49 protein-coding genes (1 of these 49 cut by a window edge) are annotated in these 57,671 nt (G+C 45.5%); 26 read left to right on the forward strand and 23 right to left on the reverse strand.

All coding sequences use genetic code 11. The annotated features are described in order from the left end of the window. Positions 1-66: 66 nt before the first annotated feature. From IJ23_RS05745 to IJ23_RS05765, 5 genes are all read left to right on the forward strand, one after another. The gene (locus IJ23_RS05745; RefSeq protein WP_005376770.1) at positions 67-309 is read left to right on the forward strand and encodes a hypothetical protein; all 243 of its coding nucleotides are present in this window, start codon (positions 67-69) and stop codon (positions 307-309) included. 198 nt (positions 310-507) lie between these two features. Further along, positions 508-1,071 (forward strand): septation protein A, encoded by a 564-nt coding sequence (locus IJ23_RS05750; RefSeq protein WP_033905687.1) that lies wholly within the window; start codon positions 508-510, stop codon positions 1,069-1,071. A gap of 225 nt (positions 1,072-1,296) precedes the next feature. After that, entirely contained in the window at positions 1,297-1,692 is a 396-nt protein-coding gene (yciA, locus tag IJ23_RS05755) for an acyl-CoA thioester hydrolase YciA (protein WP_005376768.1), read from the forward strand. A 115-nt stretch (positions 1,693-1,807) separates the two neighbouring features. Next, positions 1,808-2,104 (forward strand): YciI family protein, encoded by a 297-nt coding sequence (locus tag IJ23_RS05760; RefSeq protein WP_005386727.1) that lies wholly within the window; start codon positions 1,808-1,810, stop codon positions 2,102-2,104. Between the two features lie 3 nt (positions 2,105-2,107). After that, complete coding sequence (locus tag IJ23_RS05765) at positions 2,108-2,500, forward strand: GspS/AspS pilotin family protein (RefSeq protein WP_005386726.1); 393 nt, start codon at positions 2,108-2,110, stop codon at positions 2,498-2,500. 133 nt (positions 2,501-2,633) lie between these two features. On the opposite strand, the gene metE is transcribed toward IJ23_RS05765, so the two are convergent. Further along, positions 2,634-4,916, reverse strand: coding sequence for a 5-methyltetrahydropteroyltriglutamate--homocysteine S-methyltransferase (gene metE / locus IJ23_RS05770; protein WP_033905689.1), 2,283 nt, complete (start codon positions 4,914-4,916; stop codon positions 2,634-2,636). A 281-nt stretch (positions 4,917-5,197) separates the two neighbouring features. Here metE and metR point away from each other — a divergent pair, with 281 nt between their 5' ends. Further along, complete coding sequence (gene metR, locus IJ23_RS05775; protein WP_005376763.1) at positions 5,198-6,109, forward strand: HTH-type transcriptional regulator MetR; 912 nt, start codon at positions 5,198-5,200, stop codon at positions 6,107-6,109. A gap of 21 nt (positions 6,110-6,130) precedes the next feature. Here the strand turns inward: metR and IJ23_RS05780 are convergent, their stop codons facing one another. The 3 genes from IJ23_RS05780 to IJ23_RS05790 form a co-directional block, all read right to left on the reverse strand. Next, positions 6,131-6,331, reverse strand: a complete 201-nt coding sequence (locus tag IJ23_RS05780) for a DUF4250 domain-containing protein (RefSeq protein WP_005376762.1) — start codon at positions 6,329-6,331, stop codon at positions 6,131-6,133. A gap of 152 nt (positions 6,332-6,483) precedes the next feature. Beyond that, entirely contained in the window at positions 6,484-7,194 is a 711-nt protein-coding gene (locus IJ23_RS05785; RefSeq protein WP_005389354.1) for a hypothetical protein, read from the reverse strand. 86 nt (positions 7,195-7,280) lie between these two features. After that, entirely contained in the window at positions 7,281-9,737 is a 2,457-nt protein-coding gene (locus IJ23_RS05790; protein ID WP_033905690.1) for an EAL domain-containing protein, read from the reverse strand. Between the two features lie 425 nt (positions 9,738-10,162). On the opposite strand from IJ23_RS05790, the gene IJ23_RS05795 reads away from it, so the two are divergent. The 5 genes from IJ23_RS05795 to IJ23_RS05815 all read left to right on the forward strand — a co-directional run bounded on the left by IJ23_RS05795 (position 10,163) and on the right by IJ23_RS05815 (position 19,112). Then, positions 10,163-12,496, forward strand: a complete 2,334-nt coding sequence (locus IJ23_RS05795) for a YgiQ family radical SAM protein (protein ID WP_033905691.1) — start codon at positions 10,163-10,165, stop codon at positions 12,494-12,496. A 262-nt stretch (positions 12,497-12,758) separates the two neighbouring features. Then, a complete protein-coding gene (locus IJ23_RS05800; protein WP_033905693.1) occupies positions 12,759-16,268 on the forward strand; it encodes a T6SS effector BTH_I2691 family protein in 3,510 nt (1,169 codons plus the stop codon). A gap of 3 nt (positions 16,269-16,271) precedes the next feature. Then, positions 16,272-17,216 carry a hypothetical protein gene (locus tag IJ23_RS05805; RefSeq protein WP_033905695.1) on the forward strand — a complete coding sequence of 315 codons (945 nt, stop codon included), beginning with the start codon at positions 16,272-16,274 and terminating at the stop codon, positions 17,214-17,216. Positions 17,217-17,219: 3 nt separating this feature from the next. After that, complete coding sequence (locus IJ23_RS05810) at positions 17,220-18,164, forward strand: hypothetical protein (RefSeq protein ID WP_033905697.1); 945 nt, start codon at positions 17,220-17,222, stop codon at positions 18,162-18,164. Positions 18,165-18,167: 3 nt separating this feature from the next. After that, positions 18,168-19,112: a hypothetical protein gene (locus IJ23_RS05815; protein WP_033905698.1), complete on the forward strand. Its 945-nt coding sequence runs from the start codon at positions 18,168-18,170 to the stop codon at positions 19,110-19,112. Between the two features lie 127 nt (positions 19,113-19,239). On the opposite strand, the gene IJ23_RS05820 is transcribed toward IJ23_RS05815, so the two are convergent. Genes IJ23_RS05820 through IJ23_RS05830 form a run of 3 tightly spaced genes read right to left on the reverse strand, consistent with a single transcriptional unit; the run spans position 19,240 to position 22,116 of the window. Beyond that, a complete protein-coding gene (locus tag IJ23_RS05820) occupies positions 19,240-19,662 on the reverse strand; it encodes a GtrA family protein (RefSeq protein WP_033905699.1) in 423 nt (140 codons plus the stop codon). 4 nt (positions 19,663-19,666) lie between these two features. After that, positions 19,667-21,073 carry an ArnT family glycosyltransferase gene (locus tag IJ23_RS05825; protein ID WP_033905700.1) on the reverse strand — a complete coding sequence of 469 codons (1,407 nt, stop codon included), beginning with the start codon at positions 21,071-21,073 and terminating at the stop codon, positions 19,667-19,669. A gap of 2 nt (positions 21,074-21,075) precedes the next feature. Further along, entirely contained in the window at positions 21,076-22,116 is a 1,041-nt protein-coding gene (locus IJ23_RS05830; RefSeq protein WP_081886399.1) for a glycosyltransferase family 2 protein, read from the reverse strand. Positions 22,117-22,268: 152 nt separating this feature from the next. Between IJ23_RS05830 and IJ23_RS05835 the strand changes: the two genes are divergently transcribed. The 3 genes from IJ23_RS05835 to IJ23_RS05845 all read left to right on the forward strand — a co-directional run bounded on the left by IJ23_RS05835 (position 22,269) and on the right by IJ23_RS05845 (position 25,235). After that, positions 22,269-22,946, forward strand: coding sequence for a response regulator transcription factor (locus IJ23_RS05835; protein WP_005389368.1), 678 nt, complete (start codon positions 22,269-22,271; stop codon positions 22,944-22,946). Next, a complete protein-coding gene (locus IJ23_RS05840; protein ID WP_033905701.1) occupies positions 22,943-24,229 on the forward strand; it encodes a sensor histidine kinase in 1,287 nt (428 codons plus the stop codon). The genes IJ23_RS05835 and IJ23_RS05840 overlap by 4 nt, the downstream gene beginning before the upstream one ends. A gap of 109 nt (positions 24,230-24,338) precedes the next feature. Then, positions 24,339-25,235: a 1-aminocyclopropane-1-carboxylate deaminase/D-cysteine desulfhydrase gene (locus tag IJ23_RS05845; protein ID WP_033905778.1), complete on the forward strand. Its 897-nt coding sequence runs from the start codon at positions 24,339-24,341 to the stop codon at positions 25,233-25,235. Between the two features lie 39 nt (positions 25,236-25,274). Here the strand turns inward: IJ23_RS05845 and IJ23_RS05850 are convergent, their stop codons facing one another. Together IJ23_RS05850 and IJ23_RS05855 are read right to left on the reverse strand one after the other, a co-directional pair. Continuing rightward, positions 25,275-25,817, reverse strand: a complete 543-nt coding sequence (locus tag IJ23_RS05850; RefSeq protein WP_005457944.1) for a hydrolase — start codon at positions 25,815-25,817, stop codon at positions 25,275-25,277. A gap of 150 nt (positions 25,818-25,967) precedes the next feature. Beyond that, a complete protein-coding gene (locus tag IJ23_RS05855) occupies positions 25,968-26,828 on the reverse strand; it encodes a LysR family transcriptional regulator (RefSeq protein WP_033905702.1) in 861 nt (286 codons plus the stop codon). A gap of 99 nt (positions 26,829-26,927) precedes the next feature. Here IJ23_RS05855 and IJ23_RS05860 point away from each other — a divergent pair, with 99 nt between their 5' ends. Further along, positions 26,928-27,992: an HlyD family secretion protein gene (locus IJ23_RS05860; protein WP_005376744.1), complete on the forward strand. Its 1,065-nt coding sequence runs from the start codon at positions 26,928-26,930 to the stop codon at positions 27,990-27,992. A 9-nt stretch (positions 27,993-28,001) separates the two neighbouring features. After that, positions 28,002-29,021: a DUF2955 domain-containing protein gene (locus IJ23_RS05865; RefSeq protein WP_033905703.1), complete on the forward strand. Its 1,020-nt coding sequence runs from the start codon at positions 28,002-28,004 to the stop codon at positions 29,019-29,021. 433 nt (positions 29,022-29,454) lie between these two features. On the opposite strand, the gene IJ23_RS05870 is transcribed toward IJ23_RS05865, so the two are convergent. Then, positions 29,455-30,483, reverse strand: coding sequence for a methionine synthase (locus IJ23_RS05870; RefSeq protein WP_033905704.1), 1,029 nt, complete (start codon positions 30,481-30,483; stop codon positions 29,455-29,457). Between the two features lie 30 nt (positions 30,484-30,513). Continuing rightward, positions 30,514-31,488: a DUF1852 domain-containing protein gene (locus IJ23_RS05875; protein ID WP_017636059.1), complete on the reverse strand. Its 975-nt coding sequence runs from the start codon at positions 31,486-31,488 to the stop codon at positions 30,514-30,516. Between the two features lie 1,100 nt (positions 31,489-32,588). Here IJ23_RS05875 and IJ23_RS05880 point away from each other — a divergent pair. After that, positions 32,589-33,506: a leukocidin family pore-forming toxin gene (locus tag IJ23_RS05880; protein ID WP_005376731.1), complete on the forward strand. Its 918-nt coding sequence runs from the start codon at positions 32,589-32,591 to the stop codon at positions 33,504-33,506. A gap of 75 nt (positions 33,507-33,581) precedes the next feature. Next, on the forward strand, positions 33,582-34,265 hold the full coding sequence (locus tag IJ23_RS05885; protein ID WP_033905706.1) for a hypothetical protein: 684 nt from the start codon (positions 33,582-33,584) through the stop codon (positions 34,263-34,265). A 65-nt stretch (positions 34,266-34,330) separates the two neighbouring features. On the opposite strand, the gene IJ23_RS05890 is transcribed toward IJ23_RS05885, so the two are convergent. The 7 genes from IJ23_RS05890 to IJ23_RS05920 all read right to left on the reverse strand — a co-directional run bounded on the left by IJ23_RS05890 (position 34,331) and on the right by IJ23_RS05920 (position 41,429). After that, positions 34,331-35,035, reverse strand: a complete 705-nt coding sequence (locus IJ23_RS05890; RefSeq protein WP_025767247.1) for an ABC transporter ATP-binding protein — start codon at positions 35,033-35,035, stop codon at positions 34,331-34,333. A gap of 22 nt (positions 35,036-35,057) precedes the next feature. Then, complete coding sequence (locus tag IJ23_RS05895; protein ID WP_033905708.1) at positions 35,058-36,341, reverse strand: ABC transporter permease; 1,284 nt, start codon at positions 36,339-36,341, stop codon at positions 35,058-35,060. Positions 36,342-36,343: 2 nt separating this feature from the next. Further along, positions 36,344-37,558 carry an ABC transporter permease gene (locus IJ23_RS05900; protein WP_033905710.1) on the reverse strand — a complete coding sequence of 405 codons (1,215 nt, stop codon included), beginning with the start codon at positions 37,556-37,558 and terminating at the stop codon, positions 36,344-36,346. After that, positions 37,555-38,826: a TolC family protein gene (locus tag IJ23_RS05905; protein WP_017448389.1), complete on the reverse strand. Its 1,272-nt coding sequence runs from the start codon at positions 38,824-38,826 to the stop codon at positions 37,555-37,557. Before IJ23_RS05905 ends, IJ23_RS05900 begins: the two co-directional genes overlap by 4 nt. After that, the gene (locus IJ23_RS05910; protein ID WP_025579324.1) at positions 38,819-39,952 is read right to left on the reverse strand and encodes an efflux RND transporter periplasmic adaptor subunit; all 1,134 of its coding nucleotides are present in this window, start codon (positions 39,950-39,952) and stop codon (positions 38,819-38,821) included. The genes IJ23_RS05905 and IJ23_RS05910 overlap by 8 nt, the downstream gene beginning before the upstream one ends. A 227-nt stretch (positions 39,953-40,179) precedes the next feature. Further along, positions 40,180-40,614, reverse strand: coding sequence for a hypothetical protein (locus tag IJ23_RS05915; RefSeq protein ID WP_033905713.1), 435 nt, complete (start codon positions 40,612-40,614; stop codon positions 40,180-40,182). A gap of 2 nt (positions 40,615-40,616) precedes the next feature. Continuing rightward, positions 40,617-41,429: a TIGR02594 family protein gene (locus tag IJ23_RS05920; RefSeq protein WP_017821644.1), complete on the reverse strand. Its 813-nt coding sequence runs from the start codon at positions 41,427-41,429 to the stop codon at positions 40,617-40,619. Positions 41,430-41,943: 514 nt separating this feature from the next. Between IJ23_RS05920 and IJ23_RS25700 the strand changes: the two genes are divergently transcribed. Beyond that, positions 41,944-42,075, forward strand: coding sequence for a hypothetical protein (locus IJ23_RS25700; RefSeq protein ID WP_258480658.1), 132 nt, complete (start codon positions 41,944-41,946; stop codon positions 42,073-42,075). Between the two features lie 49 nt (positions 42,076-42,124). On the opposite strand, the gene IJ23_RS05930 is transcribed toward IJ23_RS25700, so the two are convergent. The 5 genes from IJ23_RS05930 to IJ23_RS05950 form a co-directional block, all read right to left on the reverse strand. Next, positions 42,125-42,640 carry a protein disulfide oxidoreductase gene (locus IJ23_RS05930; protein ID WP_033905715.1) on the reverse strand — a complete coding sequence of 172 codons (516 nt, stop codon included), beginning with the start codon at positions 42,638-42,640 and terminating at the stop codon, positions 42,125-42,127. Next, the gene (locus IJ23_RS05935) at positions 42,637-44,748 is read right to left on the reverse strand and encodes a protein-disulfide reductase DsbD family protein (protein ID WP_033905716.1); all 2,112 of its coding nucleotides are present in this window, start codon (positions 44,746-44,748) and stop codon (positions 42,637-42,639) included. The genes IJ23_RS05930 and IJ23_RS05935 overlap by 4 nt, the downstream gene beginning before the upstream one ends. Before the next feature lie 64 nt (positions 44,749-44,812). Continuing rightward, positions 44,813-45,211, reverse strand: a complete 399-nt coding sequence (locus tag IJ23_RS05940) for a hypothetical protein (RefSeq protein ID WP_033905718.1) — start codon at positions 45,209-45,211, stop codon at positions 44,813-44,815. 102 nt (positions 45,212-45,313) lie between these two features. Then, positions 45,314-45,916: a response regulator transcription factor gene (locus IJ23_RS05945; protein ID WP_033905719.1), complete on the reverse strand. Its 603-nt coding sequence runs from the start codon at positions 45,914-45,916 to the stop codon at positions 45,314-45,316. A 25-nt stretch (positions 45,917-45,941) separates the two neighbouring features. Then, a complete protein-coding gene (locus IJ23_RS05950; RefSeq protein WP_033905721.1) occupies positions 45,942-47,774 on the reverse strand; it encodes a sensor histidine kinase in 1,833 nt (610 codons plus the stop codon). A gap of 178 nt (positions 47,775-47,952) precedes the next feature. Between IJ23_RS05950 and dsrO the strand changes: the two genes are divergently transcribed. From dsrO to pqiB, 7 genes are all read left to right on the forward strand, one after another. Next, complete coding sequence (gene dsrO / locus IJ23_RS05955; RefSeq protein WP_033905722.1) at positions 47,953-48,720, forward strand: sulfate reduction electron transfer complex DsrMKJOP subunit DsrO; 768 nt, start codon at positions 47,953-47,955, stop codon at positions 48,718-48,720. Next, complete coding sequence (nrfD, locus tag IJ23_RS05960; RefSeq protein WP_033905724.1) at positions 48,717-49,847, forward strand: NrfD/PsrC family molybdoenzyme membrane anchor subunit; 1,131 nt, start codon at positions 48,717-48,719, stop codon at positions 49,845-49,847. Before dsrO ends, nrfD begins: the two co-directional genes overlap by 4 nt. A 17-nt stretch (positions 49,848-49,864) precedes the next feature. After that, positions 49,865-52,957 (forward strand): tetrathionate reductase subunit A, encoded by a 3,093-nt coding sequence (locus tag IJ23_RS05965; protein ID WP_033905725.1) that lies wholly within the window; start codon positions 49,865-49,867, stop codon positions 52,955-52,957. 277 nt (positions 52,958-53,234) lie between these two features. Next, a complete protein-coding gene (locus IJ23_RS05970) occupies positions 53,235-53,798 on the forward strand; it encodes a c-type cytochrome (protein ID WP_373920870.1) in 564 nt (187 codons plus the stop codon). Between the two features lie 8 nt (positions 53,799-53,806). Continuing rightward, a complete protein-coding gene (locus IJ23_RS05975; protein WP_005376684.1) occupies positions 53,807-54,859 on the forward strand; it encodes a c-type cytochrome in 1,053 nt (350 codons plus the stop codon). A gap of 303 nt (positions 54,860-55,162) precedes the next feature. After that, positions 55,163-56,494, forward strand: a complete 1,332-nt coding sequence (locus tag IJ23_RS05980; RefSeq protein ID WP_005376683.1) for a paraquat-inducible protein A — start codon at positions 55,163-55,165, stop codon at positions 56,492-56,494. Then, positions 56,487-57,671: the 5' portion of an intermembrane transport protein PqiB gene (gene pqiB, locus IJ23_RS05985; RefSeq protein WP_005376682.1), read on the forward strand. Its footprint extends 462 nt past the window's final position; 1,185 of the gene's 1,647 nt are visible here — the first part of the coding sequence; it begins with the start codon at positions 56,487-56,489; its stop codon lies beyond the right edge, outside the window. The genes IJ23_RS05980 and pqiB overlap by 8 nt, the downstream gene beginning before the upstream one ends.

A 57,671-nucleotide genomic window follows, 5' to 3' on the forward strand; every position in this document is an offset into this window, starting at 1 on the left:
TCGAATTATCCAGAAGGTCAAGCAGGCTACAAAAGAGTAGCGTATGAGCTTGATAAGGAGATCGCCATGTTACTTCATCGACATACATACTACGGCTTGATTCATCATGGAATCAAAACACTGTTACTTGATCGCTTAGGCCACTATACAGAAGAAGAGTATCATCAATATCTGAGCCTGATGACTGGTAAATCCACTTGCTTCACGATGTCTCTCGAAGAGCTAGAAGCAACGGTCGATAACTTACTGCGGGAAGGCTATTTGGAAGATGTAAAAACGCTTATTTCCCAATATCAACGTGTGGCTTAAGGTTTAAAATTCTCAACTTTATTGCCGCTTCACGCGGCAATTTTTATTCCTTCCATTTGCTGTTTAGACATGGAAGACGCTTGCGGGCTGTACGATATACTAAGCGTTACTATTCTTACCCTAACTTCCTCAGTATTCACATCTTGTCAGATTCAGTTAGACTGTCTTCAATTCAATAATTAGGTAGATTTTGCCATCATGAAGCAGATCCTAGACTTTATACCACTCATCATTTTCTTCGCTTTATACAAGCTGTACGACATCTACGTGGCGACAGGTGCACTGATCGTAGCAACAGCCATTCAACTTGTCGTCACCTACGCGCTGTATAAGAAAGTCGAAAAGATGCAGCTAATAACATTTGTTATCGTCACTATCTTCGGCGGCATGACCCTTTTCTTCCACGACGACAATTTTATAAAGTGGAAAGTCACCATCATTTACGCGATTCTGGCGATTGGCTTAGCAGTGAGCCACGCATTGGGAAAATCAGCCATCAAAGGTATGCTAGGCAAGGAAATTACGTTACCTGACGCTGTTTGGGCAAAGATTAACTGGGCTTGGGTTGGCTTCTTCTCATTCTTCGCTGGCCTAAACATTTATATTGCTTACGAATTGCCGTTGGATGTTTGGGTTAACTTCAAAGTATTTGGAATGTTGATCGCGACATTTGCCTACATGATTGCGACTGGCTTTTACATTTATAAACACATGCCAAAAGAACAAAAAAATAACTCATCCGATGTGTCCACTGATGATTAAAAACTCAGTTTTGCTATAATCCGCGACTTCACAGCGACCTTAGGGTCGCTGTTTTGCTCCATGTATCAGTAAACCGCTCAAACAACGTACCGTTTTCAGACCATTCTTGCTGCTGTAAACCAACTTTCTCTGGTCCGGTATCTGCGGTTTTTTAAGGACCTTTGGTTCTAGGTATTTACTATGTTGGCGCTTAGTTTGAGCGCCTTTAAGATTTAGGATGTCACAATGAGTCAAGAAATTAGCTCTCCGAAAGGTCAAATGCTGCTTCGTACCCTTGCAATGCCTGCAGATACAAACGCCAATGGCGATATTTTTGGCGGTTGGATAATGTCTCAGCTCGACTTAGCGGGCGCGATTCTGGCAAAAGAGATCTCTTGTGGTCGCGTTGTCACCGTTTCGGTATCAAGCATTACGTTCAAAAAACCTGTTGGTGTGGGCGATGTCGTATGCTGCTACGGCGAATGCACTAAGATCGGCCGCACATCCATGAGTGTCGATTTGGAAGTATGGGTCAAACCCGTCAAAGCTCACGGTGTTGGCGAACGCTTCATGGTTTGTGATGCGACCTTCAACTACGTAGCCATTGACAGTGAAGGTAAACCACGTCCGGTTCAGAATTAGTCAACCTACAACGCTAACAGTTAGAAAGGATCTCACATTTTCTGTTGTTCACTTGTGAGAGACACAAAAAAGGCGTTAAATTAACACTTTACCCTACCAATTAAGGAACTATGCTATGTGGTATGTCATCTTTTCACAGGACGTTGAGAACTCGTTGGAAAAACGCATGAGCGTTCGCCCACAACACTTGGATCGCTTACAAAAGCTACAAGACGAAGGTCGCCTTCTTACAGCTGGTCCGATGCCTGCGATAGATTCTGACAATCCTGGAGAAGCTGGATTTACGGGCTCAACTGTCATCGCTGAATTCGCCTCTCTAGAGGATGCTAAAGCGTGGGCAGAAGCCGATCCTTATGTAGCGGCTGGTGTTTACGATCATGTAATCGTGAAACCGTTCAAAAAAGTGTTTTAATTTATGAAAAAATTACTGTGTCTTTTCTTGGTATTTGGTGCTCTGGCTGGCTGTTCATCAACCGATGATAATCAGCGCCAACTTGAGCTTATGGCATCAAACCGAGCAGGAGTCTTGTCTGCGGGCCTCCCTTTAGAGTACGGTCCACTGCAAATAATGCGTGTCTCATCCAACAAAAATGTTGTAGAGATGATGATGATTTATAACGATGGCGCACTCGGTGCAAAGCCGTTAAATCAAGTACTGAATACCAGTATCTATACCTACTGCAGCAACCCAGAAGTTCGCAAGCAAATTGATATGGGCTTGATGTATCGTATTAAGGTACGTAATTCTCGCGGTCAGTTGATGGCAGATGAGTTGGTTTCCGCACAGACTTGTACTCAGGTGAAGTAGCTACAGTAATTTTTGTTGCTTTCGGCATGAGACGATGATTCGCTATTATTGGATAATCTGAAAACGAAAGTTAACAATTAAGAATAGAAAAACGGAGACCACAGTCTCCGTTTTTATTTGCTGTAACGATGTGTTACGCCAGCTCAGCACGGAGCTTCTTCGCCGCTGAAACCAGATTTGCCAATGCGGCTTCTGTCTCCTTCCAGTTTCGTGTTTTCAGACCACAATCTGGGTTTACCCACAAACGTTGAGCCGGAATTTTTTCTGCCGCTTTCTTGATTAAACCTTCAATCCATTCTTCCGTAGGAATGTTTGGTGAGTGAATGTCATAAACACCAGGGCCAATTTCGTTCGGGTAATTGAACTCTTCAAATGCTTTCAGCAGCTCCATATTTGAGCGAGATGTTTCAATGGTAATGACGTCCGCATCGAGTGCCGCAACCGAATCAATGATTTCATTGAACTCGCTGTAACACATATGAGTGTGAATCTGAGTTTCTGGTTTTGCACTTGCCGCAGAGACCTTAAAGGCATTTACGGCCCATTCTAAGTACGCTTTGTGATCGCGTTTTTTGAGTGGTAAACCTTCTCGAATGGCTGGCTCATCAATTTGAATGATATTGATGCCTGCATCTTGCAGGTCAGACACCTCATCACGCAGTGCCAAAGCAAGTTGCTGCGCAATTTCTTGACGTGTGATGTCTTCACGTGGGAACGTCCAACACAAAATCGTAACTGGTCCAGTCAACATGCCTTTCATCTGTTTGCTGGTTAGCGATTGTGCGTACGTCGACCATTCAACTGTGATCAGTTTTTCACGTTCAATGTCAGCAACTACAATGGCAGGTTTCACACAGCGAGAACCATAACTCTGTACCCAACCAAATTTGGTCGTTTGAAAACCCGCCAAGTTCTCAGCGAAGTATTCCACCATGTCGTTACGCTCTGCTTCACCATGAACAAGCACATCTAGGTCGAGCGCCTCTTGACGTTTTACTGCGTCAGCAATATGTCCTTTAAGTGCTTGGATATATTCAGACTCAGATAATTGACCTGTACGATAAGCGCTGCGCTGCACCCGGATTTCACCCGTTTGAGGAAAAGAGCCGATTGTCGTTGTTGGCAACAAAGGCAAGCCCAATACTTCAGCTTGATGCGCAGCACGCTCTGCATAAGGTGCGCTGCGCTCGGCAAGTGACGCGGTAATGTTGTTTAAACGCGCTTGTACTTGAGGTTTATTCACATGTGTTGCTGTCTTGCGCGCTTTGATTGGCTGGCTATAGGTATCACAAGCGAGAATCGCATTTTGGTCACCATCGAGCGCTCGGCCAAGCAAGGCGACTTCTGCCACTTTTTGTTTTGCAAAGGCAAACCAACTTTTTACTTCTTCGCTCAGTTCTGTTTCCAGTTCTAAATCAACAGGGCTATGTAGCAGAGAACATGAACTGGCAACCCAAAGTTTGTCGCCCAGTTTCTCTTTGACTGGCTGTAGACGCTCGAGTTGGGCACTTAAATCCGAACGCCACACGTTACGACCGTTGACCACGCCAGCAGACAGCACCCACCCCTCCGGTAGTTTGGCAACCACGTCGTCAAGCTGCTGAGGCGCGGCAGATAAATCGATATGTAAACCATCCACTGGTAGCTTTACAATTTTGTCTAGCGTATCGCTTATAGAGTCAAAGTACGTCGTTAGCAGCACTTTTACATCGCTTCGAATCACTTGGTACGCTAGCTTGAACGCATCAGCCCATTTGCTTTCTAGCTCCAGTGACAAAATTGGCTCATCAATCTGAACCCACTCAACACCTTGACTTGCGAGCTTTGCCAAAATAGCTTGGTAAGCCGTAAGCAATCGTGGCAGTAGCGTCAGGCGATCGAACCCTTCTTCTACCTCTTTACCTAAGTAAAGATAACTGACTGGACCAAGCAAAACTGGCTTCACTTTATGCCCAGCTTGGGTTGCTTCGTTGACTTCTTCAAACAGTTGAGGCCAACTCACTTCAAATGTATCGTCCTTGCTAAATTCAGGTACGATGTAGTGGTAGTTTGTGTTGAACCATTTAGTCATATCCGATGCTGCAGCGCCCGCACAGCCGCAACCCGCTTGAGATTGACCGCGACCCACTTTGAATAGCGTATCCAAATCAGGGAAACCATCAGCGTGACGCTTTGGCACATGACCCAATAGCAACGTGGTCGTCAGTACATGATCATACCAAGCGAAGTCGCCAGCAGTGGCAAAACTCAAACCTGAATCCGTTTGTGTTTGCCAGTTTTTGGCGCGTAGATCTGCCCCAACCTTTTTAAGCTCAGCTTGATCAATTTCTCCTCGCCAGTATTTCTCCTGAGCGAATTTTAATTCTCTTTTTTCACCAATGCGTGGATAACCTAGTATGTGAGTCGTTGTCGCCATGTCCCTATTCCTTTCTCAATTTTGTTCAATTTGTTTGGATCAGAGCATCTTTCGGTAAAGAATAAGATGTCTGGATGGCTAAACTATCGCTCTCATCTGATATTAGAACAACGTCCATTTATTCAACTTGTTTATTAAAAAAATTCATCATGAAGCGACATGATTCGCAAATAAAAACAACAAATAGACGTCTAGACGTTTACATATCCATTTTTTGTCGTTAAGTTATTTACACGATTGCTATTCTGTTCATAGCGAACAACAAAGGATGAAAGGAATTCATGATAGAGCTAAAACATTTGCGGACACTCACTTCGCTTCGAGACACTGGCTCTCTAACGGCGACAGCGACCGCTTTGCATCTCACTCAGTCGGCACTGTCTCATCAGATCAAAGATTTGGAGGCGCGAATTGGAGGGCAACTGTTCCTGAGAAAGACTCGTCCGGTGAAGTTCACTTCTGAGGGAGAAATCCTATTGCGTCTTGCAGAAGATATCCTTCCGAAACTCGCAAGAGCAGAAAATGATTTAGCGAGCTTGAAAGAGGACGTCAATGGCCGATTACATATGGCCATTGAATGTCACTCTTGCTTCCAATGGCTAATGCCTGCACTTAGGGAGTACCAACTTGCTTGGCCTAGCGTAACATTGGACTTTTCCTCTGGTTTTGGCTTTGAACCACTCCCAGCTCTATTGGCAGGCGAACTCGATCTCGTTATTACTTCCGATATCCAACCTCGATCCGAAGTCCACTACGAGCCTCTATTCGACTTTGAAATGCGTTTAATTACCGCAACCAACCACCCATTGGCGGAAAAAGAAATTATTGATCCGCAAGATCTCGCAGATCAAACCATGCTCTCTTATCCTGTTCAAAAACAACGGCTAGACGTCGTAAAACACTTTCTTCAGCCAGCAGGAATAGAACCTGCGAAATGGAAGCAAGCCGACAACACTCTCATGTTAGTTCAGATGGTCTCTGCTGGATTGGGGGTGGCCGCACTACCCAATTGGGCGATTTCTGAATTTTCTCGCCAAGGTCTTATTACCAGTAAACCTTTCGGCCAAGGCTTATGGCGTCGCTTGTTTGCTGCAACGCGTCACTCAGAGAAAGAAAAGCGTTACTTACAAGCTTTTTTCGCAACCGCGAGGCTACAATGTAAAAGCCACCTTGACGGAATCAAGGTGGCTTAAAAGATTTGGGTTATGAAAGGCTTAGCGTTGATATGCTTTAAATTGGTTAGTCAATGGATCGTACTGATAACCGAGCATATCAAGCTTGCCGACTACAGACTCTACATCCATCTCATACACTGATACTAACTCGTCAAAACTGTCGCACTCTAAACGTAGCTTTTCGTTGACGATACCTAGCAAAATAGTGCTGTCCAGATTACCTACATTGCTTAAATCCATCGCGACTCTCCTCTTCGACAAGGTATATAAACAAGCGTAGTAGCAATTATGCGAATTTAAAGTGAGTGCGATCTAAAACGTGATCACCTTATACCCAAGCACCAAGAAAGCACTTGGATATAAGCTGTCTAGCTTTGTCTTTAGAATAGAGGTTAAGCCGCGAGAGAGAATAAACCTTGCAGGCTCGTCATCGACGCGAGTGCTAGCAACAAGGCAACGCTCAGTTGCACCTTTTCTGGTTTCTTATGCGTAAAAATATGCCAACACCACACAATAATTGAAGAAATTAGCATAGCTAAAGACAGCAAGATCGGCTGTGTCGCAGCGTTTAGTGTGGCTTCATTTAACTGGTAAGAAGCAAACAACGTTGCGATGACTAATAGCATTCCAGACACAATGCCCGTAACTGGTAAAATACGGTGAAATGCCTGTAGTCTGCTGCGAGCTATCGTAAGCAGCAATTGAGAAAATGACGCCCCAAGGAAAAATATCATTAGCGCCATCGCTATCGATGCTGGCCAGCTTGATTGCTCAAATACTTGAATACTCACATACGCAAAGGCCAAACCATTCGCTAAATGCATCGCCCATAGTGGCCCTTTCTCACGCGTTTTCTTGGTTTGAACCTGAGAATAAAAGTAGAAAATAGCAAACACGATCATAAATGCTTCAATGCGAAGTGACGCAACAGCGAGCCACAATACAGCTACTGCTGGCAACATTTTATGAAGACGTCCTCGCTGACCAGGACAAATATCGCCCTTTATTAGAAGCAAAGTCAGTAGCGCTTGTGCGCCAAATAGCATCGGAGGGAAAGTAACCAGCAATTGTTGAATCATGTTGAATGCACGCTCAAAAGTCATTTTGGGGGGCGATAATATCAAATCAACTATCGCCAAACCACCGAAAGTCGGCCCCCAAATGAGCTAAAACGGTAAGACAATTTTATTCACAGAGAGGCAAGATACTTCAACGCGTCTTCCTGCGTTAAAACTCCACGGTACTCTTCTTTGGTATTACACAGTACCCAAGGGAAACGAATGCCGGTTTTAACCAACTCTCGAATAACAGAGACAGGTAAATCCTCATCAACCAACACAAAATCGGTGCTCATTATCTGATTAACAGGACGTTTCCAAATTCGGCTTTCTCGTTCAGTTTCTCGCTCTGTGCCCATCGAGGGCGTTAGGTGTAAATTCACCGTCTCTTTCGTAATTAACCCAACACAACGATTTTCATTGAGAACAACTAAAGGCGAGCTTGGATTCAAATTCATGTACTCCACTGCCAAGGAGAGCGGTTCTCCAGGGTCCATAGACCTGACTTGTTCATGGCTCACAGATTGCAACACATCACTTTGCTTAGACTCAATCGCGATGTCAGAGAACAGATGCTCATAACTGTTCGCTTTATCCATCAAATCGACAGGCACGGCAGCAGAAAATAGAAAGCCCTGCATGTAATCGACACCGATTTCTGCCAATACTTGAAGTTCTTGCTTGGATTCCACGCCTTCAGCAACCACTTTTACATTCATTTGCTGTGCAAGCTCGGTGACCATTTTCACAATGTTATAGCTGGTGCTCCCTTTATGAATGTTCTTGATGAATTTTCGGTCTATTTTCAGTAAATCAAACTGCCCTTTTTCTAGATAAGAAAAAGAAGAATACCCAGTACCGAAGTCATCAATCGCGATCTCAATGCCCTCTTTCCGCACTTCCTCTAGAGCTCGAGTATGCTCCTCATCTTGTTCAAAATACGCGGTTTCTGTTAGCTCGATAGTTACTCGCTTAGGGTCTACACCACTGGCTTTAATCAAATCATGCGACCGCTGAAGGATCTGAAGAGAATCCAATTTCGTATTGAGGGAGCGATTGATGGTCACGCCCACTTCCTCGCCATAAATTTCTTGTAAGCGCGGAAAGTGCTTCAACGCAGCTTGGCAGACCACATCATCAAGTGCCGCTATGAGTTCTAGATCTTCAATAATAGCGATCATCTTCTGCGTACAATACGCATCATTTTCATCATAGAAGCGTGCGAGGGCCTCGAACTTAACCACTCTTCCGGTTTGAACGTTGATAATCGGTTGAAAGTAAACGTCCACTAGTCCACTCTCTATTTGCGCCTCCAAAAACGCCTCGAGATGTTGGCGCTTCACTAATTCAGAGTGAAGTTCACTGTCGTAAAAGTTGAAATAGCTGCCTTCACCGGAAATAGAGGACAACATCGCTTGCGCTGCATGTGCTAGCGCTTGTCTTGGTCGGTTCGTATCATATCCAAGGATTGACACACCAGTTTGGCCTTTAACGATAGTGGCATGCATTTTTGTGCCCATTTCATTTCTAAGCTCATTAAAGAATCCTTTCATGGCAATTTGGATCAAACGAACCGGGCTCAACCATTGACAATGAGGGGTCTGCAAGCATACGACAAACACATCCCGAGATAACTGCCCCGCAATACTGGTGTAGCGACTTCGCATAATAAAATCTGCAAAACCTAATTGCTGTTCAAGCAAGTATCTCTCCGAAAACTTGGGTCTGAGTGTCATAACAATGTTGAGTTCTTTATTTCTGCTTTCATTCGCTAAGTTAGCTAATTGGAGTTCAAATTCTTTCCTCGTTGGTAAAAAGGCAGCCCAATCATGCTGTTGTTCACAACGATTTTTCATCCACAACAACGAAGCAGAAATATCCGTAGAAAATCCGAGATAAAGAATTCGTCCAGAGTGAAACGTAAGTCGGTAAATACAAAGATGATGAGCTTGGTTGCTACCGTTTGCTGTTTTGCTCAGCAAGTTACCACACCAACATCCTTCATCATTAATTTGCTGCCACAGCTGATCATAAAACGCTTGGCTATGGTGAGAGGTACTGAAAATATGAGTTTTAAGCCCAACCAGATCTCGGTTTTGATAGCCCATTTGTAACTCAAAGGCACGGTTACAACCTAAGATGCGCGTATCTTCATCGGCAACTAAAACGCCTACATTCGGCAAATCAAAAATCGTTTCGAGGATTTTCGCTAACTCCTCGCAACCAGTGATTGTTAATTGTGGAATGATAGTGCCTTGGATAATGCGCTTATTGAGCCTTTCAAAACTAATAGTAACGTGCACTAAGTTAACGTTTTTTAGCATCATGCAACAAGAAAACCGCCCCCGTCCGCCAAAGAGTTCCACTTCTAGAATTCGTTGTTTTAGCGTTTCTTGTTGCCCCATCAGCATATGATCAAACAAGTTATTTAGGCTGGTTACTGGCGTACTTATCCCAAATGCCTTTGCCATTCCTTGCTGATCACATTCGAACTCGCGAGTATCAATATCGTAAGACCACTCTATAACAGGAGTTAGACTGGAAGTCGTTTGCATTTTTGGATGCACTGTTGTCGTAGATTCACTCATACCCTAGCCCCTTTTTTTGTAATTAGCCCAAGGCTCAAAATTCACAGTCAATTCGCGACATTCCAGTTGGGACCTGCCGATCCTCTTTATAGATGGATTGTGTCAACGATAAGCCTATCGACTTAGAACTATTTCCAGAGCAGCTCAGCCTTTTGCATTTAATATGCACCAATTTGATTATAGGCTTTACCCCATATAAGCACACCATTGCTTATGCTTTGTATTAAGATTGCGACATTTTTCATGAACCGATCTATAACCATGAGGCTTTCAAGGTGAAATTAGACAGAAAATCGCCGATAGAGCATTGATATTTTTACAAACCAAATAAAACTCGATGAACTAAGCTGGAATAGATGAGTTTGTTATAGATACCTGATAATCAAATCGCTATAATTCGCGCTCCCTGGAACAGAGAGCAAAATATGACCAATAACATCACTCCTATTCATGAGTACAAAAAATACTGGGCAGAGTGTTTTGGTACGGCACCTTTCTTGCCGACCAGTCGCAAAGAAATGGATGCCCTAGGATGGGATAGCTGTGACATTATCATTGTAACCGGTGACGCTTATGTGGATCACCCGAGCTTTGGTATGGCTATCATTGGCCGCCTGCTAGAAGCACAAGGTTTCCGTGTCGGTATCATTGCTCAACCAGAATGGCAAAACAAAGATGCGTTCATGCAGCTTGGTAAGCCAAATCTGTTCTTCGGGCTCACTGCGGGTAACATGGACTCCATGATCAACCGTTACACTGCGGATAAAAAACTTCGTCACGATGACGCGTACACACCAAATAACGAAGGTGGCAAACGCCCAGACCGCGCGACTTTGGTTTACTCTCAGCGTTGTCGTGAAGCTTACAAAGAAGTACCTATTGTTTTAGGTGGTATCGAAGCCAGCCTACGCCGTGTTGCGCACTACGATTACTGGTCAGATAAAGTTCGCCGTTCGGTACTATTTGATGCAAAAGCAGACATCCTACTTTTTGGTAACGCAGAACGCGCACTTGTCGAAGTAGCACATCGCATCGCAAACGGCGAAGACATCAGCACCATGACCAATATTCGTGGTACTGCCGTGAACTTGCCAGTCGCGCCAGAAGGCTACACGGTTATTGATTCTTCTCGTATTGAAAAACCTCGTAAAGAAGCGTTCGTACCAAAGAACCCATACGAAGTAGAAACTCAGTGTGAAACTAAAAAAGACGAGCCAGTTGCACAACCAATCACGATTCGCCCATCACGCCACGATGCTGCGACGACTGCGGTCCGTTTACCTTCGTTTGAAAAGCTAAGAAACGATCGTATTCTTTATGCGCATGCAAGCCGTGTATTGCATCTAGAAACGAACCCGTACTCTGGTCGAGCGTTACTTCAAAGCCATGGTGATCGTGAACTTTGGGTAAACCAAGCTCCAATTCCATTGACGACCGAAGAGATGGACTTTGTGTTTGGCCTGCCTTACGCGCGTGTTCCTCATCCTATGTACGGCAAAGCAAAAATTCCTGCGTACGACATGATCAAGACGTCTGTGAACATCATGCGTGGTTGCTTTGGTGGCTGTTCTTTCTGTTCGATTACCGAGCATGAAGGTCGAATCATTCAAAACCGCTCGAAAGAATCTATCATCAACGAGATTGAAGAAATTCGCGACAAAGTTCCGGGCTTTACTGGCACAATTTCCGATCTTGGTGGCCCGACCGCAAACATGTACCGCCTGGGCTGTAAAGATCCAAAAGCGGAAGCGAACTGTCGTCGTCCTTCTTGTGTATTCCCGGGCATCTGTAACAAGCTAAACACAGACCACAAACACACGATCGATTTATACCGCGAAGCGCGTAAAGTTGAAGGCGTGAAGAAAGTGATGGTTGCATCTGGCGTACGTTACGACCTTGCGATTGAATCACCAGAATACGTGAAAGAGCTCGTGACTCACCACGTAGGCGGTTACTTGAAGATTGCACCGGAACATACAGAGAAAGGTCCTCTTGATCTAATGATGAAGCCAGGCATGGGTACGTACGATCGCTTTAAAGAGATGTTCGAGAAATACAGTGCAGAAGCAGGCAAGAAGCAGTACTTAATCCCTTATTTTATCTCTGCGCACCCAGGCACAGAAGACGAAGACATGCTGAACCTTGCTCTGTGGCTCAAAAAGAACAACTTCGAATGTGACCAAGTACAAAACTTCTACCCTTCGCCAATGTGTAACGCAACGTCGATGTACTACTCAGAGACAAACCCTCTGAAACGCGTGAAGTACAAAAAACGTGAAGATGTACCTGTAGCAAAAGGTGAACGTCAACGTCGCCTACATAAAGCGCTGTTGCGTTATCACGATCCAGCAAACTGGCCAATGATCCGTGAAGCCCTAGTCAGTATGGGTAAAAAACATTTGATTGGTGACAAACAAGGCTGTCTCGTTCCTGCAGAAGACATTGAAGCACAAACACCTGCGCAACGTCGTAAATCTGGTCGTCACGGGGCAAACCGCTTTGCAACCAAACATACCAAAAACCAACCAGGCTTCGGTGGTCATTTGAACAAACGCTCTGAAGGCGGTTCAAAAGATGGTAAACCATCTGGCAACCGTAACGGTTCGGGTAAAGCTACAGGTGGTCAACACCCTGCAAGCAACGGCCAACGTCCTAGCGGCAACGGTGCAAACCGCCCGGCAGGTAGCAAGCCGCAAGGCCAAGGTCGCCCACAAGGACAAGGCAAACCAGCTGGTCAACGTAAACCAAAGCGTCGCTAATTATTTAGAGCTTAAATACTAGAAAGGGCTCCAGAGTTAACTCTGGAGCCCTTTTGTTTTGTCGGCTCATTGAGGCATCACTAATAACTCAAACTTTGATTCAATCAATACAAAAAATGGTAAACACCAACCAACTTATTGGAAAAACAAACAATTATTTGATCGAAGCAAAACCATAAAAATATAACTCATTGATTTTTAATTGCTTTATTTTGGTGCGATATTTGCGTAACAGAGTAAAACTCTTAAACATGGGCTAACGATGAATAATCCACTTCCCCCAAAAACTTCTATGTTCTGGTATGACAACAGCTATACCTATGAGGAGGCCGTTCAGGCATTTGAAAGCGATGGTACACTGAAATCGCTGAATATCGTTCCAACCACGGAATCCGATGATCTTGCTGGCTCACCCCCAGAGCGCAGTATGTTTTGGGAGGGAGAAACAAAAAAAATCGATCCGCCACCGCCGTCTGAACCAGAGCCTCTCAATCTAAAAACTGAGAAAGAAGCAACGGAAGCATCACCTGCGCACTTTATCCCAGTCCGCTATGCCATCGATCAGCTAGAAACAGAAGAGACACAACCTTTTGGTTTGCCTGAAGAATGGAAAGGCCAAGGCCCAGCCAAACTCAATACCGTTGGTTACACCCTGCGTCAACTGCGCGACGGTTGGCTGTATGTGTATGATGCAATCAACAGAAGCTTAGACGAATACGAAATCAAAGGAACGCAATTCACGCTCTATAAGTTGGGAGAATCAGAAAGCCCAAAATCAGAGCAGCGTGGGACACCACAAGATGCAAAGCCCTTTCTTACTTACGTCAACGGAAGCGTACTATCGATTTGCTTCTCTGAGCACCGCTGGACATGGCACACGTTCATGCGCGTACTTAACAATCCGAGTAATCATATCGATCGCATGCAAACCATTGTTCTGTCCTCAAACGAGAACCAGCACAACATTGCATCAATAGATAAGTTAACCCAAGTCGCTGATATTGAATCTTCTGCCGTCGATGATGGTCGCTTTGCGGATTCTGGCATCACAACCAAAGCCGATGAATATGGTTCCGTCTTTAAACCTGTCGCAGCCGAGAGTGACTTAACCTCTGCGATTCCAGAAGAAGAGTCAGGCTACTTCGTCGCGATAAAAGATTACGCCGCAGACATTCAAGATATGTCACTGCATTTTGTTGGTGCCGCAAGCCCTTACCGCCTTTTCACTGACCAGTTTTCAAACCAGTGGAACTTGATGCAGACCGCCATGCAACTGTGTATGTTTGGTGCAAGTGACGAGATAGACATGCCAGCTAGCGTTAAGCGTAACGGCGAAGAGCTGTCGTTTTATACCGACATGGCTGACTATTATGACTCCTCTCACCAACTTGATTTGGCAGAGCAGAACAAAAGCTCAGTTCAGTCCGGCTATCCTGCTAAATTTTCCGCTGGAGCGATTGAATCACACCAACATACCCAAAGTGACATTGCTAAAGCGATACAGGACAAATATCGAATTTCTGCGAGCCGTTTTGGTAAATACGAACAATGGATAGCGACTGAACGCTGGCGTCAGCAGCTCAACTGGAAGCAAATGCTGAGCGAGATGCAAGAGCTGTCAGAACAAAAAGAAAACATGCTAACCCAAGTGGTTTCGGTCAAACGCGACTTTATCGCAGTAATGGAGTCCTTAACGCCGCATCATCTCGAAAGAACCTTCGACCTATACAGCGAAGACACACAGTACAGCTTGTATCAACTGCACAAGCAAGCCGTTGAGTCATTTACTCTGGTGATGCAAGAAGAAGACCGACAGTGGGCTGAAAGCCAATGGGAAAAACCAACCAGTTTACTTGCTCTCTATGCCTCAGGGTTTAGTCGTAGTTTATTTAAAGTGATGGAGAAGAATATTACAGAGGCGCTTGATGAACAGTCGATCGCCTCAGAAAATCCTGATCCTGATAATCAGTTGATGGACCAGATATCTGATACCAGCAACCGCGTGAATATGTACTCTAAGATCATGGATTTTGTTTCCAACCCAAACACTGCGGAAACGGACTTTCTCAAGGATATCGCCAAAGGCTTCCAAGAGCTGGACATTATCTTTAAATCTGCAATAGGTGCACTTGCAAAAGGAGTTTTAGAGTTTGGCGTTAGCATGACTTCACAAGCATCGATTTTACTGATGCCTGTTTTCGCTAAACCTCTGAACCGTCAGAGCTATTATTTGTTAGCCGTTATTGCAGAGCATATGGCACACAATATGCCGGTGACTGTAAATGAAAGCTACGCTCGCGATTTTAAAAAATGGAAAACACGCGTAAATGATTACCTAAGTGAGCTCAAGAAAAACGATGCGGTCATTGCTGACTTCCAGAAAAACAACCGCAAAGCCGACTCTAAATACACAACAGCTTTAAAAAATAAAAAGAGAATTAAGAAGGCACTCGCTGTAACTACATTGGAGTACCCACAATATATTGAATTACCCGATGATCTACCGCAAAGAACCGTCGAGCTTAGAACTCGGATCGCTATGAATAAGCTCGATGATTTGAATAAACTGTTCGAGAATGCAGGTGGCCTAGGCTTTTTAGCACTAATATTCAACTGCATCGCGCTTGGTGATGCCATGAGTAGTATCCAAGACACGGGGTTAATGTCCTCAGATGAATTTTTGGATATTCAGCAAAAGCTTTTTTATACAGTAAACGCTTGGACGGGAATTCGCACCGGTAAGCTATGGGATAGCGTGAAAGGTGAAGCCCAACTCAGAGCACACTCACGGATAAGGCTTAAAAAGCTAATTGCAGATCAAGCCGATGGTTTCGAGCACCTAATAATAGACGACATAAAAACCTTCAATAAATGGCTTGCAGTTACTGGGATCATAGGTGCACTAGCGTCAGGAATAGAGGCTTATCGTGTTTTAAATAGCATCGATGACCTAGAAAGAGATGCAAGAATCGCTGGGTATTTTAACTTTTCTTCGTTGGTCGGATTAACGGTCGTTGGTGCCTTTCAGGCCATTGGTGGAATAACAGGTATATGGTCGGCAAACGTTCTCTTTGGAGGACCAGTAATGTTTGTCATTATGGGACTCACTGCGGTTTACCTTCTTAGTAATCATATCATGAGTAAACTTAAACAAGACGATTATCAAAAATGGTTAGATAAACTTCCTTGGGGCTATCACCCAGATAAAGCACGTTGGAGTAAATCCTCAAGCTTGGTAAAGAGAGAAAAGCATAATTCTTCTTTAGTACAAGAGGCCCTTTTTGAGTTAAAAACCATAATGGATAAACCTTTAATCTGCCAAACACCAATGATGCGTACCGTTCCGAATTCATCAACACAGTACCCAGCAGCAAAACAAGAATTGTTTGGTATTGAGCTACATATCCAAGTTCCCACCAATAATGCAAGAGATGGCATAAAACTTCGGACAAATACTTCTGTAACAGAGGAGGGACTGATGTCGGGAGCTTGGTACACTGGAGTAAATCTAGAAACGTTGAATAGTTCAACGGATTCCTCAGATTCTCAAAGCGTCTATAAATTAACTTTACCAATGAAAGACTCAGCTAACTATCTAGCATTTGAGATTGAATACATCCTTGATGATAAAAACGAATTAAGCCGTAAGTACTGGTTCCAAAATAATGCAAAACAGCGTGCAACTTATACGGCGATTTCAGACAATACTAAACAAGCAACGATCAGAAGTTCATTAACTTCTGATGCTAGTGAACTTAGCTTACAGGAGTAACCCTTGGCTTATTTACCTTTTTACATCACGCCAGACGAACTTTCGGCCTACCAAGAAGAACAAGAGCAACAAATTCTAAAGGGGAAAGATCTTGCAACCTGGCACAAGCACGATATTGAGGAACCTTTTCGATACTTATATTTATCGATTGCTATAGCCGCAGTTAGCCCATTATTTTTCCTTACCTATTTCCTACATGATAGTAGTGAAATGATCTTAACTTACATTTTATCGGGTCTGACGATAATCATGTCTGGAGTGTCCTATTTGACTTTTGGTTTAGACAATCGCTATGACTACACCTTGTCCGACAACGGCTTAGTGATAAAAAAGCGACGTGATTTACCTAATTGGGTAAACTCAGCAACGCAGGTCATGGGCTGGGTTGGTGCTATAGTTTGTGTAGTAATGGTAGGTATTGCTGGGCCCATGGTTCTTGTCGGTGCTGGAGGGTTTATACTGGTTTCATTTCGTATGCTAAATCGTCAGCCTGACGAACCTACGGAAGTTCGAGTAGCAGAGACAGAAGATTGGCTGTTCGCCTACTACAACAAAAAGCGTAAAGTGATTCGCTTCTACCACAAGTATGACGAGTGTTCTAAATGGAGCCTAGAGAAGCATACCATCTTCAGAGCTCAAACTCGTGGTTATAGCTACATATTCTTTAGGACTGTTCAAGACCTAGATGCAATGCTAGAGACCCTTTCAAACAAATACGACATTGAATGTATTGATTTTCCAGACCATAAAGCGTTTTTTGAAGGAAGACCTGAACCTCGAATTGAAGATATCCCTTCTCGCAGCCTTGAATTTCCGGTAGCCGATACCTTTGACCTGAGAGCTAAAAATGCCCCACTTCCTGAATGGCGACGTATTTACAACGGCAAGTGGCAAACGGAATCTGAAATCGAACAATCAAAACCTGAACTAACGACAGCCAAGGAGTAACCCTTGGCTTATTTACCTTTTTACATCACGCCAGACGAGCTTTCGGCTTATCAAGAAGAACAAGAGCAAGAAATTCTAAAGGGGATGAACCTCACAACCTGGCACAAGCACGATATTGAAGAGCCTTTTCGATACTTATACCTATCGATTGCTATAGCCGCTGTCAGTCCATTATTTTTCCTTACCTATTTCCTACATGATAACAGTGACATGATCTTAACTTACATTTTATCGGGTCTGACGATTATCATGTCTGGTGTATCTTACCTGACATTTGGGTTGGACAATCGTTATGATTACATCTTGTCCGATCGCGGATTGGTTATAAAAAAGCGACGTGATTTACCGAATTGGGTCAACTCTGCGACTCAAGCCATGGGCTGGATTGGAGCAATAGTTTGTGTCGTGATGGTTGGGGTTGCTGGACCCATGGTTCTTGCCGGAGCTGGTGGGTTTATATTGGTTTCATTTGGTATGCTTAAACGTCAGTCTGATGAACCAACAGAAGTGAGAGTAGGCGAACGAGAAGATTGGCTGTTTGCGGGCTACAACAAGAAAAGGAAAGTGATCCAATTCTATTTTAAGCAGGACATATGCAGATATCGAGATACTGCTCATAAGACTATCTTTCGCTCACAAGATAGATCAGATTGTTATGTTTTCTTTAAAACTGAAGCAGATTTAGAATCCATGATCGCGCAACTGTCAAAGGTCTACAAGCTGGATTGTACAGAGGTAGATGACCACAAAAAGCTGTTTGAATCGAAGCCAGAATCAAGGCTCTTTAGTATTCCAGTTTGTAGTAGAGAATATCAAACCGAAGAGGTATTTGATTTAAGGGCGTCAAATGCCCCACTTCCTGAGCGTGAATACCTTTACAACGGCAAGTGGCAAACCGAGTCTGAAATCGAACAATCAAAGTCTAAACTAACTACAGCTCTGGAGTAACCCTTGGCATATTCACCATTTTACATCACCCCAGAAGAGTTGGCAGTTTATCAAGAGGCGCAAGAGCAAGAAATACTCGCAGGCGATAATGTCAGAACATGGCACAAGTATGATGTAGAGGAACCATTTCGCTATTACTTTAAACTTTTTGCGCTTCCCTTTGTGATCGCCCCATTCCTATTAACTTTGTTTATACACACGAGTGACACGGTTGGCGTAACTATTTTTTCTTTTATTTTATCGGTGATGGTGTCTGGTGCCTTTTACCTTACGATTGGCCTCGACTATCGCTATGACTATATTTTTTCTGACAAAGGCTTTGTGATGAAGAAACGTCGCAACATGCCTAAGTGGGTGAATACCGCCACGCAAGCCGTTGGCTGGATAGGTGCAGTGGTATGTGTGGTGATGGTAGCGATGGTTGGCCCGATGGCGTTAGTAGGTGCAGGTGCTTTTATATTAGTCTCCTTTAAAATGCTTAAACGCCAACCAGATGAACCAACAGAAGTGAGAATCGGAGAGCGTGAGGATTGGCTGTTTGCGGACTACAATAAAAAAAGGAAAGTGATCCAGTTCTATTTTAAGCATGACATATGCAGATATCGAGATACTGCTCATAAGACTATCTTTCGCTCACAAGATAGATCAGATTGTTATGTTTTCTTTAAAACTGAAGCGGATTTAGAATCCATGGTCACACAACTGTCAGAGGTCTACAAACTGGATTGTAAAGAGGTCGATGATCATAAAAAGCTGTTTGAAGCAAAGCCAGAATCAAGGCTCTTTAGTATTCCAGTTTGTAGTAGAGAATATCAAACCGAAGAGGTATTTGATTTAAGGGCGTCAAATGCCCCACTTCCTGAGCGTGAATACCTTTACAACGGCAAGTGGCAAACGGAATCTGAAATCGAACAATCAAAATCTGAACTAACGGCAGCCAAGGTATAAACCTTGGCTTATTTACCTTTTTACATCCCCCATGAAAAGCTTTAGGTTTACTCTGATGTACAAAAAGAAAAATTGGTTCAAATAACGAATTTTTAACTCGAGGATAGGAGAGTAAGCCCGAACCTTTCTATCCTCTACTAAACACCCATTTTGCACTGAGCAAATAATTGCTCACCATGCCTGCCAATATGCCTAAGCTCAAAGCCAAATAGACCATCAACCCTTGCGTTCCTAGGGCGAGCGTTACGCCTTTGAACACAATAAAGTTCGGCAAAGCACTGATACAGGCACTCGCCATAAATTTTTGCCATTGAGCGAAAGGGTTGGTTTTTTCTGCTTGAGAGAAAGTCAGCCAGCGATTGCCAAGCCAAGTCGTGGTTGCTGCAAACAAAAATGCTATCCCACGAGCCAGCATCAGATCCAGACCAAACCAATGGAACAACACAGAAAAGATAAGGGTGTCGACCATAAAGCCGACACCACCTACTAGAGCAAACCTTGTTAACGAAGCAAACCTTTCCAGCGAAGCAAATTTTGGTAATTTGCGCATTCCGTTACCCAACCACACAAGTGTAGAGTGAGCGTTTCGATTTTGCTGTGAACTCATTGGTACAACTCAACGCATTTTCATGAATCATGCTATCCACTTGCTGCGATTTACCAATCAGGTGGAATTTCTTCAGATTGTTTAAGTCATTCTTATCTTCAAGCTTTTTCGCCTGACCATGACTATAGAACTGACCTGAGAACGGGCGCTTACCAATGTAGAAGACCGGAGCGTTGTCATTAATTTGCGCGAAGATGATGCGATCGCTGCGGCTATCTGCTTTGCCCATATTCAAAACCAACATCGCAATCATAAGCAGGGCTGGCAACACCGCTGCCGTTCCGGTCAGCCATTTGAAATCGTGTTTATCCACCAGCATTGCAATCAAGATACCCAATGCAGGCACACCCGGTAGCACGTAAGCAGGCAAAATATTCCCAGCCATGGTGAACAAGATCATTGGTGAAATCAGCCAACACATCAGGAAGCTAAATAGACCTTGATGATCCGTTTCAATGGCTTTGAGTACCTTACGACGTTTCCATGCCAAGATAGGCAATACAATTGACCAAGGCGCAGCCGATTGCAGCCAGAATACCCAGATCATCCCACGTGGTTGATCATGAGCAGAGCCATACAGGTCCCCTTCCCAACCGCTGACAACAAAACGCTTAAAGTGCTCGCCAACAATAAAGTAATCAATAAATCCAGGCGTCGCCATTTCAGCCATGATGTACCAAGGTAGAGCAATCGCCAGCATGAGCGCCACCCCCAACACAATTGGAAAACGCTGCCACAAGGCTTTGAAGGCACCGAAGAAACCATGCTGAATCACAAGCCAAGGAAACACTGCGATGCCCATGATCACGATCGCCACCGGACCTTTTGCTAACAGCCCGCAAGCCAAGCCAAAGAAACCGAGATAACCCCACAATCGGCTGTGTTTGTCTTTGCCAAGCCAGCAGTAGTAAAAGCCGACCATCGCCATGGTCATTGCCAATGTCAGTGCCATGTCTGTCATCACTGCACCCGCCGCAATTGAAAAGATGCCACACGTCGCCAATACCAACGCTGCGATGACTGCGTTAAAGCCAGCGCGATGCGCCATGGCTGCAACAAAAATAATAGTCGCGACACCCGCCAACCAATGAGGCGCGCGCACTGCGAATTCATTCAATCCAAACAACTCAATGCCGTAAGCACTCATCCACGTGAACAGGGGTGGCTTCCCCCAAAAAGGCACGCCATAATCAAACTGTGGGGTAAGCCAATTGCCTGTTTCCACCATTAAGCGCGCCATTTCGCCGTAGCGGGCTTCGGTGGTGTCCATCAAAGGGTAAGCGGCAAGTGAAATAAGACGGAGTAAAAGAGCAAACGCCAACAACAACCACAGATGGGTTTTATTAATACTCATGATTACGCGGTTTCTCCCAGTTTAAACTTCATGGTTTGGATGGATTGATGTTTTGCAGGCTGCTCGTAAACAGACTGAACAAGATAAAGAGGACGTTGCTTGGTCTCGATAAAAATGCGGCCAATGTATTCGCCCAAAAGGCCAATCGACAGCAGTTGCACACCGCCCAATGCAAGTTGGACGACCATCATGGATGGGTAGCCAGTGACAGGCTCACCAAATACAACAGTTTTCATCACTATGAATGCGCCATAGATAAAGGCACTGAACGCCACCAATGCACCGGCAAGTGTCGCTAAACGCAAAGGACGAATGGAAAACGAGGTAATGCCGTCCATTGCAAGGCCAATCAGCTTGAGGTAGTTCCATTTGGTTTCACCACAGAAACGAGCGTCACGCTCAAACTGAACCGTCACTTGCTTGAAACCCGGCCAAGAAAAAATACCTTTCATGTATCGGTTACGTTCTGGCAGCGCATTGATGTGTTTGACCACTTTTGCGCTCAGTAGACGGAAATCGCCCACATTCTCAGGCACATCCAATTTCGCCATGCTATTCAGCACTTTGTAAAAGCAAGCGGCCGAGAAGCGTTTGAACCAAGTTTCGCCGTGGCGTTCACTGCGCTGCATGTTCACCACGTCATACCCTTCACGCCATTTTGATACCATTTGCGGGATTAACTCCGGCGGGTCTTGCAAGTCAGCATCAATCACGATCACCGCTTCACCTTGGCAGTGTTCCAGCCCCGCACTCATGGCGGACTCTTTGCCGAAGTTACGGCTTAGTGCAATACAACGAACGTCGCTAGAAGATTGAGAAAAGTTTTGCGCGATCATTAGGCTGTCGTCTTTGCTACCGTCGTCGACATAGACGATTTCGCAATGTTCTGGCATTTCATCCAAAACGGCGGCTAAACGACGATGAAATTCAGGTAAGACTTCTTGCTCGTTAAAGAATGGCACCACAACAGACAAAACTGTTTTAGGCTCAGTGTGTTGGCTCACCTTTGAAAAGGTTGCAGCGTGAATGTTGAAGGTTGACATGCTACTCTTCCACTAAATCCGATGAATGAATCCAGTCTACAAACATCAACGTGAAAGAGATGTTATTGACATCTTTTTCACGTCCTTAGTGAATAATGTTCGGTTAATACGAAATGTTATTTTCGAACACCTGCCCACTTGGAGAGAAATACATGAAACGCGTACTTTTAGTCGAAGATAATCGAGAAATCGCAGGCATGCTGTTCGATTATTTTGAGTGTGCAGGTATGGAACTCGATTATGCAGACAACGGCGAGCTCGGCTTGAAGCTGGCGATGGAAAACACCTTCGATATCATCTTGCTCGACCTCATGCTGCCACGCATGGATGGCCTGACCATGTGTAATAAACTTCGCGACGCGGGCAACAACACACCAGTGCTTATGCTGACTGCACTTGATAGCCGTGACGATATGCTCAAAGGCTTCCAACACGGTGCGGATGACTATCTGACCAAACCTTTCGACTTGGATATTCTAGAAGCGCGTATGATGGCGCTGATCCGACGTTACCGTGGTACTGTCGCGTCGAGTAAGTTGGAATACGGCGAAGTCTCTATCGACCAAAAAACGCGTAAAGCTTACCGCCAAGATAAACTGCTGGCGCTAAACCCCACCACTTACACCATTCTGGAAATGCTTGTGAAAAGCGCGCCAGACGTAGTAACACGTGAAGAAATCGCCTTCCAACTTTGGCAAGAGAACGAGCCGAACAATGACGTTCTGCGCAGCCATATTTACCAACTGCGTAACCAACTTGATAAGCCATTTGAACAACATGTGCTTATCACCGTGCCGAAAGTTGGCTTCCGCTTGGAGACAGGTGCATGATCAATCGCTTACTTGCTAGCACGCAAAGCACACAAAGTATGACAGGACGGCTCGCTCTGTTTTTCTCTTTTGTGTCGGTCGTGATTGGCATCTTCTGCTTTTTGTTGATTACCGGCTCCCTGCTTTGGTCTGAAGACCGCGTGGGCGAGCGTCGTATTATGGTCGACAAAAAAGAAGCGATTGAACATTTCCAGTCCCACCCAGAGCAAGGCAGTATTCAGCTTGACTTGCTCACCACCGCTTACAACGACATCTCACTGGTTGCCGAGCGCTACCAAAAATACCTGATTGGCCAAAAGCACTTTCTTGATGAAGTAGAAGACGGTGAATACTCGCGCATGGTTTACATGAGCACTTACGCCTACAAAGGCGTTGAACATCCTGTGATTCTGGTTTCCTTGATTGATGAAATCGAGATCACCTCAGAGGAATTCATTCTCGTTGTCGCTATGGTGTTGTCCATTGTCGCCGTGCTGGTGTTCCTGTTTGGTAGCCTGTTACTGCGTTTGTCACAGCGCTTAATTGAACCCGTCAATGCGCTTAAAACTCAACTCGATCATCACCAAGGCGATGCTACGCAGACCTTTAGTGTGCCTGAGGGCTCGGCCAAAGAGTTCCAAACCCTTGCGGATGAGTTGAATGAGTACCGCCATAAAATCAATCAAGTCATCAAGCGTGAGCAAGCCTTTGCACGATACGCGAGTCATGAACTGCGCACACCATTAACCGTGATGAAAGGCTCAAGCAGCTTACTGGCGAGAAGTGCGAACGCGGATTTCCAAACCCGCCAAGTGAATCGAATTCAGGATGCAACGCAGCAGATGTCGACCATGGTGGATGCCCTACTCGGCTTAGTGCGTTACGAACGTAATGCAGATGATTCACCAGTGCGCAGCATCACCGAAGAAGAGCTCAACCAAATCATCTTCCAAAGCCAAGCTCAGGCGGATGAGAAAGCACTCAGCTTTGATGTACAGATCGACGGCAACCCAAGAACGCGCGCAACCAATGCCGTGTTGACCATTATTCTTGGCAACCTGATTCGCAACGGCATCGCCGCGACACCATCGGGATCAATTCATATCAATATGGATGAAAACACCATTTCGGTGCGCGATGAAGGTGAAGGCTTTTCGACCATTCCGCACTCAGATGGGCACGGATTAGGTTTGATGATTGTGGATGACTTATGCCGACGCTATGGCTGGCAATTCACTATTGATACACATTCTGAGGGTGGATGTGAGGCAGTGATTGACCTTTCGTCAGAGCATCAAGAATAACCGAAATGGTTGTACTGACACACAGACTTTTTATCTGGGTTTAATGGCGTTACACTACGCGCCCTTTTTAAATGGCAAAGGTGACACGGTTTATTCCGTCAGCATCGACATGAAACTCTCAGAAAGTCCTATCACCCAACATAGCTTTAATGGGCGCAAATTTTTCCTTAAACGTGACGACATGCTCCACTCCCACTTTTCTGGGAACAAGGCACGTAAGTTTATGACGTTAATGGAAGAGCAAAATCCCGACATCACCACGTTAATAAGCTTTGGCTCCGCTCAATCTAATGCCATGTACTCGCTAGCGGCTCTCGCCCAGATTAAAGGTTGGGCATTTGAGTTTTATGTTCATCACATTCCATCTTGGCTAAAAAGCTCCCCCATCGGAAACTATCGCGGCGCTCTCGATTTGGGTATGAAAATCACCGCCATGCAAGACATCGGTAGCGAACTCCACCCTATTGAATACGTCCACCAGGTACGAAGATTAGATGAGTCGACATTACTTATTCCAGAGGGTGGACGTTCCCACCTCGCTGAAGCTGGCATCAAACAGTTAGCACGAGAAATTCTTGATTGGACGCGATTGAGAGGTAAAGAGCAGTTTACGGTCGCCCTGCCATCAGGTACTGGCACGACGGCTTTATATCTTCATAAACATTTAAGCCCACACGGCATAGAAGTGCTAACTTGCCCTTGCGTAGGCGATGCAGATTACTTAACTGAGCAGTTCAACCAGCTCGGTGAAAACAGCCACCCAACCATTTTAACCGTGCGCAACAAACACCATTTTGGTCGCTTGTACGAAGAAGATTACATCACATGGAAAGCACTCTTTGAGCAAACCGACCTCGAATTTGACCTGTTATACGACCCGTATATGTGGCAATGCCTCACCCCTTGGTTGGAAGAGAACACAGATAAAACGGTGATTTATATTCACCAAGGCGGGTTACTTGGCAACGAGTCGATGTTGCCAAGATATCAACGAGAATTTGAATAGCGTGTTCAAATAAAGTTGTTGCTGATTACAGTGATTCCACTATTTGATGAGCGCCAGAATTTCTTTGAATTCAGGTGCTCGGCAATCTTCGACCATTTCATACAAACACATTTCTAACCCAGTGAGCACCACACCGTTAGCGGTTAACTTCGCAAGAGCGAGCGCTTTATTGGCAGCGGTTCGGGAAGAGACACAATCCGTGACTAATTCAACGCGATAACCGGACTGGCGCAGAGAAACCGCGGTTTGATAGACGCAAATGTGGGATTCAATACCGCAAACCAACCAGGTATCAACTTTCGCGTTCTCCACCGCGACCTTAAACGTCGCCTCTTTGCAACCATCAAACGTGTACTTGGTAATAGGTAAATGCGTGCTTTCAAGCACTTCACGAATCGGCTCCGCGGTTGGGCCCAACCTTTCTGGATTCTGTTCTAGCCACAGAATAGGCAAATCTAGTGCTTTGGCGCCCTTTACCAGTTTCGTGATATTTTCAATCAGTGCGTCGCTTTCATGCATTAATGTAGCGAGTTTGCCCTGAACATCCACCACAATCAGGCCCGTGTTTCCTTTCGATAACATTTCCATCTCCTATTTTGTGCGACCACAAACCATACTCAACAAGTTGAGCAAAAGTTAATGTATCAGAACCCTTTCATGTTAGAGCAATAAAACCTAGAAAGATGACCTTCGCTCACACATTTGCCCTTAGGTAAGAGTGGTTTGAACTGACTATTTAAATTTCTCTCGAATTAGTTCAATCAAGGCTTTGACTTTATTGGGCAGAAATAAGGCCGAGGGATAAATCAGAGTAAGATGCTGCTTCGGATGCGCGAATTGAGGCAGCACCTCGACCAACAAACCGTCTCTCAGTGCAGGCTTGGAATGAATTTGAGGAATAAACGCGATGCCGTTTCCTGCTATCGCCATCGAGCGCAGCAAGTTGAGGTCATCCGAACGCAACGCCACATGCAGATCTGAATCGAGCAAATCGGCATTGTAACGATTAGTTAAAAGGCGATGCTGCTTAAGATCTTCCACCGTTTTTACTGGCGGATGCGATTCTAGATAGGCTTTTGACGCAACAAAGTGACTACGATAAGGCAAAAGACTGAACTGCACATAGCTGTCATCGGTGACTTTGACCACGCTCGGAAGAAGCTGTAAATCAAACGATTGACGCTTGAGATCGACACTCTCTTGATGGTTTTCAATCTCGACCGAAATCTCCGGATACCGCGTTGTGTACTCGGTGATGATCGCGTTAAACGCGGCAGAGCTCATCAATACGGAAGGAATGGCTAAACGCACCTTGCCCGTCAGCTCTTGTTGATATTCGTGCATGGCATTTAAACCTTGCTGAATATGGTCAATAGGCTGCCCCACCAACTCAAACAAGCGTTTCCCGTGCTCCGTCAACTCAATGCTGCGTGTTGTGCGAATCAAAAGCTGTACCCCGAGCGATTTCTCTAATTCTTGCAGACGACGACTCACTTTTGAGCGTTGTAGTTGATTCGCCTCTGCCGCTGCACTTATACCGCCGTGAACCACCGTCTGAGTGAATAGGTAAATATCATCAAAATTAACGTTCATTGTCCTATTTTTAGGTCATTTATGTTCGTATTATCATTCTACTGAATTGTGAGTGACTTCTCTATAATCCGCTATCCAATATGTTTAACGGAACTTGTAATGACGGCTGACCAAAAATTCAAACACTGGATGCGAACTTTGATTGTCCTGTTCATCGTACTATTTTTGTACATTATCATTGCTGACCGCCACGCCCCCTTAACGACCGAAGGACGAGTACAAGGATACGTTGTCCAAGTCGCGCCCGAGGTATCTGGTAAAGTGACCGACGTTCTCATCGAGAATAACCAGTCCGTTCAAAAAGGCGATGTGTTGTTTACGATTGATGATCGTAAATACAAGATAGCACTTGAACAGGCGGAGCTGTCTCTGCAATCCGCTTATGAAAAAGAAGCAACGCTGTATTCTCAACGCGAAGCCGCTCTTGCCAATATTGCCCGCGCACAAGCGACATTTGATAATGCACACCGCGAGTACAACCGCTTACTGACACTATCGAAGCAGAAAGTCATCTCTCAATCGACACTCGATAATGCCTTTGCCCAAAATCAGGTATCACGTGCAGCGCTTAAAGCGGAACGACAAAACTTAAAAGTCATTGAGGCGCAATTAGGCGATCAAAAAGGTCAAAGCACCGCCGTTCGAATTGCCAAAAACGGCATCGAAAAGGCGCAACTTGATTTGGCAAATACCGCGGTACTCGCTCCCAGTGATGGTGTCGTGACCAACCTGCAACTAGAAGTTGGCACGATGGCAAACACCAACATGCCATTGCTGACGTTTGTACCAACAGGATCACTCTGGGTAGCCGCTGATTTTCGTGAAAAGTCCGTCGCGAACGTAGACAAGACTTTCCACGCCTTGGTCACATTTGATGCCAACCCAGGTTCGGTGTACGACTTTGATTTAGCTAGCCGCGATTACGGTGTAGCAGCCGCACAACAAACGCCTAATGGCGCACTGACCAAAGTGGAAGTGAACAACCGCTGGGTACGTGATGCGCAGCGTACACGAGTGAACCTAACCAGCAGCGAAGAGTTACCACCAGCACTGTTTGTCGGCTCTCGCGCTACCATTGTTTTGTACCCAGACAACAGCATTTTCTGGCAGTTGATGGCGCAAGCACAGATTCACCTCGCAAGCTGGTTCCACTTCATTTACTAGGCGGCGACAATGAAAACCTTACGAATTTGGTTCGGCTGCTCTTTAGGGCTCGCGCTAAGCATGATCTTCGGTTGGTCTTACGGATTTTTTGCCATCATGATGCCGCTGTTTATATTGGGCAAAATGGACAACTTTAATATTTCGGCTTTATTGATCGTGTTTTTCTCTGCGGTGTGGACAACCATACAAGCCACATTTTTGCTGGAATACTTGCAGTTTCATCCAACATTAATGACCGTTGCCGTCGGAATTATGATGCTGTTCAAGTGCATTGCAATGATGAACCAGAAAACCTATTTGTTTGGTTACATGGGGCTGTTGGTGGGTTCAATTGTGTTGAATTTTGCCAGCTATAACTTCATGGATATTGAAGAGTTCAACGTCAACATGTGGGTGATGGCGTTCAGCAATATTTTTGTTTGCGCATTCGCGTATTGGTTGTTCCCGGAGCCAAAATCCCCCGCCGAGCACCTTGAGATGTCGACCCCAGTAAAAAGCGATATTGACTACATCAGCCAAGTTGCTATGGGTTGGGTAGTGGCGATGGCTGCGTTTATCGTATTCCAAGTAGCGGACTTATATGACTCGCTATCCGCACAAGCTTCCATTTTGATCATCCTAACCCCAATGACTTTAGCGGGCTCGCTCGCCATGGCAAAAATTCGCATCATCGGCACCGCACTAGGCTGCATCGCAGGGATGGCTGTTCAGCTGATATTGGGCAGTTGGTATGGGCATGGGCTACTCTTTTGGCTCGCCTTTACCATTGCAATGGGGCCATTCTGCTTGTGGCTCACCAAGGGGCAAATTAAAGCGGCTATCGCGTTTTCTGCCATGTCTGCCCTATCGGTTCCGCTGACGACCTCGTTGGTGCCAGAACAAAAAGACGCGTTCTTTTCGATCTTGTACCGTTTCAGCTCGATTTTCGTTGCGGTTCTGCTCACCGCGATGGTGATGTGGGTGGTGCATCACTGGATTCGTGTGATGTTGCTAAAGCATCCTGAGATTAAGAACGTAGAGTTGAATTAAATCTGGCCGAGGCTGGAAACGGGAAATGTATGCCGCTCACTTTACTGTGAGCGGCATTTTTATTTAAAACGGTCACCCTGAACATCGAGGAACGAGCGTGGTTCAGGATCTACCCACCGAGTGCTTTGAAGTGCGAAAGTTATCGCTATTTCCTAGCGTGCTGTAATCAGATTCCTAGTCTCGTCTAGACTCGCTGGAATGACCCTACCTTAGAGCTGCTCTAATACCTGAGGGATGGCGAGCAATGTATCTTCCAACATCCATCATCCTGAACAGTGAGGGACGAGCGTGATTCAGGATCTACTCACCGACTGCTTTGAAGTGCGAAAGTTATCGTCATTTCCTAGCGAGCAGTAAACCGATTCCTAGTCTCATTTAAACTCGCTAGAATGACCCTAATTTTAGTTCATGGTGCGGAGCCTAAGTATTAATATCAACCCACCAACTCTTTACGAATGATCTCCGCACCCGCACTTAACGCATTGAGCTTAGCGGTCGATACTTCACGAGACAAAGGCGCCATACCGCAGTTGGTACATGGGTAAAGCTTGTCGGCATCAACGTACTTCAACGCCTCTCGCAGTGTGTTCGCCACTTCTTCTGGCGTTTCAATTTCGTTGGTAGCGACGTCAATCGCACCAACCATCACCTTCTTACCGCGAATCAACTCAAGTAACTCAATAGGCACTCGTGAGTTATGACACTCAAGCGAGATAATATCGATATTTGACTGCTGCAATTTAGGGAATATTTCTTCGTATTGTCGCCATTCAGTGCCTAGCGTTTGCTTCCAATCCGTGTTCGCTTTGATGCCGTAGCCATAGCAGATGTGCACTGCAGTTTCACATTTCAGCCCTTCAATCGCACGCTCTAAACACGCAATGCCCCATTCGTTCACATCATCGAAGAACACATTGAACGCAGGTTCATCGAATTGAATAATGTCGACACCCTCCGCTTCAAGCTCTTTCGCTTCTTGGTTGAGGATCTTCGCAAATTCCCAAGCCAGCTTTTCACGGCTACCGTAATGATCATCATAAAGTGTGTCGATCATCGTCATAGGGCCTGGCAGCGCCCACTTGATAGGTTGCTTAGTTTGCTGACGCAAGAACTTGGCATCTTCAACAAACACGGGCTTTGTGCGGCTTACTGGGCCAACCACAGTCGGAACATTTGCTTCATAACGGTTGCGAATGGTCACCGTTTTGCGGTTTTCAAAATCTACGCCGCTTAAATGCTCAATAAAGGTCGTCACAAAATGTTGGCGAGTTTGCTCGCCATCACTGACGATATCAACGCCTGCCAGTTCTTGTTCTTGCAAAGCGACACGTAGCGCATCGCGTTTGCCATCAATCAGTTCTTCACCTTGCAGTTTCCACGGTGACCAAAGTTTTTCTGGTTCGGCCAGCCAAGAAGGTTTCGGTAAGCTGCCAGCCGTTGAAGTCGGTAATAGTGTTTTCATCGTCATTCCTTTCTAGATTCTCGTTGTCGATTACGCGTAGTTTGCAGACCATTGTTCAAGCACAGATTGATAAGGTTTGATGAAATGCTCCTCGGCAAATTTCCCTTGTTCAATCGCCAGTTGGCTGCGCTCTTCTCGGTCGTAAACGATTTGAGTTAGCGAGTGGTCTAGGTTTTTTAGGTTTGGCTGGTAGCAATTACCGGCAACCGCGTTGGCATTGTAAATCTCAGGTCGGTAAATCTTCTGGAATGTCTCCATCGTGCTTATCGTGCTGATAAGCTCTAGGTTTGAGTAGTCGTTCAGCAAGTCACCGAAGAAATAGAATGCCAATGGTGCGACACTGTTTGGTGGCATAAAGTAGCGCACCTGTAAGCCCATCTTTTTGAAGTACTGCTCCGTCAACGAAGATTCGTTCGGCTGATATTCAAAGCCCAAAACAGGATGTTGATTTTCGGTGCGTCGGTATACTTTGTTGTCCGATACGCTCAGACAAATCACTGGCAGCTTTTTGAAATGCTGTTTGTAAGACTCAGAATTAACGAAAGCTTTGAACAGTTTGCCATGCAAATCACCGAAGTTCGCTGGGATACTGAACTGTGGCTGGTTTTTGTTGTGGTCCAACAGCAAAACGCTAAAGTCGTAATCACGCACGTATGAAGAGAAGTTGTTGCCCACAATGCCTTCGATACGCTCGTTAGTGTTGTGGTCAACAATGTTAGTTTTGAGCACTTCAATCGATGGGAATGCTTCTCCACTACCTTGGATATCCATATCAACAGAGATGATTTCAAGTTCAACTGAGTAGCGGTCACCTTGCGCGTTATCCCAATATGCCAACGCATTAAAACGATTATCGATCATTCGGAGCGCATTGCGCAGATTCTCTCGGCGGTAGTTTCCGCGAGCCAGATTAGCAAAGTTGGTAGTGATTCGCGTGTTGTCTGATGGTTGGTAATTCTCATCAAAGCGAATGCTTTTGATAGCAAATGTGAAATCGTTATTCATCGTGAGTTGGTATCCTATTTCCTTAGATAAAGCAGACTTTTCCTAACTCTGTGCATGGGGACATTTTTTGTTTTTTGGTTTTCCCAATCGTTAGGTTGCACAGCACTTACGACGAACGGTTCGTACAAAAAACGACCGTCGCAGTGCCTAACACCAGAGCAGTCCTTTTTTTATACTTGCTTCACGAGTTGAGTAATATTGGTATTGTTTCACATTGAACATGAAGGAAATTCATAGTGGCAGTTCCAACCCTGAGAGAGCTATCGTAGATACTGTTTTTCATTGACACCAATACACGTAACTTGGCGAGCATATTGCCAATATGTGTAATTAAGAAACGGATAAGAGATTAGCAGTACGTAAACCAGTTTAAGCCGAGAAAACGCATTGTATGAACAAGGCACCTACTGGAATATAGGGCAGCGTAACTTAAATAGCACTTTTCACACTCCATCGTTTATTCAAGCATTCGTTTAATTAGAAGTACGTTACATTTTATATTCTCGAAACATGATTATTTAATAATCTTATTTATTTCTTTTTCTATCTTTACCATCTTAAACGTAAAGTTTAATTTCCTGCTGTAAAAGCACATATAACTTCATACACGAACATGGCAACTTCATTGACGGACTTTATCACTAAACTATTACATTAAGCTCTAAAAAAATAATAACAAAAAAACATAAACCACTGTTTTAATTTGAATTAAGCCCATAAACCCGAGATAACCACATAACGATACTTTACTTAATTTGGTATAACAAAAACCCCAAAAATAACATGGCTAATATTTATAAAATTCACTTTTATCAATAGAAAATCTCAACACAACATTAGAAAATTAAAATTAAGCAATAACTTAAAAAGACAAGACTTAATAACCAAATTCTTATTTATTATAGTTGAGTGGTGAATTTAAAAACTATGAGACATTAATCCCACGAATCTATCCTTTTTCTTTTTTTAATAAAAAACAAGATGCACTATTTCACCGCTCATTTATTGAGCTTGAATTTATAACCTGTCCATAATTATAAAGTGCCCATCAAGATGGTTTAAAACAAAAGTCTTTATGGGCTGACTAATAGGAAAAAATAATGGAAAAACAGCATCTTTCCGCGAGTATTATCGCACTCGCTTTACTTGGTTCTTTAGCACCAGCACATGCTGAAGATACATTGAAATCTTACACTTCGACATTGCTTCAGCTTGATGATGGTGATGCACGCTCGAAAAAAATCCGCTTAATTTATTCTTTAGAAAATGTCTGGAACCAATCTTTGCTACCAAATGGCGCTAAAGAAGCCAAGTTGATCCTAAATGGCGGTTCTGGCTTCGACATGACTAATGTTCCAAACAAAGAACAAATCTATGGTTTTGCTACTGGGGGAGATTACCGTTACACCGTTCCAACGGCTTTTAAGCTGGCACTGAGCTATTTAAATGGCGCCCCTTTACGCCACATGAGCCATGCTCCAGAAAACACCATTGCAACGGCATCTGTCAGTGAGTCTCTAGATTTTAACCTTGGATTCAGTGCTTCTACTTCTCCAAATATTAGTGGGGGAATCTCCTGGAGCAACCGTGTAACGTACGACCAGCCCGAGTTTCAAACGGTCGCCGATTTTAACCAAGCTAACGAAAGCATTAATTGGTTAATTGAAAACAAGACTATCCGCCATAATACGCCAGCTAAAGACTGGTTATTGTATCGTTGGACCAGTTGTGACATGGGTAATTTGATAGATTACAATGAGTTACCTGTCGTTATGCGTTCAGATTTTAAACCACAAGTCGGCGTCGTATATAGAAAAAATGACATTCAAGATGGCCTAGATACATCAGAGGTCAAGCTGGTTGCTGGTTGGCGAAAAACCAATTACTACTTTGGTCGCGACTGGTGTAGCTGGTATACCACACCAGAAAATACCTGGAAGAAAAATCGTGATAGCAGTCAATGGACAGAGACTAGCCGAGCCGTAACTATCTCTTGGAATGACGATCTCTACCACTAACTTATTAGCCTGCGGCCACGGAATAAATAAGTGGCCGCTATATTTACTAATGAAATAAACGGTAAGACATGACACATGACAAGTAACAAAAAACTCTTGACTGGATCGGCGCTAGCACTTGGTGCAGTACTCGCCATGTTTCTAATTAATTCAAATAACAAGAATGCCCAGACCGAACCTGTTGCAAGCCTTGATGAGCAAATCAAGACAGAAGACGCTGCGACAATAAGTGTAACGCCTCCTGAGAGCGATGCTGCTCAAGAGGTTGTTACCGCTCCAACACCACTAAGTCGCAATGATGATACTTCCGACGTCATTCCAGCTACACCTTGGATATCTGCCCCATTAAATGAACTGAGCAATGAACTGTACGATTTTATTGAAGCTGAACAGGTAAGTTACATCAGTACGAACGACTATCCATTCGACGAGAAAAAGCAAAAACAATTGCGAACATTAGCTAAGCAAGGGGTTCCTATCTTGTTTGACAATACGGAGTCATCCTATTTGGATAGCTACGGTGTCAGCGAAACCAAAGTCGTATCAGAGTATTTTGGTACGGCGTCTGAAGGTGATGTCATCATCGCTACCGGAGTACAGAATGCAGATGGCAGCATTCATTATCTAGTTTTGCCTTTGAAGAGCAAAGATCTCAACGATAACAGTAAATTGATTGAGGACACTAAGCTCGCAATCACTCTACTTAAAGAAAAAAAGCATGACTTGATAAAAGAGAGACAAAACGAACATCGCGAATAAAAGTAAAGGGAGATAGCCTCTGTATCGCTATTTCCCTTAAAACTCAGTTCTCAATTAAGAAAAGCTCATTTCTCCCTACTTACCGGCACCCTATCCGAAATCACCTTGCCGTCTTTGATGGTGATGATGCGTTTAGTGCGCTCTGCCAGAGCGTTATCGTGCGTCACGATGATCAGCGTTCTACCTTCGGCGTGGAGTTGGTTGAACAAGGCTTCAATCTCTGCGCCGGATTTTGAATCCAATGCACCCGTTGGTTCATCTGCTAAGATGATTTGCGGATCGTTGACCAAGGCTCTTGCAATCGCGACCCTCTGTTTTTGACCACCAGAAAGCTGGTTTGGTTTATGGTCTAAACGATCCCCTAGCCCGACTTGCTCTAGCAATTTAGCTGCGCGCTGGCGACGTTCTTTGGCTTTGATACCAGAGTAAACCAACGGCAGTGCCACGTTATCAAGCGCCGTCGCGTATTCCAATAAGTTAAAGCTTTGGAAGACAAATCCGATCTTTTGGTTACGAATGCCAGCCAGCTCATTCGCACTTAAACTTGCGACGTTTTGGCCGCCAAGTTGGTACTTGCCATCGGTGGGCTTATCTAAACAGCCGAGCATGTTCATCAACGTTGATTTGCCTGAACCGGACGGGCCAAGAATCGAAAGAAACTCGCCTTGATTAATGGTTAAGTCAACGCCGTCTAGCGCGCGAACTTCCGCCTCCCCGCTTGAGTAGTATTTACAGATGTTGGTCAGCTCAACAAGCGGCTTGTTCGACATGTTCTTTCCAGAGTTATTGTTGTTATTCACTTTGTAGCGCCTCCAACGGGCTGACTTTTGCGGCTCGGTTTGCAGGTAACCATGCAGATGCCACACCAATGATCACTAAGGTGAGGATGACAATCGCGACAACGACCCACGACAACTCAGGGACAGGTTTACCCAGTTGTTCATAAAAAGCATTGCCCTCTAAAGGAATGGAACTGATGGCAGACACCAGCGCGTACGTCACGGCTAACCCAAACGCCCCCCCCATCATCATTGTCAATAAAGACTGTACTAAATAGTGCATGCGAATAGCCGTTGGGGTTGCACCGACTGCCATGCGCACACCGATATCACGCGTAGATCGCTTTACGGTGGCATACATCACATTGGCGATGCCAACACCAGCAACAGCTAACGTCACGAAGCCGATAATGCCAAGGAAACTCTGCAAACCTATCAGAAACTGCTGCATACTCTTTTGCTTAAGGAACATATCATCGACTTGGACGATCTGTTCATCACTGACACTTGCCCCGTGTTTACGGGCAATCACTTGCCTGATCGTCTTTGCTAAGGCTTCTCGGTCTACATCGGCTTGTGGTTGCACATTGATGCCACCAATTTCACCGTTGACATGAAATCGCTTCCACGTCGCTAACGGCACAAAGCTGGAATAGTTGATAAGATCCCCCAGTTCTATTTGGGCGCTGTTTTTCTCCAATACGCCCACAACGGTGAACTGCTCATTGCCGATTTTTACCTTTTTCCCCACAGGGTTGACTTGCAATGTGACTGTCGCAAACCAACTAAAGTCCTCATTCGGGTTGAATAAGTCGGCTGCCAGTTCATAACCCAGTACAACGACTTTGCGCGTCTCTTTTTGATCGAGTGGATTTAACCATCGCCCCCCCGCCATCGGCACCAAATTGGTCATGGATTGAAACTCGCTCGTGACCGCTAACGGCTCTTGCCACGAGTTTCTATCACCAACGGTGATGCGCTCTTTCCACTTCGCAGTTGGCGCAACACTTTTTACATCGGGTAACGCTCGAACGACCTCTGAATCGTCCATTTTTAATGTCAGAAATTTACCTTGGTGAAAAGCACCGTGGTCGACGGTGGCCATCCCTCCGGTCAAATAAATCAAGTTGCCGTTACCATTTTGTGCGGTTTTCAATACGCCCTGACGAATGCCCTCACCTACCGCCAACATAGCAGCGATACAGAGGGTCGCCCACGCTACAGCCAGAATGGTCAAACCCAATCTCAGCTTTTCTGCAGCCATTTCTTGGAAAATTTGTCTCATCGGTAACAACATGACTAGGCCCTCGCACTCAAAGCAATGACTGGCGTGAGACGCGATGCTCGCCTTGCTGGGAAATACGACGCCATCAATGCCAAGATAAGCGTCACAAGTAAAGACCAAGCAATGGAATCTGGCGTGATCACAGGTAAACCAATCCATTCCGGTAATGCCATGCTGCTTAGGACAGATACCACTGCATACGAAAACATCAGACCTAATGCCGTGCCCACGGCTACCAATATAAGCCCTTCAAGAATAAACTGACTGAGTATGGATTTTTGAGTCGCCCCGATCGCCAAACGCACACCGATTTCACGCGTGCGCTCCGTGACGGATAAAAACATGATGTTGGCAACACCAAGCGCACCGACCGCCATGGTCATCGCGCCGCTCGCTCCGAGAAAAATCTGAATGCCACGCAAAATTCCACTGATGACCGCCGCACCTTCACTAAAATCGGGTAGTTCGACCGCATCTTTATCACTTGGGTCAAAATGAAACTGCTTGGCGAAAAAGTTCACGATATTTTGTCGAAATGACGATGCATCCATCCCTTCTCTCGGCTTCATCAATACCATCCAAGGTTTCGCATCCCACAAATCGCGGTACGTTGTTTGAGGAATGAAAACCGTGCGGCTATCGCCGAATGAAATGCCAGTGTCCTCACCAACGGTTATCCCAATCACCAAAAACGGAATGCCGTTGACTTTGAGCCTATCCCCGATTTGGATTCCGCCCATTTGCGCAATTTGATCGCCTAACACTGCCACGCGAGTGTGGTTGTCCATATCACTTGGTGACAGGTTTCTCGAACCGGATTGCAGCTTGCGTTGCATTAAAGGAAAGTAAGACGTATCAATACCGCTGACCGTACTCGATAAATTCTGTCCTTTGAGATTGGTGATATTCGCATCCCATTTGGCGTAAACGCTCGACGCCTGTTGCACGAAGCCCGACTGTTTGATCATGTCGACTTTTTCTTGTGGAATATCAATTTGTCGTCTTGAAGGTAACCCTTGCCACGGTTTACTGGTACTCGACGGAAACACCACTTGCACATTGTTGATCATAAATGAAAACGACTGGGTCTGATGGCGATAAAAGCCTTCGCCAAGTGCGATTAACACCACCACAGAGATCACGCCCCAAGCAATCGCGATAATGGCTAGCACGCTCTTCATGCGGTGTGCCATCAACGTTTGCCAAGTTTGCTGCAACAGGCTGCTCATGAATGAAAAGCCCGAGAGATCAACGCCATGGTATCGTCATCGAGTTTCCCTGCGGTTTGCAGTAAGCCGATTCTCTTACGCCAATAGCTGTACAAGTTGGTTTGCAGACTGTTTTTCGCCTCAAACAAGCTGTTGTGTGCACTGATAACTTCCGACACTTCAAGCAGGCCAGCGTCGTAAAGTTTCTCTTTGCTTTGCAACACTCTGGCGCGCGACTCAACTAGCTCGTTCGCTATCAAAACTTGATTCCAGTTGATATCGACCTGCGTAAACTGCTGAATAACTCGTTTCTGAATATCAATTTCCACTCTACGCATATCTTGCTTGGCGCTTAAAATGTTCAACGATGCTTCGTCCACTTTCGCTCGCACTGCACCATTGAGGTCAATCGGCAAACTCAAACTAATCCCAGCGTTAAACTCGCCGTTTGAACGATTGTCACCATCGCTGTAGCCCACACTGCCTTTGACGGTTGGGTAGTATCCACCTTTAGCTGAATCTTTCGCGAACTCGCTCGCTTTCACCATCTGCGCCGCCACCAACAGCTCTGGACTGCTGTCTTTAGCCAGCTTTAGCCATTGCTCCTGAGAGTCCACCAGCATCGGCGGCTGAATCAAAGAATCCGTTCGAATTTGGTCGACACTCTCCGGCATTTGATTGATTAACGCCGCAAGCTCTGCTTTTTTCACTTCGAGATCGGCTTTTGCATTGAGGATACTTGCTTGCTCAGAGACTTGATTCGCTCTCATCTCTTCGACATCAACCGACTTCACTTTGCCTGCTCGATAGCGTTTCTCGATGATGTTGAGAAGTTCTTTCCCCTCCTCCAGCTTGGACTGCGCCAATTTGAGGTCGCCCTGTGCGCTTGCCACATCTAGGTAAGCGGTGAGCAACTTCTGCGCAAGCTCGTTATGTGATTGAGATAGCTCTAACTGTGCTTTGAGATAATTGGCATTCGCTTGATCCAGTTCCGACCACAAACTGCTATCCCAAATAGTTTGAGATAAGGTAGCGCCGTAACTGTTCGAATGGCTTGAGGACTCATTCCAATCCGCTGACGCACTGGCACTTAAACCCGGCAATAACGCACTGCGGCTACTCTGTACGCCAACCTCGCCAAGCTGGACGCCGATTTTCGCTTTTTCGTAATTAGGATCGTTCTGCTTTGCTTGTTGCCAAGCTTGTTCAATAGAAATTGCGTAGGTCGGCAAACTGAGTGTGGCAGCCAACAATGCAAAGGCGATTGTTGATCGTTGCAGCTTAACCATGCGCCGCTCCCATCATACTGTTGTCGATAACCTCTTCATCAAGCTCCACGCCGTCAAGCACTTCGACATTGATGCCATCTGACAGACCGAGTTTCACAGGTTGTTTATGAAACCCTTGTTCTGAGCTATCGGGGATCAGAACATTCGGTGCGTCACCATCAAATTGCAGAGCGCGCTCCGGTAGAGTGAGCACGTTTTCAGACTTCTTCAGAATGATTTGAGCCGTCGATGAAAAACCAGAACGAAGCAACACATCTTGTGGGATCTTGAGTTCTCCCACTTCAACCTCAAAACCGTTATCAAAACTTTTTGCCGAAGCGTTGCCTTCTGGTGAGTTAAGGTTCTCAGATTGAATCGCCACTTTGGTTAGCACACCAGAAATCGCCATATCAGGATAAGGCGCAACCGTCAACATAACGGGCATTCCCGGAGACAACTGCGCAGCATCATGCTCACTGACGCTACCTTTAAAAATCAGACTGTTCATGTCGGCCAATGACATCATTTCAGTCGCGGCTTGGCTTGATTGAGTCGAGATGATCGGTTCTCCGACCTCTACTTTCTGGTTGAGTACTGTGCCATCAATTGGCGCGTAGATCGTCGACGTTAAACGCGCATCGCCGATAGACGCCTCACCACTGCGGATGAGTTCGAGATTCTGGCGCTTTTGCAATACGTCCGCTTGCGCAGATTTGACTGCCGAGCGCGCACTTACGTATTCGTCGTAGTTACTTGGAATAATGTCCTGCTTGACCAAGCTTTCTAAGTTGGACAGTTTTTGTTTGGCGGATTCCAGATCGGCTTCACTACGCATGAGTTCTGCCGATGCATCCGTTAATGCTTGGGGGGTTGGGTTTGGACGCACTTTGATCAGCGGCTGGCCTTGCTTCACCTTTTCACCAACTTTCGCGTAAATTTCACCGACGATACCGTCGATTTGTGACTTGATAGACACGGAGTGTGCAGGGACAATTTTACCAACAGCCACCGCTTGTTTTTCAATCGTGCCTTTTTCCACAATCAATGTAGGCAGCAATTCTGGTTGAGCGGCAGATTGGAGATAGAAATACGTACCACCGCCGAGCAGCGCAATGCTCACAGCGGAGACAAGCCAACGTTTCGTCATTATTTATTCCAACAATTATTGGGTAGTCTAATGACTACTCCTAAAACACAAAGTTGAAGGAATAATATCCTGCTTTAATAGCGGTATGGTTGTCACAGTTGGTATGGTTTTGTCAGTCGCCTCTGACAATCAAAGACTAAAAAATCTCGACGAATCATTCAGCAAAGACGCTGTCTACGATGGCGACTAACATGCTCTGTAACCGCTCGTTTCAACCGCCACCCTTTTCATTCTGAACAATGTGCAAAATGGCGCTGTTCTGTATCCAAGTGAGCAGCTGTTTCTTGAGCGTTTAATATGTTCTCTTGATTAGCCCCAAACTCAGCCCCCGTTCCAGGCCAATAATATGTATCTTTATCACGACATAGTGTGAGAATGACAGGATCATTGTGTATATTGGGCTCATCTCCTAGCTCGCCATACATACTGAAAGTAATCTCAGACCCAACGTCTCCACGAAGTTTCTGAATCACTTCTGCTTGAACTTTAAAGAGAACATCTTCCTCGCGTTCAGCAAACTTTTCAAAACCTGTAATTTTCACCACTGCAGAATAGGGCGTTTGAAATATCGCATCTTTGAGTACCTCATTCTGAGAGTACACTCCCTGTGAAGCACAAGCTGATAAGCTCACACAGCCTAGCAAACTTATAAATTTATTCATGTTTAACTTTCCGTTCCTGCTAAGGCAGAGCCTTTTGTATATACAGGTAAAGTACCTTTTGTTTCATCGTAGTTACTCGGTACTACGAACTTGTCCCAGACATCAATAGAGTACTTTGCTATATTGACTTGGTTGCTTTGGTTTCCTCCTAACATGTACAAATGCCTACCATCAGGGCTCTTTCCCACGACAAAAGCAACATGCCCACCACCTTTTCTCGATTTAATCCCTAGAGCTCCATGTATAGGTTCTGAGATGTTTTTACCAAAACCCTTCCACTCCTTTGCTCGATAAGCTTCTTTTACTGGAGTGATTCCGTGTTGTTTAAAAACCCAAGCGGCAAACGAACCACACCAAGCATTTTGACCTCCAGAGTCATCAGTGCCCCAGAACTTAGATGCTGTAAAATACTCTAAAATCCTTGGATTGGCCTTAGTGCCTGAAACTTCTTTTTGTCCAATTTCTCCCAACGCTGTTTTCATCCAAGGCACTTTGGTTACTAGTTTTTGAGCATCATGAGGATCATTTTTCACTGAACTATAGGATGGTAATCCATTGAGCTTACGATGAGTTCTACCATTTACATCGATCCGACCATCTGGCTTTACCATATAAAGTAGCTTACGCTGACACACTTTTATTGCCTCTACTGTTTTCGACAAATGAGGACTCCGCCCTAACGAGCCATCAACAACCAACAGTCGGGTAAAACCTATTCTCTTTTGGTTATCATTTAAAAATTGTTGAACTGCTTTAACATCATTTTTCGAATTAGTGCCATTTATACCAACAGAGCCACGGATTTTTAATCCCATTCTCGTTACCTTTATAACTAATCATATAATTAAGAAAGTACGCTTTAGCGTGACAACAATAAAGATAAAATGTTGTTTTATACGATTAGCCATACGAGGGAATTAGGTGTTGAAAATATAGATTACAAATAAACTCAGCTCATATCACTAAAAACACCTATTTATCACCTTTTGGTCACACTTCAAAGCAGGACAGCCAAGATGTTTTAAACCATGCGTATTAATAGACGAAAAAATGTTTATAAATGAACACTTAAATTAACATAGTAAAACTATCAATTACTATTTTAAATTTAAATAACACTTCCTTTTTAAAGACACTCTATAATTAAATTTATCAAACTTTAATTTTTATTAAATTGAGCTTTAATTTATTAATCTGACTATTTAACTAATTTCATTTCAGTTAATTGTACTTTTTGGCATGTTAGCGGGTGATGGCGGCGCCAATAACACCGACCCATTTTCAGAAGGAATAACGGACGATAACCAATGGATTGTGGAAGGACCACACATGATGATTATTACCCTAGACCAAGTGTTGCTCGACTATCTACCCATCGGTTCAAGTTATGATGGCCCATACGTGATGTGGAATGGTATGCCATACGCACACATTATTATTCCCGTTAGAGCAAGAAAATAAAAAGAAAAAATCCGATACTCAATATTTTGAATATCGGATTTTTATTACGTTATCGAGCTAACCAAATTCTCGCTAATATTCCTATCGGAGTAGTAACGCCAGTTGTGACGGAGGAAATTTCACCATTTCTTAAAACATAAATGGTTGGGGTCACGCTAATTTTCCATTCACGCATAATATCGCTTGAAGGATCGTTTATGTTTTCGAAACGATATTCTTTTGCCCTCATAAACTGCGCCACACGCTCATTCGGTCCCGACGATCCAGAAACGCCAACTACGGTGTAGTCATCACTCAGCCAACTCACGCTTGGGCTTACAAATTTACAAGCGGGACACCAAGTAGCCCAAAAATAAACAACGACAGGTTGTTCATAACTTTGCGCGATTGCATCGAAGTATTCACCATCGCTCAATACGGAGCTCAATGGTGGAGCCTCCTGTTTAGGAATATCTTTGGTGCGATACCAATCCATCGCGATAGAAATCGCGGTGACAATGAGCACCATCTGTACGATTTGAACGAGCCAATATCGGAATGTTCTACGCTGCTTTGTCGAACTCATTGAATGGTTCCCCCACTCGCTTGTTTCACCGCGCTTAAAACAACATCATCAGTCAGAATAACAGGTAACGGGATACCTTGTGGCGCCGCCGGGCCATAGACGATGTTAAACGGCACACCGTAACGCCCATGAGCTCGTAAAAAGTCCGTTACCGAGCCGTCCGGATGTGTCCAATCCCCTTTTAACGTCGCCACATTAGGGCTTTGCAGCAATGAGTAGACAGGATCTTGCCAGATCACGCCGATCTTGTTCGCTTTACACGTGACACACCAATCCGCAGTGACATCCACAAACACCACTCGCCCATTATTGACGTGCTGTTCTATCGCCGAGTTAGAAAGCTTCTGCCACGCTAAGTCCTCAGGAAGCGGTGTCGCCCATTGGTCGGCAGTGATACTACCAAGTAGCAGCCCGCCAGCAATTAAGATAAGCGATGCAGAGCCGGATAGCACGAGTGCTTTATCGCCATGAACGCGTTTAACGCGAATCATCAGAACAATAAACGCGACTAAACCGGCGAAAATGACCCAAAACACTGGGAGGTGATTGGCCATCAAAGACAGTAGCCAAACGCTGGTGGCCAACATCATCACACCAAATACGTTTTTGACCACGTTCATCCACTGACCCGGCTTCGGCAATTTAAGCGCAATACTTGGGAAAATTGCCACCATAATCCAAGGCAACGCCATCCCCAACGCTAAGGCGGTGAAAATAGCAAACAGCGTAACCACATCGGCACCCAAAGCAAACGCCACGGCCGTTCCTAGGAAAGGCGCAGAACACGGCGTAGCAAGCAAGGTTGCAAACATCCCTTGCACATAGTGTCCAGCTAACGAGTTGTCACCTTTCGAGGCCAGCCATGTATTGGTACCCGATGATAGACGGACTTCAAACAGCCCCAGCATATTGGCCCCAAACAAAGTGGTGACCAACACCATCAAACCTAAGAACCAGGGGCTTTGAAATTGCACGCCCCAACCAATGGCATTACCTGTTAGCTTGAGCACCAAAATAAAACCAGCGAGAATCCAGAACGACGTTAATATACCAAGTGACGAGGCAACAAACTGAGCGCGAATTTGACGACGCTCGATACCTTGAGCGGCAACAATACTACTTAGCTTCATCCCCAAAACCGGAAGAACGCAAGGCATAATGTTAAGAATTAAACCGCCGAGCAACGCGAATAGAAAAACACTCGTTAGAGACGTGCTCGGCAGCGGTTCAGCTATTGCCTCAGCAGTTGCTTGAGTGGTTTCTTCTGCTAGTAAATTGGTGTCTTTGATGGTCACAAACAGCGACTGACCATCTAACTCCACATCGCCCAGCCAAGTATCAACGATATAGCTCGCGGTGACGATGTTTCCTTCTGGATGCATTCCTTCAAGCTTGAAGCTATAGTCTCGCGTTGCTTCATCGACACCATCCACCAGCACTTGTGGTTGTTGCCAACCCTGACTGTTCTGTAGCTTGATTTGTAGTTTCGATTGGTTCGCATCCCAACTCGCCTGAGTAACATCAATAAACGGCGATGGCTGCGGCACGTTACTCACTGCTTGAGCGTAACTGAACATCACGTCTTCATCGACTTTTAGATCAGAAGGCAAGAACGTCAATTGAATTTGATAGTCGGTCAGCACACAAATCGTCGTACAAGAAGAAAGTGTCAGTACCGCATCAATCGTGACAGGTTTGGACATGTCTTCGACGTGCAGCGTCATGGGGAACAAAGTGTCGCCTTTATACCCAAGAGTCTCGATACCTAATAGTTCGAATTTTTGTGGGTGCGGCCATTGCCAATCCACTTTGGATAAATTTTGTGAATTTTGCCAATCAATAGATGGTGCTACGCCGCCCTCACCAGGTGAACGCCAGTAAGTTTTCCAGTCCCCAGCCAACTTGACGTCCAGATAACCAGTAATTGTTTTGGCTTGCGGATCTTGTTGACCAGTGAGCACAAAGCGCGTTTGCACTGGAGGATGTTGTGGGTTGGTTAGCCAACCTGTATCAGTAGTTTGAGCTGAAATACTCAGAGAGAGCAAACTCAAAGCAAGCGTCATAAAAAACATGGACGCAAACTGAGTCAGTTTAGTAATTTGATTCATAGTGATTCCTAGTTAAAAGACAAAGGTGCTAAATAACTGACGCTAGTGGTCAGAAAGCACGCTTTTATTCTCGGAACACACAGAAAGTCAGATGGACTCGATACTTACGGCCTATCGGTTCCGTCCAATGTTGCGCACCAATATAGGCACTGCACAACCAAATTGCCGAAGCAAAAAGACCCACAAACAGAACAACAATAAATACATCGAGTTGATGTTGAGAAAACTGAATTAACTTTTCAGACAATTCGCACTTGCTGGTTTCTTTAGTATCAATCGACTTGACGCTCGAACGCTCATCAGTAAGTGAAACCGCGGGCGATTCCGTCTCATATTTCATAGAGCATGACGAGGCAAAACCTGAATTTTGCATCAGACACACAACGACCACCCAGCCAATAATCGCCAGTAGCCATTTTGCCCGCTTATGTGGCGTGTGATGTCGTTTAGTCAACAAACTCATAAGAATTCAGATAAAGTAAGAACGAAGAAGATAATACGCGAGTCGTCATAAAGCTCAAGTTGTATCCTCTAAATAGCCTTAAGAGGCTTCACTCGGTAAGCTTTAATCTAGCTTGCCATAAATATATGCCAACTCTGCGACGGTTTTTGCCGAGAACTTCTTCAATAGATTAGCTCGGTGTACTTCAACCGTTCGCATTGCTATGCAAAGTTCGTCAGCAATACGAATGTTGCGCTTTCCTTCAATGATCAAACGTAAAATGTCTTTTTCTCTAGGTGTGAGCGATTCATAAGCCGATTTAGCTGCTGCCATATCGAGGTTTGTGGCAGACTGCGCCTGTCCCTGTAAAATGGCTCGTGCCAGTTCATCGCCTTTGACTGGCTTTTGGAAGAAATTGACCGCCCCAGCTTGCAATGCATCGACCGCCATCGGGACATCACCATGCCCTGTCAGATAAATAACGGCTAACGGGCTGTTGGCTTTATTTAAAACTTGGTGCACTTGCTGACCACGAAGGTTGGGCATTCGGCTATCAAGGATCACGCATCCGGCCTGATGAATGTTCACTTTATCGAGAAAAGATTGCCCATCAGCAAAAGTCGTCACCTTGAACTCATGCTCTTCCAGCATAAAAGCGAGCGAGTCACGCACCGATTCATCATCATCGACTACAAAAACAGGTAGCTGCTTTTCACCGCTGCTCATTGAATGCTCCTATGCCTAGTTCAGATTAGTTTTGATATGGAAACACAAGCTCAACCAAACAACCATGTGGTGCTGTCGAGCTGATGACAAACTCGCCACCATGCATTTCCATCACATCGCGACAAATGGCTAACCCTAGCCCAAGCCCTTCTTCTTTGCTACTCACAAACGCTTGAGTCGGATTCTCTTGCTGCAACCCTGTACCATTGTCTAACACTCGAATAGAGAGTTGATTGATTTGGTAATCGCAATGCAGGGCAATTTTACCTTGATAGCCTGATGAGTGATATTTCTCTTGGAACAAAGTACACGCATCAATCGCGTTGCTGATCACATTAACTAAAACCTGTTGTACGCCAACTGCATCGACAAGTAACGGACGAATGTTCCCTTCTGTACTAGCCACAATAGAAATGTTTTGCTTCTGCATTCTAAAATGGAGCAACTCAATCGTGTCATCAATGAGTACTTGAAGATCGCACGACGTTTTGTCGACACTGCGCTTGCGAATCAACGTTCTTAATCGCTGAATAATTGCATCGGCTCTTTCAACTTGGCCCTGTATTTTCTCAAGTACAGGGACAATATCTTCATGTGGGCGTTTTTTGGCCAAGCGAAGTAAACCGCCTTCACTATAATTGCGAATGGCTGCCAATGGCTGATTGAGTTCATGAGCAAGACTAGTGCCGATTTCTCCGACAATCGCGACCCTTTGTGAATGTTCTAACTGTTCACTTTTCTCTTTTAATCGTAACGATGTCTGCTCCAACGCTTGCTTACTCTTGCTAAATCGATACTCAAGCCAAAAGTGGTACGCGTTCAACACAATCACAAACATGAACAGCGCCCATGCCCATTCTTGATGACTACGCAGCCAGCGTAGAGCCTCACTCCACCAAGGTTGTTGCAACGGATGGAGATCCAACGCCTGATACAGTTTGTCGATACTCAGCAAGCTGACGGGGGACGTCCAACCTGACGCGCCTGCCGCAATAACCGCAGGGTGTTCAGGTGGCATCGCTAACAATACTTGCGCAATCTGTTTGGCAATCTGAGATGAGCCGCGCTCTGTTTTGGCAAATGACCAGTTCGGATAAAGCGGTGTGGAAACAGCGCATAACGAACGCTCGTTCGGCTGTTGATTTAAAACTCGGTAATTACTCGGTTGTAAAAGCCCTTCACTTAGCATCTGTTCCAATAAACAAGCAGGGACAACGGCCGCTTCCACATTGCCATCACGTAGTTGATACAGGTTGGCATCAATAGGAAAACCAAGATAGCGGACATCAGAAAAGAAATCGTTTGGATTAAGACCCATTTTGACTATTTGATAGCGCATCGTGAGATAACCACCAAAGGCTTTTTCTGATACCGCTGCAACGGGACGTCCTGAGACATCTTGCACCGTTTGATAACTTGAATTGGCTCGAACCACAAGCGCCGAACCAATGCCGTAATTCGAGTTTTGTGGTGCTCTGCTGGTTAGCGTTGCCATCCACGACAGCGCGTATTGCCTGCCCAATCGCACTGCCTGACCTGGGTTGGTTAAGATGAAATCTATCTTCTGAAACTTCACCGTTTCGCCCATTTCATCCAAGTTAAGGGGATGAAGGACAAAATGCACATCGGAAATTTGCTGATTGAGCCAATCAATGGTCGGTTGCCATCTCTGCTCAGCATAAAGATGACCACGTATCGCTAACACGCCCACTTCGACTTTTTGCTTGGCCTGTGGCTGCTCTGCTTTTTGCTCTTGCATTCCTTGCAGATCTGCTTGTTCAGAAACTGCGCCCTGAGCCAAAGATGCAAAGGCAACTAAGCAAAGAATCCAAAGCTGAAGCCACAGTGCTTTTTTCATGATGAGTCGAATCGTTCCGTCAAGAGAGTACGACAAGAATAACAGCTACCTTCCCTAAACCACATTTGTTTTAGATCAAGTTTGATCTGGGTATGTGGAAATCCACAATATAAGCCTCGCGGCGCATTTCTCACAATGGAATCAGTCAATTCAAATACAACAAAAAAGCAGGTGAGTTATGGATTCCACCAAACGTCGCTTTCTCAGCGCGGTCACAGCCGGAGCCGCGTTAATTCCAGCCGCAGGCATTGGCACGGCAACTGCGGGAAACATTATTCGAAATAACCAGTCCGCTGACCGAAAAGGACAAGTCGGGAAGCGTTATGCCATGGTGATAGATTTGCGTAAATGTGTCGGATGCCAGGCTTGCACTGTGGGTTGCAGCATCGAGAACCAAGTGCCTATCGGTCAATTCCGAACCACCGTAAAGCAATACGAAGTTACGTTAGATGATGGCTCTACAGCCACGCGAGAAGCAAAAGCCTTTATGCTACCGCGCCTTTGTAACCACTGCGACAACCCACCTTGCGTGGCAGTGTGTCCGGTTCAAGCAACCTTTCAGCGCGAAGATGGCATTGTCATGGTGGATAACAGTCGCTGCGTAGCGTGTGCGTATTGTGTACAAGCTTGCCCTTACGATGCTCGCTTTATCAATGAAGACACCCTCACCGCAGATAAATGTACCTTCTGTGCTCACCGTCTAGAACAAGGTCTATTGCCTGCCTGCGTGGAAACCTGTGTTGGCGGAGCACGTGTAATTGGTGATTTGAATGATCCATCAAGTGAAGTTCGCCGCTTAATTGCGAAGCACCAAGACGATATCAAAGTGCTAAAGCCCAATGAAGAGACCAAGCCGCATGTGTTTTACATCGGCATGGATGAACGCTTCACCAGCCACATCGACGGGCAGCCAGCTATTTACGACCCACAAGGAGAGCGCGCATGAACATCACCGAAGTGTTAGTCCAACCTCAAGCAATGGCTTGGCTCCCGTGGGCGGTGCAGTACTTCTTTTACATCGGTTCTGCTTACGCTGCCGCTATTTTGTTCCTAATCGCACTGTTATTTGAGCAACACACCAGTCATCGGTTACGCGCCGCGCTGGTGCTAACGATGGCCATCGGCGCTATCGTAGGCCCGTTGGCGTTAACTGGCGACCTTCACCAGCCGGGACGAGCTTGGCATTTTTACGCGCACATCACGCCGTGGTCATGGATGTCTCTAGGCTCGCTGTTCCTGCCTGTTTTCTCAGGTTTAGCGGTAGTGACTGCATGGCTGTATCTCCGCGAGGATCTGATCAACTTACGTAATCAGCCAGGGAAAGTACTGCCTCTAATTTCAAAGCTGTCACTGGATGACTGGGCGCTCTCTCGTAGAGTCATGCTTATGGTATCTGTTATCACGGTGCTATCAGGCATCACCATTGCAGTCTACACAGGCGCTGAAATTGCAGTCGTTAAATCGCGCTCTTTATGGCACCAACCCGCGTCGCCGGTTCTTTGGTTTGTCACTGCATTTATGAGCGCGGTCGGATTTTCTCTGTTGATTTGGCTCTTGCTGCCTAGTCAGTCAAAGACACTGACATCTGGCGATACTAATTTACTTAAAAAATCAGTGGTTACCAGCGGTGTATTAACGCTGATACTGCTACCGATTTGGGCATCCAACAATTCCGCATTTTCGCTCTATTCTAGCGAACAGTGGATGCACAACATTGCCCTGCTCACTTTTGTCGTTTTAGGTTGTGTTTTGCTCGCTTTCATCTTCTTGCGCGATACCCAAAAGTCCGCATCAGCCAGATTTCGTCACGTCATAGGGCTCAGTTTTGTGTCTGCTGCCGCACTGGCAAGTGCATGGCTGATTCGCTGGTTTACCATCATGGAAGTGCAAATCATCGCCAAGTTCGATGCAGGGCTGTATCCATACCAACTCACTATGGATGGAAATGGCTGGATAGGCATTATCGGCATGCTCGGATTATGGCTTGCACTGGCACTGCTCGGTTCGGAGCTGGTTCAGCCAAAACAAAAGATCGAAGTAAAAGCCTCATCACTCACCTTAACTGAACGCTAATCAAAGGGGATTTCATCATGGATAACAAACGCCGTCAGTTTTTGAAATCAGGCATTGCAGTGAGTGGGCTTGGCGTATTCGCTGCGGGTTACGCCACCACCACCAAACACATGGTCGAGGGTGCGCTCGAAGGCACTGCGGGAGAAAAAACGCGTGATATTCACCACGGTAACTCGCTTGAACCAGAGTACACGGTCAACAGCAAAGGCAACCTAATCCCGAATCCAAATCAGCGCGTTGCGCCATCAATGTGTTTTGGTTGTTGGTCACTGTGCGGATTGCGTGTACGCATTGATAACCGCAGCGACGAGATTTTGCGTATTACTGGCAACCCATATCACCCACTCTCTCATCAGCAACACATTCCGTTCGAAACGCCAGTCAAAGATGCTTATTTAAGTTTGACAGGAGAAGCGGGCCTTGACGGTCGTTCAACAGCATGCGCACGTGGCAATGGGATGCTAGAAATTCGCAACAGCCCGTACCGCATTACTCAGCCACTGAAACGAGTTGGCAAACGCGGCGAAGGAAAATGGATTCCGATCAGCTACGAGCAATTGATAAAAGAAGTCGTTGAAGGTGGTGATTTATTTGGTGAAGGCCATGTTGATGGCTTACGCGATATTCGCGATTTAACAACGCCCGTTGATCCTGAAAACCCAGAATATGGACCGAAAGCCAACCAATTGTTAATGACCAACGCAGGTAACGAAGGCCGAGACGACATATTCAAACGCTTCGCGTTCAACAGCTATGGTACGCGTAACTTTGGGCATCATGGCTCTTACTGCGGCTATGCATTTCGTGCTGGCAGCGGCGCATTTATGAACGATTTAGATAAGAACGCACACTTAAAGCCAGACTTTGATAATGCGGAATACATCATCTTCATCGGTATGTCGCCAGCTCAAGCGGGTAACCCTTTTAAGCGTCAGGCGCGCCAACTCGCCAATGTGCGAACAGAAGGCAGCTTGGAATACACCATCATCACACCAAGTTTGCCGGCGGGTTCATCGAGCTTGGCAGCAGGTGACAATAACCGCTGGATACCAATCAAACCGGGCACCGACTCTGCCCTCGTGCTTGGCATGATCCAATGGATCATCGAAAACCAACGCTACAACAAAACCTTCTTGGCGCAGCCGGGGGCAAACGCGATGAAACGAGCAGGCACCGCGCACTGGTGTAATGCTACACATCTCGTGATAAGCGATGAGCAGCACCCGAGAAACGGCACGTTTTTACGCGCATCGGATATGAATCTGCCATTCGAGGGCGAAGCGTTGTCTGATTCCGACCCGTACGTCATCGTGGATGATCAAAGCGGCGAATTTGGTGTGCATACCCAGACAGGAGAAGCGGCACTGTTTGTCGATAAAACGGTTTCGCTTGCATCAGGCGAAGTGCGCGTAAAATCGTCTCTACAAAGGCTCAAAGAAGAGGCGTTCAAATACAGTCTTGCGTTCTACAGCCAACAATGTGAAATCCCTGTCGAACAAATTGTTGAACTAGCAAAGCGCTTTACCAGTCACGGAACAAAAGCGGTGGTCGATACCCACGGTGGCAACATGCACACCAATGGGTTCTATAACTCGTTTACCATCATGATGCTCAATGCGTTGATTGGTAATATCAACATGAAAGGCGGCGCGATGGCGAAAGCGGGTGGCTACCCAACTTCCGCTGCGGGTCCTCGTTACGACTTCACCAAATTTGCTGACAAAGTCGGCCCGAAAGGCGTCTTTTTGTCGCGCAGTAAATTCCCATACCACAAAACCAGCGAATACAAACGTCGCGTTGAGGCAGGAAAATCCCCTTATCCAACTCGCGCCCCTTGGTATCCGTTTGCCGCGCCACTGCTGACAGAACACCTATCTGCGGCTATTGATGGTTATCCATATCGCGTTAAAGCGTGGATCAACCACATGGCGAACCCGATGTATGGTGTACCCGGTTTGAAAACACTGCTGGAAGACAAGCTTAAAGATCCAAAGCAGATCGGTTTGATTGTGTCTGTTGATGCATTCATTAACGAAACCACCGCGTTGTCGGATTACATTGTGCCGGACACCGTTACTTACGAAAGCTGGGGCATGGCAACGCCTTGGCACGACGTTCCGGTGAAAACCGTCACCGCTCGTTGGCCGATAGTGGAAGCGAGAACAGAGAAAACCGCCGACGGTCGCTCGATTTGTTTAGAGAACTTCCTGATTGATGTTGCTAAGAAAATGCAGCTGGGCGGTTTTGGTGACAATGCAATTCAAGATGCACAAGGCAACTGGCACGCTCTCCATCACGCCGAAGATTTCTATTTGCGAGCTGCGGCAAACTTGGCTTATGTGAAAGGCGGCGTGCCTGAAGTTTCGGCAGAAGACATTGCATGGTCAGGCTTAGAGCGTTTAATGCCAGCGATGCAAAGAACGCTAACAGCGGATGAGATGAAACGAGTGGCGTTTATTTTTGCTCGCGGCGGACGCTTTGAAAATGCAACCGAAGCGTATCAAGGTGAGCAAATGAAGCACAAATGGACACGACCTGTCGCGATATGGAATGAACGTGTCGGCAACGCAAGAAACACCATGACCGGTGATTTCTACACGGGTTGCCCAACATGGCATCCACAAAAACTGGCCGATGGCACACCAATGGAAGACCAGTTCCCAAGCTCAGAATGGCCTTTCAGCCTGACGAACTTTAAATCCAACATTCACAGTGCGGTATCCAATCTATCGCCAAGGTTGAACTCGATTAAAGGCGTAAACCCAGTGTACATCCATCCAATCGATGCCGAGCGCGCAGGCATTAAAACGGGTGATGAGTTTGTTATCGAGACACCATCTGCAAGCACCAAAGCACTTGCGATGATAGTCAGCGGGATTCGCCCTGGCACACTCGGATTTGAACATGGGTTTGGTCATACCGAGCTAGGACAACGCTCGCACTGGATCGGCGATAAACAGCAACCAGTAAAAACTCGCAGCCAAGATGGCGTCAACATTAACGACATCGGATTAATTGACCCAACCCGAGAAGGGAAAGGCGTGTTGTTAGATTGGGTGGTAGGAGCCGCGGCTCGTCAATCATTACCAGCCAAAATCCGCAAAGCGTAACGCCGCACGTTAAGACGTCTCTACCACTTAGAGCTGCCGATTTGTGCAGCTCTTCACCACTTTGTTTTTATCGCTTATAGAACAACCAATAAAAACAAATACGGCCATTTACACTTATTAAATATGTGGAAATCCACAATACCTTTCATTATTGACAAGGCCGACAATATCGTCCAAGTGACTACCAAGTAGCACTTAGACATATTAATAAAAATTAAAGTGAGTCAGCATGTCAAAAATTCTTCCAGTGGTGGTGGCCTGTTTGTTAGCAACCACTATGGGCGCAAGCGCCTCTTCTATTCCGGAAAAAGCCAGCGTATGTAGCGGTTGTCACGGCCAAGATGGCATGGGACAGCCAAATATCGCGCCGATGATCGCTGGTTTAAACGCGAACTATCTCAACACTCAAATCGAACTATTCCTTAGTGGCGAACGCCAAAATGTGGTCATGCAAGGCATGGCGAAGGAACTCAACGATCCCGCAGACCGTAAGGAAGTTATGGAGTACTTTGCTAACCTCCCGAGCTACGAGTTCACGAATCCAGAACAACGCGGCGACCAAGCTGATATTCGTAACCCGTATCGTAAATTAATTTTCCAAGGCGATTGGGATAGAAATATTCCAGCTTGCGCAACTTGTCATGGAGCCAGCGGTATGGGCGTCGACAAGTTCCCTCGCCTCGCAAGCCAACATGCTGATTACTTAAAAACGCAATTGATGGCATGGAAAAACGGCACTCGCAGTGGCGACCCGCTCAATATGATGGGGACCATCGCAAAAAATCTCACTGACAAAGAGATCGAAAATCTTGCTTACTACTTTGCCTCATTACGTTACTAGGAGCAGTCATGAAACGTTTCTATTCTTTGTTCGCACTGCCTTTCATTTCTACGCTCGTACTAGCTAACGCTCCATTACCGGACCGCCAGAAAGAGCTACCTGCGATAGAAAAAGAAAAGCACGGTGAATACTTAAAACCGCGTGATCTCAGCACAATCCCAAACACCGCATTTGGTGAGCAAGTAAAACGCGGTTACTCGCTCTTTGTTAACTCACAACAAATGCGCGGAAAATACGTTGGCAACGAACAAAACTGTGTGAACTGCCATATGGAGGCAGGACGAAAAGCAAACGCTGCGCCACTGTGGGCAGCTTACATGGCATACCCGGCATATCGTAAGAAAAACGATCGCGTAAACAGCTATGCTGACCGTATCCAAGGTTGTTTCGAGTATTCCATGAACGGTAAAGCGCCCGCTTACGATTCGACAGAAATTGTTGCCCTTAGTGCTTACGCCTACTGGTTAGCGATGGGCGGCTTGCTTGACAAACATGGTATGGCGGATGAACCCATTCCAGAACTAGACGCAAAAACGTTGCAAATTGGTGGAAAAGCAAAAGACTTCCCGTTGCCCGAAGCCATCGCACAAGCATTACCAATTGAAAAGCGGGGTAATCTCTCTGGGCGTGGCTACCCAAAAATCGCCGCCCCTGAGCAAGAACCATCAATAGAGCGAGGCGCATTGGTCTACGAAAAGAACTGTGAAACTTGCCATCGCGCCGACGGTTCAGGCATCAAAGACACCAACGACCATTCATACATTCCACCACTTTGGGGCGAATATGCGTATAACTGGGGCGCAGGTATGCACCGGATTAACACAGCGGCCTATTTTATTTACGAAAACATGCCGCTTGGGAAAAGTGTGCAGCTGACAGAGCAAGAAGCTTGGGATGTCGCAGCATACGTCAACAGCCATGAGCGTCCACAAGATCCTCGATTCAAAGGCAATGTCACCGCAAACGCGGAGAAATATCACCAGCACCAAGGCTATTACGGCAAAACGCTCAACGGTACGCAAGTCGGCTCCAATGCCTTTAAGAGCGGAACGGTCAAGTAAAGTACAACTAAGTACCTTAAATAAAATGCTCTTTTTCCCTGCTCTGATTATCTGGGCAGGGTTACTTACCCTTAAAAACAAGTAATTACCCCCCTCCACAGACAAGCAATATCACATTATTTTCGACTTCCAACATACTCATCTTCGCCGTAAAATCTTGTACCAAACGCGACTTCGTTTATGTCTTAGATCTCCCATATCCTCTAATGCCAAAAGTAAGAAACTCGTAAACTCCTGAATCAAAACAAGCGTGCCTAGTGAAAAAAGAGTATTCTTAAAGCAAATGAATCTAAAACCTACCCGATGAGTATTCAACCTAATTCCCGTCAGTTAATTTCATGCGAAGAGTGCGGCCTTGTTGTTCGCATTCCCGATATCGAACAGGGGCAAAAAGCACAATGTCCTCGATGTTCGCATTCGCTGACTAAAGTGAATGCCAAGCCTTACCAAAGCGTGATCGCCATATCATCGGCATGTTTGATCATGTTAGTGCTAAGCATTTCTTTCCCTTTTATGTCGTTCAGCGTGCAAGGGTTGTCGCAAGAAATCACCTTGTTGCACGCTGCCAAAATGCTGGCTGAGTTTCAAAATGTGCTTTTGGGTGTGCTGCTACTCGCAACAGTTATCGTTTTGCCTGCAATCTATGTTGGTCTCATTCTCTTTCTTCACCTTGAAGCATTAAAAGCACGTAAACATACCCCCTCTAAAAAGCAGCAACGAATGGCAAAAGTTTTATGCCGTCTTCTGTTTCGAGTCGAACCTTGGTTAATGGTGGATGTATTTTTGATTGGCGTGTTGGTCAGCTTAATTAAAATCGCTTCCCTCGCAGACATAGGAATGGGCACTTCATTCTGGGCGTTTTGTGTATATACCGTTCTGGTAGTCAAATGCATATCAATGGTCGACAAAAGCTGGCTCTGGGGGCACTTTATTCCAGCTATCGAGCTACCTGATGTAAAAGAGGGTGATACGCACCATAACCACAACCATATTGGTTGTCATACGTGCCACCAGCTCAACCCTATTGAAGCTAAAAAACACCAACACTGCATTCGTTGTAAAAGCCCTATTCACAAATACAACCCCGCAGACAATTTACAAAAAGCTTGGGCGCTTTTGTTTGCTTCAATCATTTTCTATATCCCTGCGAACCTCTACCCTATGATGTACACCGTAAGCCTTGGACATGCAGAAGGTTCGACTATCATGGAGGGGGTAATATTGCTTTGGCATTTAGGTTCTTACCCTATTGCGATGGTAATTTTCTTTGCTAGCGTATTTATTCCAATGGCGAAAATGCTGGCACTCGCGTGGCTGTATTACAATGCGCAAAAAGCGCGATATCTTCCGCACGAAGAGAGTATTTCACGCTTAAAGATCTACCGCATAACTGAGTTTATTGGCCGTTGGTCCATGATCGATATCTTCGTCGTCGCGATCTTAGTTGCACTGGTTCAGCTGCAAAACTTAATGGCGATTTATCCAGGTCCTGCTGCGCTCTCTTTCGCGGCAGTGGTCATTTTTACTATGCTTTCTGCAATGATATTTGACTCACGTTTGTTGTGGCAATTGCCACAAAACGAAGTGCAGGAGCCGATTTCTGACAACTTAAACGAGAAAGCCAAATATGAGTGATGAGAACAACGTAACCGCTCAAATAAAACCGCAAAAGCAGATTTCTGCGATATGGATTGTCCCGATCCTTGCGCTAGCCATGGGAGCGTGGATGCTGTTCCAATATATCAACAGTACAGGCCCACAAATTACTCTCCAACTGCCAACCGCAGATGGGATTGAGGTTGGCAAAACCGAAATCCGAGCATTGAATGTAAAAGTCGGACTGATTACTGAAGTCACTCTCAGTGAAAATTACGATCACATCATCGCTAAGGCACAAATGAACAAGGATGCAGAACGCATGCTGCGAGATGACACCATGTTTTGGGTTGTGAAGCCTCGTATTGGCCGTGATGGCGTTTCAGGTTTAGAGACCTTGCTCTCTGGCGCTTATATCCAACTTCAGCCGGGTAAATCTAAGATAGAGAAAGAGCGCTTTACGGTCTTAGATGTTCCCCCAGTCGCCTCTCCTGATGCAGAGGGGTTACGCCTTGTGTTAACACACCGCGAGGCTGGTAAGCTAGGCGTTGGTGACCCCGTCATTTATAAAGGCTTTACGGTTGGTCGTGTAGAGAAAACCAGCTTTGATGTTGACACTCGCAAAGCGTTATACCAACTCTTTATTTTCAAGCCTTATGACAGCTTAGTGCGCACTCGTACCAAGTTCTGGCTGAATTCTGGCGTAGATTTACAGCTCAACGCTGAAGGGTTCGAAGTCAAGTTTGGCTCATTAGAGAGCATGCTAACGGGTGGTGTTACCTTCGATACCGTTCCAGGTCTTGAATCCGGTGAACAGCTCACTGAAAATATGGTCAACTTCCGCTTGTACGATGATATTAAACAACTTCGAGAAGGCATGTACGATGATTATATTGAATTCGTTATGCTTTTTGATGAATCGGTACGAGGACTTAAACGTAAGGCACCTGTCGAATATCGAGGCTTGAGAATTGGTACTGTGATGCGTGTACCAATGCGACTTCCAACCCCAGAAGAGAACTTTTCTGCGAAAAAAATCCCTGTATTGGTACGTATCGAGCTCGGCCGTGTTTATGGCGATTTCCAATCCCAATCTTTACCAATGTTAAAAGATAAATTGAAGAGTGAGTTTGCTAAAGGCCTACGTGGTACTTTAAAAACAGGTAACTTATTAACAGGCGCACTGTATGTTGACGCCGACTTCTATCCAAATGAC

The organism is Vibrio sp. OY15, from assembly GCF_000742455.1.
GTDB lineage: Bacteria > Pseudomonadota > Gammaproteobacteria > Enterobacterales > Vibrionaceae > Vibrio > Vibrio alginolyticus.

What these genes read in the sequence shown, in the direction of transcription:
- IJ23_RS05745 (WP_005376770.1), top strand. Translation starts at nt 67, where the DNA reads ATGTTACTTCATCGACATACATACTACGGCTTGATTCATCATGGAATC.
- IJ23_RS05750 (WP_033905687.1), top strand. Translation starts at nt 508, where the DNA reads ATGAAGCAGATCCTAGACTTTATACCACTCATCATTTTCTTCGCTTTA.
- yciA (WP_005376768.1), top strand. Translation starts at nt 1,297, where the DNA reads ATGAGTCAAGAAATTAGCTCTCCGAAAGGTCAAATGCTGCTTCGTACC.
- IJ23_RS05760 (WP_005386727.1), top strand. Translation starts at nt 1,808, where the DNA reads ATGTGGTATGTCATCTTTTCACAGGACGTTGAGAACTCGTTGGAAAAA.
- IJ23_RS05765 (WP_005386726.1), top strand. Translation starts at nt 2,108, where the DNA reads ATGAAAAAATTACTGTGTCTTTTCTTGGTATTTGGTGCTCTGGCTGGC.
- metE (WP_033905689.1), bottom strand. Translation starts at nt 4,916, where the DNA reads ATGGCGACAACGACTCACATACTAGGTTATCCACGCATTGGTGAAAAA.
- metR (WP_005376763.1), top strand. Translation starts at nt 5,198, where the DNA reads ATGATAGAGCTAAAACATTTGCGGACACTCACTTCGCTTCGAGACACT.
- IJ23_RS05780 (WP_005376762.1), bottom strand. Translation starts at nt 6,331, where the DNA reads ATGGATTTAAGCAATGTAGGTAATCTGGACAGCACTATTTTGCTAGGT.
- IJ23_RS05785 (WP_005389354.1), bottom strand. Translation starts at nt 7,194, where the DNA reads ATGACTTTTGAGCGTGCATTCAACATGATTCAACAATTGCTGGTTACT.
- IJ23_RS05790 (WP_033905690.1), bottom strand. Translation starts at nt 9,737, where the DNA reads ATGAGTGAATCTACGACAACAGTGCATCCAAAAATGCAAACGACTTCC.
- IJ23_RS05795 (WP_033905691.1), top strand. Translation starts at nt 10,163, where the DNA reads ATGACCAATAACATCACTCCTATTCATGAGTACAAAAAATACTGGGCA.
- IJ23_RS05800 (WP_033905693.1), top strand. Translation starts at nt 12,759, where the DNA reads ATGAATAATCCACTTCCCCCAAAAACTTCTATGTTCTGGTATGACAAC.
- IJ23_RS05820 (WP_033905699.1), bottom strand. Translation starts at nt 19,662, where the DNA reads ATGCGCAAATTACCAAAATTTGCTTCGCTGGAAAGGTTTGCTTCGTTA.
- IJ23_RS05825 (WP_033905700.1), bottom strand. Translation starts at nt 21,073, where the DNA reads ATGAGTATTAATAAAACCCATCTGTGGTTGTTGTTGGCGTTTGCTCTT.
- IJ23_RS05830 (WP_081886399.1), bottom strand. Translation starts at nt 22,116, where the DNA reads ATGTCAACCTTCAACATTCACGCTGCAACCTTTTCAAAGGTGAGCCAA.
- IJ23_RS05835 (WP_005389368.1), top strand. Translation starts at nt 22,269, where the DNA reads ATGAAACGCGTACTTTTAGTCGAAGATAATCGAGAAATCGCAGGCATG.
- IJ23_RS05840 (WP_033905701.1), top strand. Translation starts at nt 22,943, where the DNA reads ATGATCAATCGCTTACTTGCTAGCACGCAAAGCACACAAAGTATGACA.
- IJ23_RS05845 (WP_033905778.1), top strand. Translation starts at nt 24,339, where the DNA reads ATGAAACTCTCAGAAAGTCCTATCACCCAACATAGCTTTAATGGGCGC.
- IJ23_RS05850 (WP_005457944.1), bottom strand. Translation starts at nt 25,817, where the DNA reads ATGTTATCGAAAGGAAACACGGGCCTGATTGTGGTGGATGTTCAGGGC.
- IJ23_RS05855 (WP_033905702.1), bottom strand. Translation starts at nt 26,828, where the DNA reads ATGAACGTTAATTTTGATGATATTTACCTATTCACTCAGACGGTGGTT.
- IJ23_RS05860 (WP_005376744.1), top strand. Translation starts at nt 26,928, where the DNA reads ATGACGGCTGACCAAAAATTCAAACACTGGATGCGAACTTTGATTGTC.
- IJ23_RS05865 (WP_033905703.1), top strand. Translation starts at nt 28,002, where the DNA reads ATGAAAACCTTACGAATTTGGTTCGGCTGCTCTTTAGGGCTCGCGCTA.
- IJ23_RS05870 (WP_033905704.1), bottom strand. Translation starts at nt 30,483, where the DNA reads ATGAAAACACTATTACCGACTTCAACGGCTGGCAGCTTACCGAAACCT.
- IJ23_RS05875 (WP_017636059.1), bottom strand. Translation starts at nt 31,488, where the DNA reads ATGAATAACGATTTCACATTTGCTATCAAAAGCATTCGCTTTGATGAG.
- IJ23_RS05880 (WP_005376731.1), top strand. Translation starts at nt 32,589, where the DNA reads ATGGAAAAACAGCATCTTTCCGCGAGTATTATCGCACTCGCTTTACTT.
- IJ23_RS05885 (WP_033905706.1), top strand. Translation starts at nt 33,582, where the DNA reads ATGACAAGTAACAAAAAACTCTTGACTGGATCGGCGCTAGCACTTGGT.
- IJ23_RS05890 (WP_025767247.1), bottom strand. Translation starts at nt 35,035, where the DNA reads ATGTCGAACAAGCCGCTTGTTGAGCTGACCAACATCTGTAAATACTAC.
- IJ23_RS05895 (WP_033905708.1), bottom strand. Translation starts at nt 36,341, where the DNA reads ATGTTGTTACCGATGAGACAAATTTTCCAAGAAATGGCTGCAGAAAAG.
- IJ23_RS05900 (WP_033905710.1), bottom strand. Translation starts at nt 37,558, where the DNA reads ATGAGCAGCCTGTTGCAGCAAACTTGGCAAACGTTGATGGCACACCGC.
- IJ23_RS05905 (WP_017448389.1), bottom strand. Translation starts at nt 38,826, where the DNA reads ATGGTTAAGCTGCAACGATCAACAATCGCCTTTGCATTGTTGGCTGCC.
- IJ23_RS05910 (WP_025579324.1), bottom strand. Translation starts at nt 39,952, where the DNA reads ATGACGAAACGTTGGCTTGTCTCCGCTGTGAGCATTGCGCTGCTCGGC.
- IJ23_RS05915 (WP_033905713.1), bottom strand. Translation starts at nt 40,614, where the DNA reads ATGAATAAATTTATAAGTTTGCTAGGCTGTGTGAGCTTATCAGCTTGT.
- IJ23_RS05920 (WP_017821644.1), bottom strand. Translation starts at nt 41,429, where the DNA reads ATGGGATTAAAAATCCGTGGCTCTGTTGGTATAAATGGCACTAATTCG.
- IJ23_RS25700 (WP_258480658.1), top strand. Translation starts at nt 41,944, where the DNA reads ATGATGATTATTACCCTAGACCAAGTGTTGCTCGACTATCTACCCATC.
- IJ23_RS05930 (WP_033905715.1), bottom strand. Translation starts at nt 42,640, where the DNA reads ATGAGTTCGACAAAGCAGCGTAGAACATTCCGATATTGGCTCGTTCAA.
- IJ23_RS05935 (WP_033905716.1), bottom strand. Translation starts at nt 44,748, where the DNA reads ATGAATCAAATTACTAAACTGACTCAGTTTGCGTCCATGTTTTTTATG.
- IJ23_RS05940 (WP_033905718.1), bottom strand. Translation starts at nt 45,211, where the DNA reads ATGAGTTTGTTGACTAAACGACATCACACGCCACATAAGCGGGCAAAA.
- IJ23_RS05945 (WP_033905719.1), bottom strand. Translation starts at nt 45,916, where the DNA reads ATGAGCAGCGGTGAAAAGCAGCTACCTGTTTTTGTAGTCGATGATGAT.
- IJ23_RS05950 (WP_033905721.1), bottom strand. Translation starts at nt 47,774, where the DNA reads ATGAAAAAAGCACTGTGGCTTCAGCTTTGGATTCTTTGCTTAGTTGCC.
- dsrO (WP_033905722.1), top strand. Translation starts at nt 47,953, where the DNA reads ATGGATTCCACCAAACGTCGCTTTCTCAGCGCGGTCACAGCCGGAGCC.
- nrfD (WP_033905724.1), top strand. Translation starts at nt 48,717, where the DNA reads ATGAACATCACCGAAGTGTTAGTCCAACCTCAAGCAATGGCTTGGCTC.
- IJ23_RS05965 (WP_033905725.1), top strand. Translation starts at nt 49,865, where the DNA reads ATGGATAACAAACGCCGTCAGTTTTTGAAATCAGGCATTGCAGTGAGT.
- IJ23_RS05970 (WP_373920870.1), top strand. Translation starts at nt 53,235, where the DNA reads ATGGGCGCAAGCGCCTCTTCTATTCCGGAAAAAGCCAGCGTATGTAGC.
- IJ23_RS05975 (WP_005376684.1), top strand. Translation starts at nt 53,807, where the DNA reads ATGAAACGTTTCTATTCTTTGTTCGCACTGCCTTTCATTTCTACGCTC.
- IJ23_RS05980 (WP_005376683.1), top strand. Translation starts at nt 55,163, where the DNA reads ATGAGTATTCAACCTAATTCCCGTCAGTTAATTTCATGCGAAGAGTGC.